We start from the raw sequence: 55,257 nt of genomic DNA on the forward strand, positions 1-55,257 counted from the left end.
ATGATCGCCGCCCAGGGCGGCGACCCGGACGCGACCCTCCCGGTCGCCCGCGAGCAGCACGTCGTCACCGCAGCCTCCTCCGGCGTCCTGACCCGCCTCGACGCCTACGACATCGGCATCGCCGCCTGGCGCCTCGGCGCCGGCCGCGCCCGCAAGGAGGACCCGGTGCAGGCCGGCGCGGGCGTCGAGCTGCACGCCAAGCCGGGCGACACGGTCACCGCGGGCCAGCCGCTGCTGACCCTGCACACGGACACCCCGGAGAAGTTCGACTACGCCCTGAAGTCCCTCACGGCCGCGTGGGACATCGCCCCGGCGGGCACGGCGTTCACGCCGAACCCGATCGTCCTGGACCGCATCGCCTGAGGCCGCGGGACCAGCGCGCGGGGCACGCGTGAGCGGGGCCGGTGGATCTCCACCGGCCCCGCTTCGCGTCCGCCGCGATGAGTTCCGGGCACGCCGGCGGTCTGCCTGGTGTGGACACCTCACGCACTCTCGAACTACGGCTGCCCGGGCGGCTCGCCCCGGACGACGTCGGCCGTCTCTGCGCCCTGCTCGACGCCGCCGAGCCCACCGTCGTCGTCTGTGACCTCGGCGGGCTCGACCAGGCCGGTCTCGCCGCCGTCGACGCGCTCGCCCGGCTGCGGCTGGCCGCCCGCCGGCGCGGACACCGGCTGGTGTTCACGGGCGCCGGGGCCGAGCTGCGCGGCGTGCTCGACCTCGTCGGTCTCGGCGACCTGCTGTGAGCCGCCGGGGAAGCGGTCAGGCCGGCAGCCGGTCCGGGAGGTCGAACAGCGGGAACCAGCGCTTGGTGTCCAGGAAGAAGTCCATCCCGCCGATCTTGCCGTCGTTCACCTGGAGCACGATCAGCGCCCACGGCGCGAACCCGCCCTCGGGGTCCGGGTGGTAGTGCGCGAAGGCCGGCTGGCCGTTCGCCACGGTCGGCACCAGCTTCGAGCCGCGGCACACCTCGCCGACGCCGAGCATCCAGCCCACGATGTCCTCGTGGCCGCGCAGCCACAGGTCGTACGGCGGCATGGACATCGTCGCGTCCTCGTGGAGGAGCGCCGTCAGCGCCTGCATGTCATAGCCCTCGAAGGCCGCCACATAGCGGTCCAGGAGCGCCTTCTGCTCCTCGTCCAGCGGGTCCGCCGCGTCCGAGGTCGCCGGCGCCTGCTCGGCGATGGTCGCCCGGGCGCGCTGCAGGGCGCTGTTCACCGAGGCGACGGTCAGCCCCAGCAGCTCGGCGACCTCGGCCGCCTTCCAGGCCAGCACCTCGCGCAGGATCAGCACCGCCCGCTGCTTCGGCGGCAGGTGCTGCAGCGCCGCCACGAAGGCGAGCCGCACGGTCTCCCGCGACACCGCCGTCTCCGCCGGGTCGGCCACCGACGGCAGCACCCGGCCGTCGGGCACCGGCTCCAGCCAGGTGATCTCCGGCCGCTCGTTGAGCCGGGCCTGCGCCACCGGCGTCGGGTCCGTGAGGTCCATCGGCCGGGCCCGCCGGTTGCCCGCGCTCAGCGAGTCCAGGCACACGTTGGTGGCGATCCGGTAGATCCACGACCGCAGCGACGAGCGTCCCTCGAAGGAGTCGAGCGAGCGCCAGGCCCGCACCATGGTGTCCTGCACCGCGTCCTCCGCCTCGAAGGCGGAACCCAGCATCCGGTAGCAGTAACCGGTCAGCTCCGTACGGTACTTCTCCAGGTCGTCCGACTTCACGCCGCCGGTCGTCATGGCCATCGCGTCCACCCCGCTCGCCCCTCACCGGCGCCGGTCCGACGCCGATGAAGGGAAAGCTATCGCAGCCCACTGACAGCCGGGACCGGTTCCGGTCAGGTGCCGGGCTTGCGGCCGTACACGAAGACGTCGTCGCCCGTGCGCAGCAGGTTCCAGTACGCCTTCGCGTCCGCCGGCCGCATGTTGACGCAGCCGCCCGAACCCGGCGGGTTCCACATGGACTTGGTGGTCGAGTGGAAGGCCTGGCCGCCGTCGAAGAACTGCGAGTAGGGCATCGACACGTGGTAGAGCGTCGACCAGTGGTTGATGTGCCGCCAGTAGATCTTCTTCGCGCCGGTACGGGTCTCCGCGCCGTCCCGGCCCGTGCGCACCGGCACCGGGCCGTACTTGAGGCGGGCGCCGTCCTGGATCCAGCTGAGCTGGCGGGTCAGGTCGACGCAGGCGATCCGGCCCTTGTTGGTCGGACACCGGCCGTCGCGGTTCGGGTTGGTGCCGGCGGCCCGCTGGGCGAGCATCGTCGACATGGTGCGCCAGGTGATCACGCCGGCGTAGCCCGCCGACGGCTGGATCCCGTGCTTCTGCTGGAACGCCTGGACGGCCCGGCAGTCGGTGAGCGACTGGCGTCCGTCGACGGGCCGGCCGAGGAACTTCTCGACCTGCTTCTGGTACGGGCCGGCCGTGGTGTTGCAGTACGTGGCCGCCTGCGCCGGCGCGGCGGTGAGGGCCACCGTCAGCGGCACCACCAGGGACGTGACCGCGAGACCGACGCCCGCTCTCCTGCGTATCGTGCTCCGGATCGTGTTCATGATCGTCAACTCCCCCTAGAGTCCTGAGAGTTAAGACGCCCGGGGGAGGCCGACGGTTGCACGGCCGTAGCCGGCCGGTCGCGGAGGGTCAGGTAAGGGGGAGGGACAGGTGCGCGGAGGGTCGTGCGCGAAGCGTCAGCAGGCCGCCGTCGCGAGCCGCTCGCGCCGCGCCTCGACGCGCGCGCTGTGCGTCCCGTACAGCGTGATCGACACGACGCCGAGGACCGCCACCAGGCCGATCACGACCGTGCCGGCCCAGCCGCCCGCGTGGAAGGCGACCGCGCCGAGCGTGCCGCCCGCGCTGCTGCCCAGGTAGTACACCGACTGGTAGAGCGCCGACGCCTGCGCGCGGCCCGTCTTCGCCGTGCGGCTGACCGAGGAGGAGGCGACCGCGTGCCCGGCGAAGAAGCCGGCGGTGATCAGGACCAGGCCCGCGAGGACGGCGGGCAGCGCGTCGGCGAGCGAGAGCAGCAGTCCGGCCGCCGTCGTGGTGACGGCGAGGTAGAGCGCGCCGCGCCGGCCGAGCCGGCCGACCAGCCTGCCGGCCGCCGCGGAGGAGACCGTACCGACCAGGTAGACCAGGAAGATCGAGCCGACCACGCCCTGCGGCAGCGAGAACGGGGCCTCGACGAGCCGGTAGCCGATCACCGTGTACACGGCGCCGAACACCGTCATGAACAGCGCGCCGATCGCGTAGAGCCGTACCAGCAGCGGGTCGGCGAGGTGGCCGCGCACGGTCCGGGCGAGCAGCCGCGGGTTCAGCGTGCCGGGCGTGAAGTGCCGGGCCTCGGGGATCAGCAGCCGGAAGGCGAGCGCGCAGACCACGGCCATCAGGCCGACGGCCGCCAGGCCCGCCCGCCAGCCCCACAGCTGGGCCACCCAGCCGGTGACGATCCGGCCGCTCATGCCGCCGATGGAGTTGCCCGCCACGAACAGGCCGATCGCGGCGATCAGCGCCTTCGGCCGCACCTCCTCGGCCAGGAACGCCATGGCCGAGGCCGGTACGCCGGCGAGGGCCGCGCCCTGCACCGCGCGCAGCGCGACCAGCCAGTCCAGGTCCGGGGCGAGCGGGACGAGCAGGCCGACGGCGACGGCGACGGCGAGCGAGGCCGTCATCATCGAGCGGCGCCCGAAGCGCTCGGAGAGCGCGCTGAGGGGCAGGACGCACAGGGCGAGCGCGCCGGTGGCGGCGGAGACCGTCCAGGAGGCGGCCGACGCGGTGGCGCCGAACTCGGCCGAGACGGCGGGCAGCAGCGCCTGGGTGGAGTAGAGGAGGGCGAAGGTGGCCACTCCGGCGGCGAACAGCGCGAGGCTCATCCGGCGGTAGCCGGGGCGGCCGGGGGCGAGCCGGGAGTCGGTGGCGTCGGCGCGAGGGGCAGGACTTGCGTCGGCGACCGCGCGGGTGGCGGCCGCCTTGGTACTGGCGGAAGGCATGCCTCGAACGTAGGACGGCCCGCTTCATGCGTCCAATGCACGGAACTGCTGTAATCGTTCCCGTGATGCATGAGTACAGGTCACAGCATCGGCTGTCACCGAACAGTAACGAAGAAGACATGGGACTGCTGCTCGCGCCGCGGCTCGCGTACTTCGCCGCGGTCGCCCGGCACGAGCACGTGACCAGGGCCGCGCAGGAGATGGGCGTCCCGCAGTCGACGCTGTCGCGGGCCATGGTCCGGCTCGAAGAGGACCTCGGCGTCGCCCTGTTCGCCCGCCGCGGCCGCACGGTCTCGCTCACCCCGGCCGGCCGCCGCTTCCTCGGCGCCGCCGAGCGCGCCCTCGCCGAGGTCGAGCGCGCCGCCGACTCCGTGCGCGCCGACGCCGACCCCACCGCCGGCCGGGTCGCCTTCGGCTTCCTGCACACCATGGGCTCCGAGACCGTGCCGGGACTCATCCGCGCCTTCCGCGTCGACCATCCGAAGGTCCGCTTCACGCTGGTGCAGAACTACGGCGAGGCCATGATCGAACGGCTCCGCTCCGGCGAGCTCGACCTCTGCCTCACCTCGCCCGTGCCCGACGCCCCCGACCTCGTCGGCCGCCGCCTCGACGAACAGAGGCTGCGGCTCGTCGTCCCCGACGACCACCGGCTCGCCTCGCGCAAGCGGATCCGGCTCGCGGAGGCCGCCGACGAGACCTTCGTGACCCTGGAACCCGGCTACGGGCTGCGCCGCATCACCGACGACCTGTGCGCCCAGGCCGGCTTCACACCGCGGATCGCCTTCGAGGGCGAGGAGGCCGAGACGCTGCGCGGCCTGGTCGCCGCCGGCCTCGGCGTCGCCCTGCTGCCGCCCCCGGCCGTCGCCCGGCCCGGCGTCGTCGAGCTGGGCGTGACCTCGCCGCGCGCGGTCCGCGAGATCGGCGTGGCCTGGCTCGACGGCCATCCGGACACGCCACCGGTGGCCGCCTTCAAGAAGTTCCTGCTCAGCAAGCGGGGCAGCCTCCTGCCGGAGTGACCGCCCGGACAGGCCCTAACGGAACGAGCCGCCGAAGCCCGCCGCGAGCGGCATCCGCAGCCCCAGCGGCGGCGGCGCCGCCATCGCGTCGGCCAGCGGTCTGCTCTGCGGCCGCGCGAACAGCGACGACAGCACGAAGTCGGCCGCCAGGGCGTGCACTTCGTCCTGGTACTGGCGCAGCGCGTGGCCGTCCGCGTGCACCTCGAAGCGGCAGGTGTCCCGGTTGGACTTCTTGGCCCGCTCGGCGTAGCGGTACGACAGCTCAGGGTCCGTCCGGGCGTCGTTCGTGCCGTGCACGAGCAGCACCCGGCGGCCCACCAGGTGCCGTACGGGCTCGGGCTCGGCGGCCCGGTCGTCCTCGGGCAGCCACGGCGCGATCGCCAGGACCGCCGTCACCGCCGCGTGCCCGCCCGCGTGCAGCGCCGCCCGCGCGCCCATCCCGCGTCCGGCCAGGCACACCGGCACGTCCCCGTACCGCCGCACCGCCTCCGCGACCGCCCAGGACGCGTCCGCCGCGAGCTGCGCGTCCGTCCCGTTCCAGCCGCGCCCGCGGTAGCGCACCACATGCGTGACGAGCCCCTCGGACCGCCCCGCCCGCCCCAGCGCCCGGCCGAGCGGCAGCGCCGCCGCGTGCGCCCAGGCGGACGCCCGCCGTCCCGACACGGCCTCGCCGTCCGGCAGCAGCAGGACCACCCCACCGACCTCGGAGCCCGGGTTCGTCGCTCCGACGGGCCGGCCGAGCCGGGGTGTCCGGATGCCGGTCGGTGCCACGAGTGCGTTGTGCGTCATAACGGAACAGTCTCAGAAGGCGAGGTGTACGACAGCCGTACGCGCGGTCTCTGTTACGCATCGTCCGCTCAGCGAACATCCCGTGCGCGTACGGGTCTTGCTACAGGCGTTCGAAGCAGTGCACCTCGCCCAGCGCGACGAAGCCCCGGCGCTCGTACCAGCGGCGCGGCCAGTCGTCGGCGAGCGCGAGCAGGAAGACGGTCGGGCAGCCCGCGGCGGCGGCCGTGCGCAGCGCGGTGTCCAGGACGACGCCCGCGTGCCCCTGGCCGAGATGGGGCTCGCCGGTGACGAGGTCCTCGATCTGGGCGATGCCGGCGGCCGGGTCGAGATAGAGGTCGGCCCAGGAGGCGACCTGGCCGAACTCGTCGTGCGAGGCGAGGAAGCGGACGTCGTCGGCGCCCCGGAGACGGGCGGTGCGGCGCTCCGTCAGGTCGTGGAGGACCGCGTCCGGGGCATCGGGGAGGAGGCGGCGCCAGCTGTCGGTGACGGGGCCGCGCAGGTCGGGGAGGCCGACCTCGCGGGCGCCGCCGAGCTCCGGCACCGGGCCGCGGTGGCTCATGACGACCACGGTCTGCCGGGTGTAGCCGGCCCGGACCAGGGGGCCGGCGCAGGCGGCGGCGACCCGCTCGTCGGGGATGTAGACCGTGCGGTGGGCGAGATGGGCCATGGCCGCGTCGACCAGCGCCGGCAGGGCCTCGGGGTCGGGGGAGCCGTCCACCAGGACGTGGTTGTCGCCGTGGGAGAGCGCGTACGTGTCGTTCAGCGCGGCGAATCCGCCGGGGAAGTCGACCGTCCGCTCCGACTGCCGGCGGGTGAACGCGGACAGGAAGGCGCGGATCCGGCGCAGTTCGGGCTCGTTCGGCTCAGTAGACATACGCGCAGGTTAGAGGGACCGACCCGCCGCCCGCACCGAGAATTCAGGTGCCGAAGAGGCGCGCTCTACGCGCGTAGGCGCTACAGTGCGGCAATGACGAGCCAGATCCCCACCACCCCTACCGTGGACCAGATCCGCCGCGCCCCGAAGGTCCTCCTGCACGACCACCTCGACGGCGGGCTGCGCCCCGGCACGATCATCGAACTCGCCCGGGCCCAGGGCTATGACGCGCTCCCGGAGACCGAGCCGGACAAGCTCGGCATCTGGTTCCGCGAGGCCGCCGACTCCGGTTCGCTGGAACGCTATCTGGAGACCTTCGCGCACACCTGCGCCGTCATGCAGACCCGTGAGGCGCTGGTCCGCGTCGCCGCCGAGTGCGCGATCGACCTCGCCGAGGACGGCGTCGTCTACGCCGAGGTGCGCTACGCGCCCGAGCAGCACCTGGAGGCCGGGCTCACCCTCGAAGAGGTCGTCGAGGCGGTCAACGAGGGCTTCCGCGAGGGCGAGCGGCAGGCCCGGGCGAACGGGCACCGGATCCGGGTGGGGGCCCTGCTCACCGCGATGCGGCACGCCGCCCGCGCCCTGGAGATCGCCGAACTCGCCAACCGCTACCGCGACTCGGGCGTCGTCGGCTTCGACATCGCGGGCGCCGAGGCCGGCTTCCCGCCCACCCGCCACCTCGACGCCTTCGAGTACCTGAAGCGGGAGAACAACCACTTCACGATCCACGCGGGCGAGGCGTTCGGCCTGCCGTCGATCTGGCAGGCGCTCCAGTGGTGCGGCGCCGACCGGCTCGGCCACGGCGTGCGGATCATCGACGACATCGAGGTCGCCGAGGACGGCTCGGTGACCCTCGGCCGGCTCGCCGCGTACGTCCGCGACAAGCGGATCCCGCTGGAGATGTGCCCCACCTCCAACCTCCAGACGGGTGCCGCCGCCTCCTACGCGGAGCATCCGATCGGACTGCTGCGCAAGCTGCACTTCCGTGCGACGGTCAACACCGACAACCGGCTCATGAGCGGCACCAGCATGAGCAAGGAATTCGAATTCCTGGTCGAGGCGTTCGGCTACACGCTCGATGACATGGCGTGGTTCACGGTCAATGCGATGAAATCAGCGTTCATTCCTTTCGATGAACGCCTCGCCATGATCAACGATGTCATCAAGCCCGGATACGCCGAGCTGAAGTCCGAATGGCTGTTCCAGCAGACCGCCACCACCAGCGACTCTTCCCGCCGGGACGGCTGAACCCGGGCCTCCGGGACGATCATCGGAGCGGCCGGGCGCACCACGCCCGGCCGCATTTCGGTGTTTGCGGACGGGACTTCCGCTCGTTAGGTTGCGTAGCCGCCCCGCATTCCCCGAATTCCCCTGCTCCGCGAGCAAGCTCCGAGATCCCCGAGATTCCCGAGGAAGATTTTCTGATGAAGCATTCCGCCGCCAAGAAGCTCGGTGTCGCCGTCCTGGGTGCCGCTTTCGCCGCCACCGCCGCCGGCACGGCCGCCGCCGCGACGCCGGCCGACTCCCAGGCGCTCGGCCTGGTCACCAGCACGGTCCCGGTCGGCGAGGACGTCACCGAGCTCCCCGCGGGCACCGAGCCGGCCCTGGCGGGCGGCGAGACCGCCGTCGGCTCCGGCGCGGACCAGGCCGTCAAGCAGGTGCCCGGCGCGGTCGAGCAGGCCCAGAACCTCCCGGGCGAGGTCCACAAGCAGGCGTCGAACCTGCCGCTGGACGGTGCCACGAGCGGCCTCGGCGCCACCCCGCTCGGCGGCGTGACCGGCCTCCTCGGCGGCCTGCCGGTCGGCGGCCTGGCCGGTGGCCTCCCGCTGGGCGGCCTCGGAGTCTGAGCCGTGCCCTGAACGCACGTACGCCGAAGGGGCGCCCACCCGGACCGGATGGGCGCCCCTTCGGCGTACCCCTGTACGTCAATCCCGTACGGATGCCCCCGTACGAATCCCTCGCGTGCCGTGCGCCGGCTACCAGGCCGTGCTCGGCGTCTTCTCCGCCGGCAGCAGCACCCACAGCGCCAGGTAGATCAGGAACTGCGGGCCGGGCAGCAGACACGAGACCAGGAAGATCGCGCGCATCGTCCAGTCGGAGATGCCGAAGCGCCGGGCCAGCGCCGCGCACACTCCGCCGATCACGCGTCCGTCACGGGGGCGGGCAAGTGCGGCCATGGTGGGCTCCTTCGTCTTCGGAGGCGGTCCGGGTGACCGCGCTGTCCGATGACTCCATGCTGCCGCCGCCGACCAGCGAGAACGTCGGTCTACGGGGCGATCCCGACCCTGGGAATCGTCGGGGTCGGACCCTGAGGAACCGGCCGGCGGCCCCGGCCTGGAGCGGACTCCCGGGAGGCACCCGATCCCGCCGCCCGGCGGCGCAGCCGCGCCCGGCCCGCCGGCACGACCAGGACGTGCGCGAGCGCCACGCCCACCGTGTTCAGGAGCACCGAGTCCACGTCCACGACTTGCCCGGGCACCGCCGTCTGCAGCAGCTCCACGGCCAGCGACACCAGCGCGCCCGCCGCCGTCGTCCGGGCCAGGGACGCCCACGGCGAGACCTTGAGCCGCCCGTCGCACATCGGCAGGAGCACCCCGAGCGGGGCGAGCAGCAGCATCTCCTTGGCGATCCGCCAGGCCGCCTCCGCGGGCCCGAGCAGCAGATAGGCCCGGATCCCGGCCAGCGGGGTCAGGTTCGGCGCGGTGACCCAGGCCACGTCCCGCGGCCGGAGCGCCACCCACGCGACGCACAGCAGGTGCACGAGGAGAAGCAGAAACCCCGTCACACGTACGACTCCCGCGGTGTTGCCGCCGGAACTGCCCGAACCGCCCGAACCTTGAGGTTGCACGCCCCCGAAGACGCGCCCCCCGGCGGAAACGGTTCCGCCCGACCCTGACAGAACCCCTAAGGGGCCGACGGCGAGACCGACGCGGGAGCCGAGCCGGGAGCCGACGCCGAGGCCCACGCCGGCAGCGACGAGACCGCCGACTCCGGGCGCGCCTTCAGCTGCTCCGTGCACAGATAGCGGCGCGGCTCGTACGACCCCGGGCCGCCGAGCACCACCGCGTCGCCGGCGGCGGACGCCGCGCCCGCCGGGCTCTCGGCGAACGTGCAGACGATTTGCGCGAGCGCCGCCGGCGGCAGGTCCTCCGGCTGGCGGCTCAGCCGCAGCGTGTCCTTCGGGTCGCCCTTCCTGGCACGGGTGACGAAGAGCGGGCCCTTCACGGCCGTGGTGAAGCCGGCCTGCCGCTCCTCGGCCGACGGCTCGGTCTCCAGCTGGGCGAGCAGCGCCGAGGCCGTACGCAGCGGATCACCCGTGGCCTTCTCCTCCGGCAGCGGCGAGCGGCGCTCGACCCGCTCCAGCTGCGCCCCGCACAGCAGGTACACCCGCAGCGGCACGCCCGTGCCGGGCGCGACCCCGTCGGGCGTGGTGCCCGCCGACGTGTCGCACGGCACCCGCGAGGGCGCGGCGCCCGCGTCCACCGGCACCGAGGTCGTACGGATCCCGCAGCCCGCGAGCAGCACCGCGGCGCCGAGCACCAGCAACCCTGTGGCGCGACGTCTCAACTCTCCTCCACCTCGCCCTGGCCGCTGCGCGTGCGCAGCTCGCGCGCGATCCCCTCGGCGTCCCTGGGCAGTCGCAGCACGAACACCGCGCCGTCCACCACGCCGTCCGCGTCCGTCGAGTTGTCCGCCGTGATGGAACCGCCGTGGATCAGCGCGTTCTCCATGGCGATCGACAGGCCGAGGCCGCTGCCGTCCGAGCGGGGCCGGGAGGCGCTCGCCTTGTAGAAGCGGTCGAAGACGTGCGGCAGGACCTCGGCGGGGATGCCGGGCCCGTGGTCCCGTACGGCGATCACGAGCTCGTCGCCTTCGGCGCCCGGCTCCGTCCGCACCGACACCCGCACCGGCGAGCCGCCGTGCTTGAGCGCGTTGCCGATCAGGTTCGCCAGGATCACGTCGAGGCGGCGCGGGTCGAGCCGCGCCATGATCCCGCGCTCGGCGTCCAGGTCGACCGCGTCCAGCCAGGCCCGCGCGTCGATGCAGGCGGTGATCTGGTCGGCGATGTCGACGTCGTCGAGGACCAGTCGCGCGGTGCCCGCGTCGAAGCGGGTCACCTCCATCAGGTTCTCCACCAGGGTGTTGAGCCGGGTCGTCTCGCTGACCACGAGGGCCACCGCCGGGGCGATCATCGGGTCGAGCGAGTCCTGCTCGTCCTCCAGGACCTCGGTGACGGCCGTCAGCGCGGTCAGCGGCGTGCGCAGCTCGTGCGACATGTCGGCGACGAAGCGGCGGCTGGCCTCCTCGCGCGCGCTCATGTCCGCGACGCGCTTCTGCAGCGACTCGGCCGCGCTGTTGAACGTCCGTGACAGATCGGCCAGTTCGTCGGTGCCGGAGACCCGCAGCCGGGTGTCCAGCTTGCCCTCGCCGAGCTGCCGGGCCGCCTCGCCCAGCCGGTGCACCGGCCGCAGCACGGTCGTCGCCGCGACCTGCGCGAGCAGCACCGAGCCGATCACGGCGAGGCCGGTGGCGATGCCGAGCGACCAGGACAGCGAGTTGAGGTCGGCCTTCTCCGCGGCGAGCGACTTGAAGACGTAGCCGGTCGGTCCGCCGCCGTCGATCCGCGTGCCGCCGACCAGGTACGGCGTGCCGCCGCGCTGCGTCCGCTGCCAGAACAGGTGGTACGGGTAGGCGTTGCCCTCGCTCACCGGGCGGCGGGTCTCCACGGCCGTCCGCAGCGAGAGCGGCACGTCCTCCAGCGTGAACAGGTCCGGGTTCGAGGCGCCCACGATCGGCTTGCCGGCCGCGCGCTCGCCGACGAGCAGCACGCTGTAGCCGAAGCCGGCGCTGCCGCTCGCCATCTGCTCGGCGGTGCGCCGCAGCTCGTCCTCCGTGGGCCGCAGCGGCAGCGTCGCCGCCCGGTTCTGCATCTCCTGCCGGAAGTCGTTGAGCGAGCTGTCCTGGGTGCGCTTGAGCACCGCCTCGCGGTTCAGCCAGTACGCGATGCCGGACGCCGACACGGCCGCGGTGAGCGCGACCAGGGCGAAGACGACGACGAGGCGGAGCCGCAGGCTGGTGAAGCGGAGTACCGAGACGATCCCCTTGGTCACGCAGGAACGTCCAGCCGGTAGCCGACACCCCGTACGGTCCGGATCAGGGTCGGCGAGGACGGCACGTCCTCCACCTTGGCGCGCAGCCGCTGCACACAGGCGTCGACGAGCCGCGAGTCGCCCAGGTAGTCGTGCTCCCACACGAGCCGGAGCAACTGCTGGCGCGACAGGGCCTGGCCGGGCCGCCGGCTCAGCTCCAGGAGCAGCCGCAGCTCGGTCGGGGTGAGCTGCAGGTCCTGTCCGTTCTTGGTGACGGTCATCGCCGAGCGGTCGATCACCAGTGAGCCGAAGGTCGCCGAGTCCGAGGACTCCCGCTCGCCGCGCCGCAGCACGGCGCGGATCCGGGCGTCGAGCACCCGGCCCTGCACCGGCTTGACCACGTAGTCGTCGGCCCCGCTCTCCAGGCCCACGACCACGTCGATGTCGTCACTGCGGGCCGTGAGCAGGATGATCGGCAGCTGGTCGGTGCGCCGGATCCGCCGGCACACCTCGAAGCCGTCGATGCCGGGCAGCATCACGTCCAGCACGACCAGGTCGGGCCGCTGTTCCTTGAGCAGCTTCAGGCCGTCCTCGCCCGTCGCCGCGGTGGCCACACGGTGGCCCTGGCGGGACAGGGAGAGTTCGAGCGCCGTGCGGATGGCGTCGTCGTCCTCGATCAGCAACAGGAAAGGCACGGCCTCATTCTGTCCCATGCGGCCGTCAGAGTTCGACCGTCCAGTCACGCCTCCGTATCGCCGCCGCCTGTGACACGGCTGTGACAGTCGGCGGACACCGCGATGAAGTGCGGCGGGCAAGCTTTTCGACATCAAGGGCTTACGGACTCCAACCGACGGGGGGCGCGAGATGAACGCACTGCACAGCACCACCTCAAGCGCAGTTGTCACGCGTCTCCACGACGTCACGCGGAGCACCGAGAAGTCCGGCGCCGCAATGAACGGACGGGGGTGCGTTCGCAGCGTCGGGCGTCAGCGGAAGGCGCCGTACATGGTCGCCGTTGCTGACGGGGGTACGGGGTACAGGGAGGTCACGGGGGAGCGTTCCACCGGTTCGGAGGCGGAGTTCACCGCCTACGTCCAGGAGCGCCGGGCCTCCCTGTACGCCACCGCCTACCACCTGACCGGTGACCGGTTCGAGGCCGAGGACCTGCTCCAGAGCGCGCTGTTCTCGACGTACCGCGCCTGGGACCGGATCAGCGACAAGGCCGCGGTCGGCGGCTACCTGCGCCGCACGATGACGAACCTGCACATCAGCGCGTGGCGGCGGCGCAAGCTCAACGAGTACCCGACCGAGGAGCTGCCGGAGACGGTCGGCGAGACGGACGCGATGCGCGGCACCGAACTGCGCGCCGTCCTCTGGCAGGCGCTGGCCCGGCTGCCCGAACTGCAGCGCACGATGCTGGTGCTGCGCTACTACGAGGGCCGTACCGATCCGGAGATCGCGGAGATCCTGGACATCAGTGTCGGCACGGTGAAGTCGAGCATCTGGCGCTCGCTGCGGCGACTGCGCGAGGACCAGGTGCTGAGCTTCGGCCGTGACGAGGAGGAGTCCTTCGGCGAGCTGGTCGCCTGAGGGCGTACGGGGGATCACGGGGGAAACACGGGGGACCGTACGGGGGTACGGGGGAAAACGTCGAGGGCCGGACAGGATCGGGGGATCCTGGCCGGCCCTCGGCGCGTTCGCGTACGGCGCCGGGGTCAGCGGGCCGCCGGCGTGCGGCGGCGGCCCGCCGCCGCGGCCGCGAGACGGCCCAGGGCCTCGGGCTTGGCGCAGGGGTGGGCGCCGAGGGCGGTCTGGCGGGCCACGATGGAGCGTTCGGCGCGCATCAGACGCCAGCCGCGGCGCAGCAGGAAGAGGACCGACTTGCGGCCCTCCCTCAGGTCGCGCAGCAGCCGGCGGCGGAAGGTGGTGGCGGGGCTGCCGCGCAGGCAGAGCGCGTCGGCGAGGACGCCGAGATCGCGGCAGCGGCTCACGATGTCGGCGGCGAAGATGCCTTCCGCCACGAACAGCGGGGTGCGCTCGATGTCGAGGGTCTCGTGGTCGACGCGCGAGCTGGTGGAGATGTCGTACACGGGCACGTCGGTCCGGCCGGTACGGCACAGCTGCTCGATCGCGGCGACGGCCGCGTCCGCGTCCCAGGAGAGCGGCGAGTCCCAGTCGATGTCCGAGCTGCCGTCGACCAGCGGCAGGGAGGGGTCGTCACCCTCCTTGTAGAAGTCGTCGAGACGGAGCACCGGCAGTCCGGTGCGGGCGGCGAGGGACGACTTGCCGGAGCCGGAGGGGCCCGCGAGCAGGACGACCCGGGTCGGGATCGATTGGGAACTCACGGGACACCAGTGTGAACCATTCCCCCCAATAGGGGACCCCTGAGGTGACCCGTTGGTATCCAGCATCACACCTCCACTACTGTCGGTGCCCGCTCGACCACCCTTCGGAAGGACCTCACCCCATGGCGAGTCACGCCGCTTCCCGATCCTCCCGCCGCAGCGCGCTGCTGAAGGCGGGGCTCACCGTCACGGCGGCCGGCGCCGCCCTGCTCGGCGCGGGCGCCGCGGCCCAGGCCGCCGACGGGGCGGGCCTGCCGCTCCCCGTGGGCTCGCTGACCCAGGCGGACGGCACCGCCGCCCTTCAGGGCGTCACCCAGGGCGTGAAGCCGCTGACCGAGCTGCAGATCGACCCGCTGGCCAACACCGGCGTGGACCCGCTGGACAACGGCCTCGGCACGCAGGTCGCCGACTTCAAGCCGGTCGGCACGAACATGGCGACCGACCTCGTCACGAAGGGCGGCGGGCTCGCGGACCTGCCGGTGGCGGGGCCGGTGGTGAAGGGCCTGCTGCCGTAGGGCGTGTGCCGCCGGTACGACGACGAGGCCCCGACCGTTCGTGGTCGGGGCCTCGCGCGCGTTGCGCGTACTAGTACGAGGAGCCGCTCGCGCCCAGCGAACCCGTCGGGTGCCAGACGGTCTTCGTCTCCAGGAACGCGGTCATCCGGTCCGTGCCCGGGGACGCGGCGAAGTCCTCGGCGCGCGGGCGCAGGACGCGCTTGAGGTTGTCCGCGGCGGCGATCTCCAGCTCGCGGGCCAGCTCGGCGTCCGCGCCGGTGAGGTCGATCGCGTTGACGTCGAGGTGGGCCGCGAGGTGCGGGCCCATCTCGGCGGCCTTGCCGGACAGGATGTTGACGACGCCGCCGGGCAGGTCGGAGGTGGCCAGGACCTCGCCCAGGGAGAGCGCGGGAAGCGGGGACTTCTCGCTCGCGACGACGACCGCGGTGTTGCCGGTCGCGATGACCGGGGCGATCACCGAGACGAGGCCCAGGAAGGACGACTCCTGCGGGGCGATCACGGTGACGACGCCGGTCGGCTCCGGGGTGGAGAGGTTGAAGTACGGGCCCGCCACCGGGTTGGCACCGCCGACGACCTGGGCGATCTTGTCGGTCCAGCCCGCGTACCAGACCCAGCGGTCGACGGCCGCGTCGACGACCGCGGCGGCCTTCGACTTGCCGAGGCCCTCGGCCTCGCCGACCTCGCGCACGAACTGGTCCCGGCGGCCCTCCAGCATCTCTGCGACGCGGTAGAGGATCTGGCCGCGGTTGTACGCGGTCGCGCCGGCCCAGCCGCCGAACGCCTTGCGCGCGGCGACGACCGCGTCACGGGCGTCCTTGCGGGAGGAGAGCGGGGCGTTCGCCAGCCACTTGCCCTTCGAGTCCGTCACCTCGTACACCCGGCCGCTCTCGGAACGCGGGAACTTCCCGCCCACGTACAGCTTGTAGGTCTTGAAGACGCCAAGACGGGTCTGACTGTCAGACATCGAGGTAGGCCTCCAGACCGTGACGGCCGCCCTCGCGGCCGAAGCCCGACTCCTTGTATCCGCCGAACGGCGAGGTCGGGTCGAACTTGTTGAACGTGTTGGCCCAGACGACGCCGGCGCGGAGCTTGTTCGCCACCGCGAGGATGCGGGAGCCCTTCTCCGTCCAGATGCCCGCCGACAGGCCGTACTGGCTGTTGTTGGCCTTGGCGACGGCCTCGTCGGGGGTGCGGAAGGTCAGCACCGACAGGACCGGGCCGAAGATCTCGTCGCGGGCGACGGTGTGCGCCTGGGTGACGTTCGTGAAGAGCGTCGGGGCGAACCAGTAGCCGGCGGACGGGATGTCGCAGGCGGCGGTCCAGCGCTCGGCGCCCTCCGCCTCGCCCCGCTCGACCAGCGAGGTGATCCGGGCCAGCTGCTCCTCGGAGTTGATGGCACCGATGTCGGTGTTCTTGTCGAGCGGGTCGCCGAGGCGGAGCGTGGACAGGCGCCGCTTGAGCGAGTCGAGCAGCTCGTCGTGGACCGACTCCTGGACCAGCAGGCGGGAGCCCGCGCAGCAGACCTGGCCCTGGTTGAAGAAGATGCCGTTGACGATGCCCTCGACGGCCTGGTCGAGGGGGGCGTCGTCGAAGACGATGTTGGCGCCCTTGCCGCCCAGCTCCAGGGTGAGCTTCTTGCTCGTGCCCGCGACGGACCTGGCGATGGACCGGCCGACGGCGGTCGAGCCGGTGAAGGCGACCTTGTTGACGTCCGGGTGCTCGACGAGCGCGGCGCCGGCGTCCCCGTAACCCGGGAGGATGTTGACGACACCCCTCGGCAGCCCGGCCTGGCGGCAGATGTCCGCGAAGAACAGGGCGGAGAGCGGGGTGGTCTCGGCGGGCTTCAGGACGACCGTGTTGCCGGTGGCGAGCGCCGGGGCGATCTTCCACGCGAGCATGAGCAGCGGGAAGTTCCACGGGATGACCTGGCCGGCCACGCCCAGCGGGCGCGGGTTCGGGCCGTGGCCGGCGTGGTCGAGCTTGTCGGCCCAGCCTGCGTAGTAGAAGAAGTGCGCGGCGACCAGCGGGAGGTCGGCGTCGCGGGTCTCCTTGATCGGCTTGCCGTTGTCCAGGGTCTCCAGGACGGCCAGCTCGCGGCTGCGCTCCTGGATGATCCGGGCGATCCGGAAGAGGTACTTGGCGCGCTCGGAGCCGGGCAGCGCGGACCACTTCTCGAAGGCGCGGCGGGCGGCCTTCACCGCGCGGTCCACGTCCTCGGCGCCGGCCCGGGCGATCTCGGAGAGGACCTCCTCGCTGGAGGGGGAGACGGTCTTGAAGACCTTGCCGTCGGCCGCGTCGGTGAACTCGCCGTCGATGAACAGGCCGTAGGAGGGGGCGATGTCGACGACGGACCGGGACTCGGGCGCCGGTGCGTACTCGAATGCAGATGCCATGGTGATCAGTCCACCGTCACGTAGTCGGGGCCGGAGTAGTGGCCGGTCGCCAGCTTCTGACGCTGCATGAGCAGGTCGTTGAGCAGGCTGGAGGCACCGAAGCGGAACCAGTGGTTGTCCAGCCAGTCCGCGCCGGCGGTCTCGTTGACCAGGACCAGGAACTTGATCGCTTCCTTGGTGTTGCGGATGCCGCCGGCCGGCTTCACGCCGATCTGGATGCCGGTCTGGGCGCGGAAGTCGCGCACGGCCTCCAGCATCAGGAGCGTGTTGGCGGGGGTGGCGTTGACCGCGACCTTGCCGGTCGAGGTCTTGATGAAGTCCGCGCCGGCCATCATGCCGAGCCAGGAGGCGCGGCGGATGTTGTCGTACGTGGACAGCTCACCGGTCTCGAAGATCACCTTGAGCCGGGCGCGGTCGCCGCACTCGGCCCTGATGGCGGCGATCTGCTCGTAGACCTCCAGGTAGCGGCCGGCGAGGAAGGCGCCACGGTCGATGACCATGTCGATCTCGTCGGCGCCGGCGGCGATGGCGTCGGCGGTGTCGGCCAGCTTCACGGGGAGGGCCGCGCGGCCCGCCGGGAAGGCGGTGGCGACGGAGGCGACCTTGACGGCGCTGCCCTTCAGGGCGGCCTTGGCGGTGGCCACCATGTCGGGGTAGACGCAGACGGCGGCGGTCGTCGGGGTCGTGCGGTCGGTCGGATCGGGACGGACGGCCTTGGCGGCGAGCGCCCGGACCTTGCCCGGGGTGTCCGCGCCTTCGAGCGTCGTCAGGTCGATCATGGAGATGGCCAGGTCGATGGCGTACGCCTTGGCCGTGGTCTTGATCGATCGCGTTCCGAGTGACGCGGCGCGCGCCTCCAGGCCGACGGCGTCGACGCCGGGCAGCCCGTGGAGGAAGCGGCGCAGCGTGCTGTCGGACGCGGTCACGTCGGCGAAAGCTTGAGCTGCGGTGGCAGTGGTGGGCATGGTCACCAGTCGAGCATATCTACGCGCGTAGCGGCGTGTACAGGGGAGTGCTCGTCCGAGCGGACGAAAGCGCAGGTGGCACCGGGGCGGTGGTGGGGCGGGTGAGGTCTGTCACGTGCCCGTGACACGGAGCGGACGGCTCCTGTACGTGCTCTCCGTAACGTTTCTCTTGCAGCCAGCGAGAACTCGACCGGCCCTTCCCGAGAGAGATATCAGCGGCATGCGGCTCTTCCTTCCCACATCCAGACGTCTTCACGGGAGTCGTTATGCGCACCGCCCTTCGCACCGCCGTCGCCACCGCCCTCTTCGCGGGCCTGGCGGTCACTCCGGCCCTCGCCGGCACCGCCTTCGCGGACGACCAGAAGCCCGCCTCGACGGGCGGCACCGCGCTCTCCGGGCCGAAGACCGACGACTGCACGGTCACCGAGACGATCGCCTCCGTCTACCCGGACTGGACGGTGACGCTCACCAACGACGCGAAGAAGGGCCCCAAGGCGGTCCTGAAGGACGAGAAGGGCAAGGTCCTGGAGACGGTCGACCGCGCCCACCCCGGCCCGACCGGGCTCGGCCAGAAGATCACGGGCGCCGGCACCGCCACGCCGCGTTACGGCCAGCACACCAACGGCGGCGACACCGCGCCGTACCGCTGGACCGACTTCCCGAAGCTCCCCAAGGGCTGCGTCACGTCGACCCCGCCCAAGTCGAGCGGCGGCACCGTGCTCTCCGGGCCGACGGTCCACGGCTGCACGGCCACCGAGGTCATCACCTCGTCCTACGGCCACGGCTGGACGGTCACGCTCACCAACGACGCGAAGAAGGGCCCCAAGGCCGTCCTCAAGGAGGAGAACGGCAAGGTCCGCGCCACCGTCGACCGTGCCCACCCCACCAATGACGGCATCGGCCTGAAGATCAAGAACGCGAACACCGCCACCCCGCTCTTCGGCCAGAACACCAACGGCGGTCCCACCGCGCCGCACCAGTGGACCGCCTTCCCGAAGTTCCCGAAGAACTGCGGCAAGACCACCGGCACGCCCACCACCCAGCCCACCACGCCGGCCACGCACGCCCCGCAGACCGGCACCCAGGGCGGCCAGACCAGCGTCGTCCCCAAGGGCGGGGTCGCCGCCGGCGCCGAGTTCGGCACCGTCGCGCAGAGCAACGACACGGCCCTCATCGCCTCCGGCGCGGGCGCCGTCGTGGTCGTCGCCGGCCTGGGCTTCGCCGCCTCGCGCCGCCGCGCCACCACCCGCGGCTGACGGCCATGACCCGTCGCCCCCTCCTCCTCGCCGTGGCCGCAGCAGCCCTCGCCCTGACGGGCTGCTCGGCCGCGGCGGGCCCCGCGCCCTCCAAGGTCCCCGCCCCGCGCGTCACCGCGACCGCCGCGCCCGCGCCGGCCGAGCAGCTCGCCGCCGCGCCGCTGCCGCGCTCGCTGCCCGTACGCGTGAAGGTGCCCGCCGCCGGCGTCGACACCGGCCCGGTGCTGAACCTCGGCCTCAACGCCGACGGCACCGTCCAGGTGCCGTCCGTCGCGCAGGCCGACCGGATCGGCTGGTACGACAAGGGCGTCACGCCCGGCGAGACCGGACCCGCGGTCCTCATCGGGCACTACGACACCGTGAAGGGCCCCGCCGTGCTCCGTGACGTCGGCCGGATCCACGTCGGCGACCGCATCACCGTCACGCGCGCCGACGGCACCGACGCCGTGTTCCGGGTGCGCGAGCTGGAGCAGGTCGGCAAGAAGACGTTCCCGACGAAGAAGGTCTACGGCGACACCAGCCGCCCCGAACTGCGGCTGATCACCTGCGGCGGCGACCTCGTCGGCGGGCACCGCCCCGACAACATCGTCGTCTACGCCGACCTGCTCGCCACGGCCTGATCCCGGAGACAGGCCCGGGCCCTCTGCGCCGGACGGGGACGGCTGAGGCACAATCGGGCCCATGACGAGCCCGACGCCTTCCGCGCAGCCCTCCGAGCCCGACCAGGAGGACCGTGTCTTCCGTTCCTCGACGGGGATCGCGGGCGGGGTCTTCCTGCTCCTGCTCGTCGCGTTCTTCGGCGGCGACGCGATCGTGCGCGGCGCCGGGCGGACGCCGTGGCTGACGCTCGCCACGCTGATCACGATCGTGCCGCTGATCGTGGCCTTCAGCATCCGGCCGGCGGTGTACGCCAACGAGCTGCGGCTGCGTGTCCGCAACCCGTTCCGGACCATCACGCTGCCCTGGGGCACGGTCGCGGACGTCCGGGCCGGCTACTCCAGCGAGGTCATGACGCACGACGGCGCCCGCTACCAGCTGTGGGCGGTGCCCGTGTCGCTGCGGCAGCGCAAGCGGGCCGCGCGCAAGGCGGCCACCGCCTCGCAGGACGACCCGCACGGCCGTACGTCCGCCACCGCCGACGTCACCGACATCAAGGCCCGCTACGCGCCCGCCGACAAGACCGTCGCGGACCTGCGCGACATGAGCGAGCGGCTCGGCGGCCGGACCGGGACGGCGGGCGAGGTGCAGGTGCGCTGGGCGTACGAGGTGATCGCGCCGGCCCTCGTCGGTCTCGTGCTCCTCGTGATCCTCATCGCGACCGGCTGAGCCCCTCCGGGGCCCGTACGGTCACGGCGGCCCCGGCCACACCAGCAGCATGTAGCCGCCCAGCCACGCCGACGACAGCGCCGCCCCGCCCAGCACCACGGCCGCCGTCGCGAACCGGGCCCGGGCCACCGCCAGGGCCACCGGCAGCAGCAGCGGAAAGCCCGGCAGGAGGAAACGGGCGCGCGGGAAGTACACGCCGCCGCTGCCCAGGACCACCACGAGCAGCACCCCGGTGAACACGAGCAGCGGCACCGGCTGCCGGTCCCGCCGGTCCGCCGCCGAGAGCACGTACAGCGCGGCGGCGACGACCAGGACCGCCGACACCGCGACCAGGAACAGCTGCGGCTGCCGGGCGTGCAGCAGCAGACCGCGCAGCGTGCGCAGGGTCACCGCGCCGCCGTCCCACTCGTTCGCCCAGGTCCGCTGCACCGCGAGATAGCCGTCCCAGCGGCCGAGCCGCAGCCCCACCCAGCCCGTGAACCCCAGCCATCCCAGCGGCGCGGCGAAGGCGGCCACCAGCGCCGGGCGGTCGCCGCGCCGGGCCGCGAGCAGCGCCGCCACCGACACCGCCGCCGCGACCGCGATCCCCGTCGGCCTCGTCAGCCCCGCCGCCACCGCGCACCCCGCCGCCCACCCCCAGCGCCCGGCCAGGACCGCGTACAGCGCTCCCGCCGCCAGTGCCGTGAACAGCGACTCCGTGTAGCCCATCCACTGCACCACCGCCACCGGCGACGCCCCCCACAGCACCACCAGCACCGCACCGGTACGCCGTCCGTGGAGCCGCTCGCCGACCGCGAAGATCCCGAGCGCGGCGCACAGCGATGAGACCCCGGCGACCACGAGGCCGACGGAGGCCCGGGAGCCCGGCGTGACGGCGGCGACGGCCTTGACCAGGGCCGGGTAGAGCGGGAAGAAGGCGAGGCTGCTGTGGTGGACGAGGCCGTGGTCGTAGCCGTGGTCGGCGATGCCCAGGTACCAGTGCGAGTCCCACGAGGTCGCGAGCGTCGGCCACACCCCGTGCCCCTTGAGGTGCGCCCAGCGGGCCAGGACCAGCAGCCCCAGGGTCCGTACCGCCAGATAGCCGAGGAGGGCGGGGGCGGCCCGGCGGAGCAGTGGGGGGAGCAGGGCGGCGGCGGGCCGTGGGGCCGGGCACCGGGTCGGTGCGGGGGACGCGGTGAGCACCGGGTCACCCTGGCCCCGCGCACGCGGCCGAGGGCACGCGCGTTACGGCATCCGCCGTAAGCGATTCACCCGCGAGGGAACGCCGGAGGGCCCGTACGGAAGCGATTCCGTACGGGCCCTCCGGCGGGGCGTCAGGCGCGGATCACAGCCCCGCGGCCTCGGCCAGGTCCTTCTTGACCGAGGCGAGGACGCCGGCGGCCGTCGTGCGGGCCGCCGCCAGCTCGCTCGCGTCGGCGACCGGGACCACGACCTCCAGGTAGCACTTGAGCTTGGGCTCGGTGCCCGACGGGCGGACGATCACCCGGGCCTTGTAGTCGCCCTCCAGGTGGTAGCGCAGACCGTCGGTCGGCGGCAGCGACTCGGTGCCCTTCGTCAGGTCCTCCGCCGAGACGACCGTCAGACCGGCCAGCTTCACCGGGGGCTTCTCGCGCAGCGCCGTCATCGCGTTCGCGATGACGCTCAGGTCCTCGACGCGCACCGACAGCTGGTCCGTGGCGTGCAGGCCGTGCGCCACCGCCAGGTCGTCGAGCAGATCGGTGAGCGTGCGGTCCTGCTCCTTCAGCTCCGAGGCCAGCTCGGCGACGAGCAGCGCCGCCGTGATGCCGTCCTTGTCGCGGACGCCCTCCGGGTCGACGCAGTAGCCGAGCGCCTCCTCGTAGCCGTACCGCAGGCCGTCGACGCGGGCGATCCACTTGAAGCCGGTCAGCGTCTCCTCGTAGCCGACGCCCGCCGCCTCGGCGATCCGGCCGAGCAGCGACGACGACACGATCGACTCGGCGAACACGCCCCGCGCGCCCTTGTGCACCAGGTGCGCCGCGAGCAGCGCGCCCACCTCGTCGCCGCGGAGCATCCGCCAGCCGCCCTCGGCGGACGCGTCCGGCACGGCCACCGCGCAGCGGTCGGCGTCCGGGTCGTTCGCGATCACGATGTCCGGGTCCACCGCGCGCGCCGCCTCGAAGGCGAGGTCCATCGCGCCCGGCTCCTCCGGGTTCGGGAACGCGACCGTCGGGAACGCCGGGTCCGGGTCCGCCTGCTCGGCGACCAGCGCCGGCGGCGGGAAGCCGTGCCGGCCGAACGCCGCCGTCAGGACGTCCTTGCCGACGCCGTGCATGGCCGTGTAGACGGTCCGCACCGTGCGCGGCGAGCCGGGCGTGAGCACGTGGTCCGTGCGCTCCAGGTACGCGTCGAGGACCTCGTCACCGAGGGTCTCCCAGCCGCTGTCCGGGCGCGGAACGTCGGCCAGCGCGCGCACCGCGTCGATCCGGGCGGCGATCTCCGCGTCCGCCGGCGGCACGATCTGCGAGCCGTCGCCCAGGTACACCTTGTAGCCGTTGTCGCGCGGCGGGTTGTGGCTCGCGGTCACCTCGACGCCCGCGACGGCACCCAGATGCCTTATGGCGTACGCCAGGACGGGCGTCGGCAGCGGGCGCGGCAGCAGCGCGGCGCGCAGGCCCGCGCCGGTCATCACGGCGGCGGTGTCGCGCGCGAAGTCGGCGGACTTGTAGCGGGCGTCGTAGCCGACGACCACGAGGCCGCCGGTGTGCCCCTTCGCCTTCAGGTACGCGGCGAGGCCCGCGGCGGCGCGGATGACCACGGCGCGGTTCATCCGCATCGGCCCCGCGCCGAGCTCGCCACGGAGTCCGGCGGTGCCGAACTGCAGCGTTCCGGCGAAGCGCTCGGCGAGCTCGCCGGTGGCGCCGCGGTCGAGGAGTGCGGCGAGTTCGTCGCGGGTCTCCTGGTCGGGGTCCTCGGCGAGCCACGCCTGGGCCCGGGCGAGGAGGTCGTCCTGCGTCACGGTGGTGTGCCTTTCGGGGGGTGGTGCGGGAGGGAGGGCGGCGGGTGCCGCTGCGCGGAGCCTTTCCCCACCCCGCCCCTTCCCGTAACCGGGGCTCCGCCCCCGGGCCCCGCGCCTCGACCGCCGGCCGGCTGGATTTCCGCCCGCCGGGCGAAATCCAGCCCGCCCGGCGATCGAGGGCACGGCCGCAGGGCCGTCCGGGGTCCGGGGGCTTGCCCCCGGTTTCGGGAAGGGGCGGGTGGGGGAGACCTCAGATCCGGTTGAGCACCCGCGTCAGCAGCTCGCCCATGCGCGCCGCCGAGTCGCGGCCCGCCTGGAGGACCTCCTCGTGGTTCAGCGGCTCGCCCGAGAGCCCCGCGGCGAGGTTGGTGACGAGGGAGATGCCGAGGACCTCGGCGCCGGCCTCGCGGGCGGCGATGGCCTCGAGGACGGTGGACATGCCGACGAGGTCGCCGCCGAGGACGCGGACCATGTTGATCTCGGCCGGGGTCTCGTAGTGCGGGCCGGGGAACTGGACGTAGACGCCCTCCTCCAGCGTCTCGTCGATCTCCTTGCACAGCGCGCGCAGCTTCGGCGAGTACAGGTCGGTCAGGTCGACGAAGTTCGCGCCGACGATCGGCGATGCGGCCGTCAGGTTGAGGTGGTCGCTGATGAGGACGGGCTGGCCGGGGCGCATGCCCTCGCGCAGGCCGCCGCAGCCGTTGGTGAGGACGATGGTCTTGCAGCCGGCGGCGACGGCGGTGCGGACGCCGTGCGCGACGGCGGCGACACCGCGGCCCTCGTAGTAGTGGGTGCGGCCGAGGAAGACCAGGGCGCGCTTGTCGCCGATCTTGTACGAGCGGACCTTGCCGCCGTGGCCCTCGACGGCCGGCGGCGGGAAGCCGGGCAGCTCGGTGACCGCGAACTCGGCCTCGGGCGTGCCGAGCGCGTCGGCGGCGGGGGCCCAGCCGGAGCCCATCACCAGGGCGACGTCGTGGTTCTCGACACCGGTCAGCTCGCGCAGGCGCGCGGCGGCGGCCTCGGCGGCCTCGTACGGGGTGGCAGTAGCGTTCACTGACTCTCTCGCCTCGGGGAGGGGGTCCGAGGGGGGCCCCGGACGGATTCGATTCGATTCGCGCAGAAGCCTAGCCCGATAATTCCTACGCGCGTAGATGACGGCGCGCACGGAGCCGCGATCGTTGTCTTGTCGTTTCCGACGAATAGCCGACGAATAACCGGCGAACCGTGCGCTCCGCTTCAGCAGGGGCGCTTGCGCAGCTCCATCACGTAGTCGTGCGGCGCGCCCGCCGACTCCGCCGCGTCCGCGATCTCGCCCAGGTAGCGGGCCGAGGGCAGCCCGCCCTCGTAGGCGTTGAGCACGTACACCCAGGCGGGCTCCTCGCCGTCCAGGGTGTGCACCCGCACCCGCATCCGCCGGTAGATGTCGAGGCCGACGCCCTCCCAGCGGTCCATGGAGTCCTCGTCCATCGGAGCGATGTCGTACAGCGCGACGAAGACCTGGGAGCGCGGGGCCTCCACGAGCGTGACGAGCGCGCCCTCCCAGCCCATCTGCTCCCCGCCGAAGGTCAGCCGCCAGCCGTTCAGCCAGCCGGTGCCGCGCAGCGGCGAGTGCGGTGCGCGGCGGCTCATCAGCCGCGCGTCGAGGTTGCCGGCGTAGGCGGCGTAGAGCGACATGGGGTCGAGGGTACGGGAGGGGGCGGGGTGGCCGTCGAAGTCCGGGGACGGTCCCGGGGCGGAGGGGGCGCACGGCCCCGGCGCGTGGCACCGCCGCGCGTGCGCGACAATGGGGTACGCACTTGAAGCGTGCGGGACAATGGCGTACGCACTGCAGCCCAGCGGGGGACCCCCCGGCAGAACGAGAGCGCGAGGCGTAGATCCCAGTGACCCGGATCGTGATCATCGGCGGCGGACCCGGCGGATACGAGGCGGCCCTGGTGGGCGCCCAACTCGGCGCGGAGGTGACCGTCGTCGACTGCGACGGACTCGGCGGCGCGTCCGTCCTGACCGACTGCGTCCCCTCCAAGACCCTGATCGCCACCGCCGAGGTGATGACCACCTTCGACTCCTCCTACGAGGAGCTGGGCATCATCGTCGCGGACGACACCCCGCCCCTGGAGCAGGCCGCCCGTGTGGTCGGCGTGGACCTGGGCAAGGTCAACCGACGGGTGAAGCGCCTCGCGCTGGCCCAGTCGCACGACATCACCGCCTCGGTGACCCGGGCCGGCGCCCGGGTGCTGCGCGGCCGCGGCCGGCTCGACGGGCGGCAGGCGCTCGACGGTTCGCGCCAGGTGGTCGTGACCGCCGCCGACGGCAGCGAGGAGACGCTGACCGCGGACGCCGTCCTGATCGCCACCGGCGGGCACCCGCGCGAGCTGCCGGACGCCAAGCCGGACGGCGAGCGGATCCTGAACTGGACGCAGGTCTACGACCTCAAGGAGCTCCCGGAGGAGCTCATCGTGGTCGGTTCCGGTGTCACCGGCGCCGAGTTCGCCGGCGCCTACCAGGCACTCGGCTCCCGTGTCACGCTCGTTTCCAGCCGTGACCGCGTGCTGCCGGGCGAGGACCCGGACGCGGCCGCCGTCCTGGAGGACGTGTTCCGCCGCCGTGGCATGAACGTCATGGCCCGCTCCCGCGCCGAGTCCGCCAAGCGGGTCGGCGACCGGGTCGAGGTCACCCTCTCCGACGGCCGGGTCATCTCCGGCACGCACTGCCTGATGGCCGTCGGCGCCATCCCGAACACCGCGGGCATGGGCCTGGAGGAGGCCGGCGTCCGGCTGAAGGACTCCGGGCACATCTGGACCGACAAGGTGTCCCGCACCACCGCCCCCGGCGTCTACGCGGCCGGCGACGTCACCGGCGTCTTCGCGCTCGCCTCGGTGGCGGCCATGCAGGGCCGCATCGCCATGTACCACTTCCTCGGCGACGCGGTGACCCCGCTCAACCTGAAGACGGTCTCCTCGAACGTCTTCACCGACCCCGAGATCGCCACCGTCGGCTACACCCAGGCCGACGTGGACGCGGGCAAGATCGAGGCCCGGGTCGTCAAGCTGCCGCTGCTGCGCAACCCGCGCGCGAAGATGCAGGGCATCCGGGACGGCTTCGTCAAGATCTTCTGCCGCCCGGGCACCGGCATCGTGGTCGGCGGCTGCGTCGTCTCCCCGCGCGCCTCCGAGCTGATCCACCCGATCTCGATCGCGGTCGACAACAATCTGACGGTCGAGCAGATCGCAAATGCTTTCACCGTGTACCCCTCTCTGTCGGGCTCGATCGCGGAAGTGGCACGGCAGTTGCACACCCGAAAGACCGCCGGACAGGCCTGACGGCCCGGTCGGTCACCGCCCCCGCCTGCGGGAACGGTTCGCCGACTCGGACAACCCCCGGCAAGCCGGGGCATAGAACGATCAACGGACGGGGTCCCCATATCACTTGGGGACCCCGTCTGTGTCCAACTTCTGCTTTTCGGCCCGAAGTGCCGTCGGTCACGTTACTGTCGGTTTCGTGTTCGCTGCAGAACGTCGCCAGTTGATCCTCGAAATGGTGCGCGCCAATGGAGCCGTGTCGCTCCGCGAGCTCGCCCGCGTCGTCCAGACCTCAGAAGTGACCGTACGGCGAGACGTGCGGGCTCTGGAGGCAGAAGGACTCCTCGACCGCCGGCACGGCGGTGCGGTACTGCCGGGCGGGCTCACGCGCGAGTCCGGCTTCCCGCAGAAATCCCATCTCGCGACCGCCGAGAAGACGGCCATCGCCGACGTCGCCGCGACCCTCGTGGAGGAGGGTGAGGCCATCGTCGTCGGCGCCGGCACCACCACCCAGGAGCTGGCCCGCCGGCTCGCCCGGGTGCCCGGACTCACCGTCGTCACCAACTCCCTGCTCGTCGCCCAGGCCCTCGCCCACGCCAACCGGGTCGAGGTCGTCATGACCGGCGGCACCCTGCGCGGCTCCAACTACGCGCTCGTGGGCAGCGGGGCCGAGCAGTCGCTCCAGGGACTGCGGGTCTCCCGGGCCTTCCTGTCGGGCAGCGGGCTGACCGCCGAGCGCGGCCTGTCCACGTCCAACATGCTCTCCGCGAGCGTGGACCGGGCGCTGGTCCAGGCGGCGGCGGAGGTCGTGGTGCTCGCCGACCACACCAAGCTCGGCACCGACACCATGTTCCAGACGGTGCCGACCGACGTCATCACCCGCCTGGTCACGGACGAGCCACCGGTCCACGACGAGCGCGCCGCCACCGAGCTCCAGGCCCTCGCCGACCAGGGCGTCCAGATCGCCGTGGCCGGCACCGGAGCGCCCGCGCACGGGAGCGAGCAGCACCCGCCGCCCGGCGGCGGCCGCCCGCGCCGTGACGTCCCGCTGCCCGGCCAGCGCGGCCGGCTGCCCGGCGGCCAGTTCCGCGGCGGCCCGGGCGGCCTCCCGGGCGAGGTCCTCGCGCCCGAACGGGCGGTACGGGTCGCGGACATGCGCCGCCGCTAGGGGGTGTCCTGTCGATCAGGCCGGATCAGGGAGCGGCGTCCGGTGGCGCGGTGCCAGGGGTCGCGTGCCCGGCCTGATCGACAAGACACCCCCTGGCCCACGCACCCGAGGCGCTACGGCTTCAGGCCCCGTACGGTCAGGTCCAGCAGCCGGTCCGCCAACTCCGGCTCCTCCGGAGAGCGTTCGGCGGCCAGCGCGATCGCGTTGGCGAGCTGGATCAGGTCGCCGATCGACACGTCCGCGCGCACCGTGCCCGCCGCGCGGGCCCGTTCGAGCAGCCGGGTGCCGGCCGCGCGCAGCGGCTCGCGGCACTCGGAGAGCGCCGAACTCCCGTCGGCCGACGCGGACATGAGCGCGATCGACAGACCGTGGTACTCGCTCGCGTGGGCGATCAGGTTGCGCAGCCAGGTCATCAGCGCGACGCACGGGTCCGGCTCCTCGGCCAGCTCGGCCGAGCGGCGCAGGAGCGCGTCGAGGGCGTCCTGGAAGACCGCGCCGAGCAGCGCCTCGCGGCTGGGGAAGTGCCGGTAGAGGGTGCCGATGCCGACCCCGGCGCGGCGCGCGATGTCCTCCAGCGACGCGTCCGTGCCGTGCGCGGCGAAGGCGGCACGGGCCTCGGCGAGCAGCCGGTCGTGGTTGCGGCGCGCGTCGGCTCGCATGAGACCTCCTGGGCAGCGGTACGGCGAAGGGCCCGCCGGCGTCACCGCCCACGGGCCCTTCTCACCGTACCCCGGCCGGAACCGGGGCCCGGATCAGTCCTTGATCTCGCAGATCGCGGCGCCGGACGTGATGGACGCGCCGACCTCGGCGGACAGGCCCTTCACGGTGCCGGCCTTGTGCGCGTTGAGCGGCTGCTCCATCTTCATGGCCTCCAGGACGACGATCAGGTCGCCCTCCTTGACCTCCGCGCCCTCCTCGACGGCCACCTTGACGATGGTGCCCTGCATCGGGGAGGCGAGGGTGTCGCCGGAGGCGGTCGGGCCGGACTTCTTGGCGGCGCGACGCTTCGGCTTGGCGCCGGCGGCCAGACCCGTACGGGCCAGGGTCATGCCCAGCGACGACGGCAGGGAGACCTCGAGGCGCTTGCCGCCGACCTCGACGACGATCGTCTCGCGGCCGGTCTCGTCCTCGTCGGCCTCGCCGCCCGCCGGGGCGAACGGCTTGATCTCGTTGACGAACTCGGTCTCGATCCACCGGGTGTGGACGCGGAACGGGTCGGCGGTGAACGCCGGGTCGACCACGGCGGCCTGGTGGAACGGGATGGCCGTGGCCATGCCCGCGACCTTGAACTCGGCGAGCGCGCGGGCGGCGCGCTGCAGCGCCTGCTCGCGGGTGGCGCCGGTGACGATCAGCTTGGCCAGCAGCGAGTCCCAGGCCGGGCCGATGACCGAGCCGGACTCGACGCCCGCGTCCAGACGGACGCCGGGGCCGGTCGGCGGCTGGAAGAGGGTGACGGTGCCGGGCGCGGGCAGGAAGTTGCGGCCCGGGTCCTCGCCGTTGATGCGGAACTCGAACGAGTGACCGCGGACGGCCGGGTCGCCGTAGCCGAGCTCCTCGCCGTCGGCGATCCGGAACATCTCGCGGACCAGGTCGATGCCGGTGACCTCTTCGGTGACCGGGTGCTCGACCTGGAGGCGGGTGTTGACCTCCAGGAAGGAGATCGTGCCGTCGGTGCCGACGAGGAACTCGACGGTGCCGGCGCCGACGTAGCCGGCCTCCTTGAGGATGGCCTTGGACGCCGCGTACAGCTCGGCGTTCTGCTCGTCCGTCAGGAACGGCGCCGGGGCCTCCTCGACCAGCTTCTGGTGGCGGCGCTGCAGCGAGCAGTCACGGGTCGAGACGACGACCACGTTGCCGTGCGAGTCGGCGAGGCACTGGGTCTCGACGTGGCGCGGCTTGTCGAGGTAGCGCTCGACGAAGCACTCGCCGCGGCCGAAGGCGGCGACGGCCTCGCGGACGGCCGAGTCGTAGAGCTCCGGCACCTCTTCGAGGGTGCGGGCGACCTTCAGACCGCGGCCACCGCCACCGAAGGCGGCCTTGATCGCGATCGGCAGGCCGTGCTCCTCGGCGAAGGCGACGACCTCGTCGGCACCGGAGACCGGGTCCGGCGTGCCGGCCACCAGCGGGGCGCCGGCGCGCTGCGCGATGTGACGGGCGGCGACCTTGTCACCGAGGTCACGGATGGCCTGCGGCGGCGGGCCGATCCAGATCAGGCCCGCGTCGAGCACGGCCTGGGCGAATTCGGCGTTCTCGGAGAGGAAGCCGTAGCCCGGGTGGATGGCGTCGGCGCCCGAGTCGGCGGCCGCCTGGAGCACCTTGGCCATGTCCAGGTAACTGGTGGCCGGGGTGTCACCGCCCAGGGCGAACGCCTCGTCGGCCGCGCGGACGTGCAGAGCGTCCCGGTCCGGATCGGCGTAGACGGCTACGCTGGCGATCCCGGCGTCCCGGCATGCCCGGGCGACGCGGACAGCGATTTCGCCACGGTTGGCGATGAGCACCTTGCGCACGATGGCTCCCTCCTTGAAACAAGCTGAGTTTAGGGACTGCCGACACGGCCTTTCGACCCGTCCCCAGTGGTGAGCTTGCCCACACGGAGCGTGATGCCAGGCTTGCTCGGGTCGTGAAATCCCTTGTCGCACCACGGTACGCAGGGATTCATTACGGCACAGTAGCTCCGAGGTGTGGCGCAGGTCTCTGTTCCTGGGGCCAGTCGCCAAACGGGTTTCTTTGTGGAGTCCCTACGAATGGCGCAATGATTCTTTGCGCTCGCGCCGGAGTCTGCCTGGAGTCTGCCTGGAGTTCGCGGCCGGTTCCCGGGCGTGGCGCGAACCCTTGTCCGAGGTTTTACCGGCCAGTAGCCTCTCCGGTGACCTGCGTACCGCAGGTAACAGTCGGAATCAGGGGTTCAGGGGGTGGCCGAGGTGGCCCGCAGACCGATAGCGATCGTGACGGCGCTGGTGCTCTTCCTGGAGGCGCCGGGCATCGTGGCGATCAACGCGGTCATGGCCCGCTTCGTGCGGGGCCAGTCGATGTCCCTGAACGGACTCGACCCCGAACTCATGTACCGGGGCACCTGGGGCCTCGGCCTCGGCTCCGGCGCCCTGCTGCTGCTCTGCGGCCTCGTTCCGCTCGTCGCCGCGATCCGCGACCGCCGGCCCGGCCGCGCCGGCCGGATCCTGCTCATCGGCTGCGCGGTCGTGCACGGCGTGCTCGGCGCGGTCGCGGTCGGCCTGCTCGGCTGGGCGGCCTTCGCGTTCCTGATGCTGGTGGTCGGCCTGATCGTGCTCACGCTGGTGGCGTACGGCGAGGGCGCGGCCGACAGGAAGACGGCCGCGCCCCGGGCGGCGTAGGTCCCGCGGGGCCCGTACGGCTCAACATCTGCCCGCCTCAAGGTCCGTACGGCTCAGGACCGGCCCGCCTCAAGGCCCGTACGGCTCAGGCCCAGAGGTCGGTGATCGCCACGTCCAGCTTCGCCAGCAGGCGGCGCAGCAGCGGCAGCGAGAGGCCGATGACGTTGCCCGGGTCGCCGTCGATGCCGTCGATGAACGGCGCCGAGCGGCCGTCGAGCGTGAACGCGCCCGCCACGTGCAGCGGTTCGCCGCTCGCCACGTACGCGGCGATCTCGGCGTCCGAGGGCTCGCCGAAGCGGACCACGGTGGAGGCGGTGGCCGACTCGTAGCGCTTGGCCGCCGTGTCGTACACGCAGTGGCCGGTCTGGAGGATGCCGACCCGGCCGCGCATCGACTTCCAGCGCGCGACGGCCTCCTCGGCGTCGGCCGGCTTGCCGAGCGCCTGCTTGTCCAGCTCCAGGACCGAGTCGCAGCCGATCACCAGGGCGCCGAACGCCTCGGGCCGCGCGGCCACGTGGGCGGCCTTGGCCTCGGCGAGGGCGAGGGCCAGCTCGGCCGGGGTCGGCGCGGTCATCTTGTCCTCGTCGACACCGCTCACGATCACCTCGGGGGCGAGGCCGGCCTGCCGGAGCAGTCCGAGCCGGGCGGGAGAGGCGGAGGCGAGCACGACACGGCGGCGGTCAGCAGTCATGGCAGCAGCGTATCCAGCGAGGGTGTCGCCGTGCTCGCCGCACACCGGACGGGCCCGGGGGCGGCCGCGGCCTGCACGGCCCTGATCCGCCCGGTGCGCCCTAATGGGCGCCGACCACGAACATCAGCACCACCATCGCGACCGCGAGCAGGACGCCGGCGCGGCGCAGCATCGCCGCCATGTCGCGGAGTTCCTCCGGGGGTTCGTCGTCGGGGTCGGACCAGAGCATGATCCGATCCTGCGGCTCGGCGGGCCGGGGCGCCTGAGTACGGGTACTCAAGCGTCCCGGTGCGGGGGACTAGTCCCGGCCGTCGCGCGCTAGTCCCGGCCGTCGCGCGCGGTGGCGAACGCGCCCGCCGCCGCGGCGGCCAGCGCGGCGAGGACGGCCCGCTCGGCGTCGGCGGGCCGCAGCTCCTCGCGGCTGATCGCGAAGCGGTAGTAGAGCGGCGCCGAGACGGCCCGCAGGAGTTCGAGGGCGTCGGTGTCGGCGGCGAGTTCGCCGCGGTCCACGGCGCGGCTCACGACGGGGGCCCATTCGGCCAGCCGGGTGCGGTAGAAGCCGCGCAGGGCGCTCGCGCAGACCGGGTCGCAGGCGGCCGCCGCGATCACGGCGCGGAAGAGGGCGGCGAGCCGCGGGTCGGTGAGCGAGTCGTGCACCAGGTCGGCGTTGGCCTGGAGGTCGCCCGCGAGGCTGCCGGTGTCGGCGGACGGCAGCGAGCGCTCGGCCATGTCGCGCAGCAGGTCGGTGACGAGCCCCACGGGGGAGCCCCAGCGGCGGTAGACGGTGGTCTTGCCGACGCCCGCGCTCGCGGCGATCTGGTCCATGTTCAGGGTGTGGAAGCCCGCGGTCACCAGGGCGTCCTCGGTGGCGTCGAGGACGGCTCTGCGGACCTTCGCGGTGCGGCCGCCGGGGCGCACGGTGCCGGGCCCGGCCGGCAGGCTCTCACTCAAACGGGTCTCCTGTTCCATTAGTAACCCTCACTCTGCTACCGTCTGCTGCGCCATCCTAACGGAACCAGCCTCCCATTAAGGGGTCCTGTTCATGGTCGCGCTCGATGTTCCCACCCCCGTCGCTCCCCCCGGCCTCCCGAAGGAGGAGCGGCCGGACGGACGGATGCGGCTCGTCCTCGTCATCCTCCTCGTCGCCCAGTTCATGCTGGCCGTCGACTTCTCGATCCTGAACGTCGCGCTGCCCGTCATCGGCGAGGGACTGGGCTTCGGCGTCGGCGGCCTGCAGTGGATCGCCACCGCCTTCGCGCTCGCCGCCGCCGGCTTCACCCTGCTCTTCGGACGCGTCGCCGACCTCGTCGGCCGCCGCCGGATCTTCCTCGGCGGCATGGCGGTCCTCGGCGCCGCCTCCCTCGCCGGCGGGCTCGCCACCGGCCCCGGCACGCTGATGGCCGCCCGCGTCGCCCAGGGCCTCGCCACCGCCGCCGTCACCCCCGCCGGGCTCTCGCTGCTCACCTCGGCCTTCCCCGAGGGGCCGCTGCGCGACCGGGCGCTCGGCCTCAACGGGGCCCTGATGTCCGCCGGGTTCACGACGGGCGCCGTGCTCGGCGGCGTGCTCACCGATCTGCTCTCCTGGCGCTGGGCGTTCCTCGTCAACGTGCCCGTCGCCCTCGGCGTCCTCCTCGTCGCCCCCGCCGTCCTGAAGGAGAGCCGCCCGGCCGACCGGCCCCGGCTCGACGTGCCCGGCGCGATCACCGTCACCGGCGGCCTGCTCACCCTCGTCTACGGGCTCACCGCCGCCGGCGGACGCGGCTGGACCGATCCCGTCGTCCTCGGCGCCCTCGCCGCGGCCGCCGTGCTCCTCGCCGCCTTCCTGCGCGTCGAACGCCGGGCCGCGGCCCCGCTCGTCCCGGTCCGGGTCCTGAGGCGCCGCACGGTCGTCTGGGGCAACCTCGCCGGGCTCGTCGCCTTCGCCACCGAGACCTCGCTGGTCTTCCTGATGACCCTGCGCCTCCAGGAGGTGCTCGGCTTCTCCCCGCTCGCCGCCGGCCTCTCCTTCGGCGTCCTCGGCGCGGGCACGGTCCTCGGCGGACTGCTCGCCCCGCGCTTCATCGGCCGCCTCTCCGCCCGTACGGCCCTGATCGCCGGCGGGGCGCTCCAGGCCGCCGCCACCCTCTGCCTGCTGGACCCGTCGTACGGCGTGCTGCTCGCCGCCACCTTCGCGGGCGGCGTCGGCAACATGCTGGCGATCGTCGGCTTCATGGTCACCGCGACCTCCGGACTGCCCGACGCCGAGCAGGGCATGGCCACCGGCATCGCCACGATGACCCAGCAGATCGGCATCACGCTCGGCACCCCGGTGATGAGCGCCGTCGTCGTCACCGCGACCGCCCTGCCGGCCGGCCTCGACCGCGCGGTCCTCGTCAACGCGGCGGTCGTGCTCGCGGGCGTGCTCGCCGCCGCCCTCTTCCTGAAGAAGCCCCGTCAGCAGGAGGGGCGGTAGGCGAGCTGCGGGAAGAGGGCCTTCCACTGGTCGGGCTCGACGCCCAGCGGATGGGTCGCGCACAGCCGGTGGTAGATCTTCGAGGCGTCACGGTCGAGGAGGTAGGTGTACTCCGGGCCGTGACTCCCGGAGTGCTCCGGCACCACGATCACGTACGGAGTCCCGCCGGGCAGCAGATCCACGCTCCGCGCGCCGTCCAGGGTGGCGACGGCGGGCATCCGCCAGCTGCCGTCGCCGGCGACGTCCCAGATGCGGTACGGGGAGCCGGTGAGCACCCGGGTGCCGTCCGGGTCGGGCGTGACGTCCTGGATCTCGCGGTCGAAGCGCAGGGTGTGGCGGAGGACCGGGTGGCGCGGGTCGCGGATGTCGAACAGCTTGACGGTGCCGTCCCGCAGGGTCGTCGCGAGCAGGCCGCCGCCGACCGGGGTGTAGCCGCCGCGCGTCGCCGGGAGTCTGCCGATCGGCTTCGGGTGGCGGACGTCCCGCATGTCGTACAGCCTGGCGTTCTGGTCGACGCCGTCGGTGAGGAGCAGCCGGAGCGAGTGGATGTAGGCCGCCCTGCTCAGGGCCGCGCCCTTCAGCGGCGCGGGGACGCGGAACGGGTGCGCGGGGTCCTTCAGGTCCCACAGCCGCAGGTCGAGGCCCCGGGTCGGGCCGTCGCCCTCGACGGTGGCGAGGGCGCGCGGGCCCATGAAGAACATGCTCTCGTACTCGATCGAAGGCGCCACCGCGATCACGGCGCGCCGCACCGGCCGACGCGGGTCGCGGATGTCCCAGACCACGGCCGTCGGCTCCCTGGAGGAGCCGATGACCAGCAGTTCGCCGTCGGGGGAGACGGCTGTCCGCACGTTCTGCGAGCGGAACGGGATCTCGGCGCCGGCCACGGGGGGCCCGTCCCCGCCGAGGTCCCAGACCCGGAAGGCGTGCTCGTCGGTGCCCTCCGTCCAGCGGTGCGCGAGCAGCATCGGCCGGTCCCGGCCGGGCAGGAAGTAGTTCGCCTCCCACGGGCGCGGCACGGTGAACCGCAGCTTCGGCGCCTTGTCGTGTTCGGTGTCCGCCGTGCTCATGTCCCAGACGCGCGGCACGGACCTGATGGTGCCGGCCAGGTTCTCGCTGGTGAGCACGAAGCGGCCGTCGAGGCTGTAGGGCACCGCCCCCGGGCCCCCGCCCGCCAAGGTCCCCCTCAGGGCGAGCGCGGGCGCCCGCTCGGGCCACAGCCGTACGTTCCCGCCGACGTCGCCCACCGCGAGGTACGCCCCGTCGGGGCTGTGGGCGACGGCCTGGGCGGGCTCGGCGCTCGGCAGCGAGTCGCCCTCCGCGAGGGACTGGAGCAGCTCCGGGCCGTCCTGTTCGGCGACCTCCCGGAGCCTGGCTCCGGCGGACCCGGACACGGAGGCGTCGGCGGCGGCGAGCGTCCCGCCGTCGGGGCTGAAGCTCAGCGAGGGCAGGCTGCCGTAGCCCCACTTGGTCTCGAACGAATCCGTGGGCCTGATCAGGTCGAGCCGCCATCCCTTCGGCCCGGCCGGCCGCACCGTCCACCAGGCCATCGCGCCCTCGCCGCCGGTCGCCACCAGCGTGTCCCGCTTCGGATGGAACGCCACCGCCATCACGGACGAGGTGGTGGCCGTGGCCAGCAGGGCCGGGCGGGCCGGCTCGCGGACGTCCCACAGCCGCACCTCGGCGGATCGGCCGCCGCTGTTGCCGTTGCCGGTGGCCAGGAAACGCCCGTCGCGGTTGAACCGCACCGACATCAGGTCGGCCGGGGCGACCTTCCGGTCGTACAGCGGGCGCGGCCGCGACGGCACGGACACGTCCCACAGCCGCAGCCGCCCGTTCTCCCCGCCCGCGGCGAGCGTCCGCCCGTCCGGGCCGAAGGCGAGGCTGTACGACTGGTTCTTGGCGAGCGGCAGGGCCACGAGCAGCTTCGGGCGTACGGCATCGGCCGCGTCCCACAGCGTCAGCGCGTCCGTGCTCAGCGCGGCGAGCAGCGGGGAACGCGGGGAGAACGCGATCGGCGCGGATCCGTGGATCGACGGCAGCTCGGCGCCGCGCACCGGGGCGTTCGGCACCGACAGGTCCCAGAGGCGGATCAGACCGGTGCGCCGGCTGGTGGCGAGGATCCGGCCGCCGGCCCCGTACGCCAGATTCACCACCGGCTGCCGCGCGTCCCCCCGCAGATCCACCTGCGGCCGCGAGAGGTAGGAGGCGTACAGGCTGGAGCGGGTCGCGCTGGTGTCGGCCGCGCGGTACGCGGCGAGGCTGAGGCGCAGCGCGGTCTGCGGGTCGCGCTCGCGCATCGTGTCGGCCTGCGCGGCCAGCTGCTCGGCGACGGCGACGGTCTCGCGGGCCTCGGCGTCGCGCTGGGCACTGCGGGCCCGCATGCCGAAGAACGAGGCGAGGACGGCGAGCGCGGCGACGACGGCGACGACCCCGGTGCGGATGCGGCGCGTGCGGCGCTCGGCCCGGTCGCTCGCGGCGAGGAAGTCCCGCTCCACGGGCCGGAGCCGACTCGTCGGCCCGGCGGCCGCGCCGGGTCCGGGGGAACCGGCACCGCCGCCCGCGTCCTGCCTCGCGGCCCCGCCGGCCGCCCCGGCCGCCGGCCGCCGGGGCGTGCGCGGGCTCTCGTCCCCGGGCGGCCCGGACGGGCCGTCGGCGGCCCACGGCCCTCCCCGCGCGCCGAGCGGGGCGAGGGCGCGGATCCGATCCCGGAGGCCGCCCCCGCCCGCCTCCCCGCGCAGCGCCTGACGCGCCGCTCCCAGCTGGTCACCGCGGTACAGGGCGCTGTTCTTGCGGCCGCCCTCGTGCCAGCCGTCGGCCGCGTCGCCCACCCGGCGCAGCACGAGCAGCCGCACCCGGTCGTCGCGGATCCAGTCGCGCAGCCGGGGCCAGCCGTACAGCAGCGAGTCGTGGCACAGCTGCGCCTCGCCGCGGTCGAGGACGACCAGGCGCGCGTCGGCGAGCCGGTCGAGCAGCTCCCGGTCGGCGTCGCCCGCCGTCTCCGGGACCGGGAGGCGGCGGCGGGCCGCGCGGCCCTCGGCGTCCACCAACGTCACCATGCGCAGCAGCAGTTCGCGCAGTCGCTCCCGGCCCGCCGGGTCGAGCGCGTCATGGAGCTCGTCCGCGACCCGGGCGACCGAGCCGCGGATGCCGCCGGCCGCCTCGTACCCGGCGAAGGTCAGCAGGGTGCCGCGGCGCCTGGCCCAGGTCTGCTGGAGGGCGTGTGCCAGGAAGGGCAGGGCGACCGCGTCGCGATCGCCGCCCGGCGCCTCGCGGCGCAGCTCGTGCAGCAGATGGCCGACGAGGCCGTCCTCCAGGCGCAGCCCGGCGTGCGCGGCGGGCCGTTCGACGGCGGCGCGCAGCTCGTCGTCCGACATCGCGGGGACGGTGAACTGCCCGGCCCGGACGATCCGGGCGAGCCGGGCGTCGCGCAGGCAGGGCCCGTAGAAGTCGGCGCGCAGGCCGAGGACGATCCGCGGCCCGGTCGCCGCACCGGCGCCGGAGACGGCCCGGACGAACAGCTCGCGCTCCTCCGGGTCCTCGCAGTCGGTGAAGATCTCCTCCAGCTGGTCGACGACGAGCACGTCCGGACCGCCGGCCCCGAACCGGCCGGCCCCCAGATCCCGTTCGACCTCGCCGAACGGCCGGTCCACCGCCCGCGCCCACCGCTCCACGAGCGTGCGGAACGGGCGCGCGCCCGGCCCCGGCACCAGCAGCACCCGGCCCGCGCCGCGCTCTTCGAGGCCCGCGACGAGTCCGGCCCGCAACAGCGAGGACTTCCCGGCGCCGGACGCGCCGACGAGCACCACCGGCCCGTCCCCGTGCGCCACCCGGTCGAGCAGGTTCCCCGTCAACTCCTCGCGGCCGAAGAAGAGATGGCGCTGCTCGGGCAGGAACGGCCGCATGCCGGGGTACGGGCACGGGCCGCCGCCGCCCGGGACCCCGGGCTCCTCCGGGGCCGCCGGCAGGCCCGTGTTCCGCGCCACGACCAGATCCCCGGCCCGGCCGGTGCCGTCCGCGTACGGGCGGGCCGGGCCGCCCTGGAAGCGCCGGTCGAGGATCCGGTAGAGGTCGAGCAGCGTGAACCACGGCGGGCCGCTCGGGTCGCCGTCCTCCAGGAGCCGCACCAGCTCGCCGCCGAACAGGGTGTACGGCTGGTCCACGGGCGCGAAGGAAGAGGCGTAGCCGGTCGCCGAGGCGAGCAGGAAGCTGCCGCGCGGGCGGGCGCTCGCGTACGGGTCGCGGTGCGCGTCGCTCGGGGCCGCCGCGGCCCGGCCGGAGAAGCAGCAGTCGAGCACGACGACCGTGCGCGCGGACGCGTCGCCGAGCAGGTCGCGTATCTCCTCGTAGCGCACGGCGGCGTCGGTGTCGTCGGCGCGGCCGGTGCTCGCGGTCGCCAGGTAGAGCCGGTTGCCCGGGCCGATCAGGCCGTGGCCGGTGAAGAAGAAGAGCACGGTGCCGCCCTGGGCGCGGCCCACGGCGGCCCGCAGCGCGGCGAGCACCTCCGATCGGCTCTCCGGGTCGATGACCTCGGTGACCCGGTCCGCCGCCATCCCGCACCGCTCGCGCAGCACCCGGGCCAGCTCGCGGGCCGTGTGCGCCGCGCTGGGCAGGTCGGCGAGCCGCGCGCCACCGCCCTCGCCGCGGCCCTGCCGTCCCGTGCCGACCACCACGGCATGACAGTCCGCTCCGGCGAGGTCCCCCCACGGCCCGGACACGGCTCAGGAGCTCCCGGAATCCGGCGTCTGCGGGTCCGGGGCCTGTTCCGGCGTCTGGTGGCCCCCGGTCCGCCCCGCGTGCCCCTCCAGTGCCCGCGCCACCTGCTGCGCCAGTTCCCCGCTGCTCTGCGGCGTCAGGCCCCGTACGCCCTCCGACGTGACCACGACCTGCGTGCCGTCCGGCTTGGTGATCGTCACGGTCTGGGTGCCGCGCCTGGTCTGCAGCCAGGCCACCACGCCGGCCGCCAGCGTCACGGTCAGGCCGCCCGGCTGGAGCAGCAGCTCGATGACCGTGCCGATCGCGCCCATCGATCCGGGAGCCGGCGACGCGGGCACGAGCGGGACGACGGCGGGCCGCAGCTCGGGGTCGTCGCGCAGCCACCGCCGCAGCTCGTAGGCGTCCGCGGCGGTGCCGCTGACCTCCAGGGCGATCTCCACGCGCACCGACCTCCGTAGCGCCCCGTCGCTTCGGAGCCGTACGAGGCTACGCCGGCAACTCCCGTACCTCCAGGCCCATTTCGGCCGCTGCGTGGTCGCGGGCATGCCGAAGGCCGGACCCCCGCTCAAGGGGTCCGGCCTTCATCCGGCGAACGCGCCTACACCGGCCAGTAGGACCGCGCCCACGACCGCGGGCCCGGCCGGGGCCGGACGCTGCGGGCGATGCGGGCCGGGTCCGACCAGCCCTCGGGCACCCTCGGGCCGCCGCCCGCGGCGGCTGCCGCCGCCGTGGCCGCGGCCCGGGCCTGGACCACCGCCAGTGCGGCGGCCAGCTCCTCCGGAGTCGGGTTTCCTCGTACGACCTTGATCATCGTGTGTCCCTCCCGGAGGCTTAGAGCGGGATGTTGCCGTGCTTCTTCGGGGGCAGGGATTCCCGCTTCGTCCGCAGCTGACGCAGGCCCCTGACGACCTGCGAGCGCGTCTCGGACGGCAGGACGACCCCGTCGATGTAGCCGCGCTCGGCAGCGGTGTACGGGTTGAGCAGCGTGTCCTCGTACTCCCGGATCAGCCGCGCGCGCACCGCCTCGACGTCCTCGCCGTTGGCCTCCGCCTCGGCGAGCGTGCGCCGGTGCAGGATGTTGACCGCGCCCTGTGCGCCCATGACGGCGATCTGCGCGGTCGGCCAGGCCAGGTTGAGGTCGGCGCCGAGGTGCTTGGAGCCCATGACGTCGTACGCGCCGCCGAACGCCTTGCGGGTGATGACGGTGATCAGCGGGACGGTCGCCTCGGCGTACGCGTAGATCAGCTTCGCGCCGCGCCGGATGATGCCGTCGTGCTCCTGGCCGACGCCGGGCAGGAAGCCCGGCACGTCGACGAAGGTGAGCACCGGGATGTTGAAGGCGTCACAGGTGCGCACGAAGCGCGCCGCCTTCTCGCTCGCGCCGATGTCGAGGCAACCGGCGAACTGCATCGGCTGGTTGGCGACGACACCGACCGGGAAGCCCTCGACGCGGCCGAAACCGGTCAGGATGTTCGGCGCGAACAGGGCCTGGGTCTCCAGGAACTCGCCGTCGTCGAGGACGTGCTCGATGACGGTGTGCATGTCGTACGGCTGGTTCGCGGAGTCCGGGATCAGCGTGTCGAGCTCGCGGTCCTCGTCCGTCACCTCGGTGTCGGCGGCCTCGGGGAAGGCGGGCGCCTCGGACAGGTTGTTCGAGGGCAGGTACGACAGGAGGGACTTGACGTACTCGATCGCGTCCTTCTCGTCGCCCGCCATGTGGTGGGCCACGCCGGACGTGGAGTTGTGGGTGCGGGCGCCGCCCAGCTCCTCGAAGCCGACGTCCTCGCCGGTGACCGTCTTGATGACGTCGGGGCCGGTGATGAACATGTGCGAGGTCTGGTCGACCATCACCGTGAAGTCGGTGATCGCGGGCGAGTAGACCGCGCCGCCGGCGCACGGGCCGACGATCAGCGAGATCTGCGGGATCACGCCGGAGGCGTGCGTGTTGCGGCGGAAGATCTCGCCGTACATGCCGAGCGCGCTGACGCCCTCCTGGATGCGGGCGCCGCCGGAGTCGTTGATGCCGATGACCGGGCAGCCGGTCTTCAGGGCGAAGTCCATCACCTTGATGATCTTCTGGCCGTAGACCTCGCCGAGGGCGCCGCCGAAGACCGTGAAGTCCTGCGAGAAGACGGCGACCGGGCGGCCGTCCACCGTGCCGTAGCCGGTGACGACACCGTCGCCGTACGGACGGTTCTTCTCCAGGCCGAAGTTGGTGGAGCGGTGCCGGGCCAGCTCGTCCAGCTCCACGAACGAACCTTCGTCGAGCAGCAGTGCGATGCGCTCGCGCGCGGTCAGCTTCCCCTTCGCGTGCTGCTTCTCGACGGCGCGCGCGGAACCGGCGTGCGTGGCCTCGCCGATCCGGCGCTCCAGATCCGCGATCTTGCCCGCGGTCGTGTGAATGTCGATCTCGTTGTGCTCTGCCGGCTCGGACATCGGGATGCGGCTCCCTGCCTGGTCACGGGGGGTCTCGTGGAACGCGAAGCGACCCGCGACGTGACCACGAATGGACTACGGAGGACTACTCCTTGGCTACTGCCTCGTAGCGTATCGGCGCCCTCACGGTTCACGCAGTGCGGCGTTTGCCACACCTACGCTGACTTGCATGACGTCCTCCCAAGGCTCAGCGGGACGCTGGTCCGACCTCGACCGCCCCCCGCTCAACACCTCCGCCCTGCGCCAAGCGCTCGTCCTCGACGGCGGCCTGTGGACCTCCCTCGACGTCGTCGAGTCCACCGGCTCCACCAACTCCGACCTGGCCGCCCGCGCCGACGAACTCCCCGAAGGCGCCGTGCTCGTCGCCGAGGAGCAGACCTCCGGGCGCGGCCGTCTCGACCGCACCTGGACCGCCCCCGCCCGCTCCGGCCTCTTCGTCTCCGTCCTGCTCAAGCCGGCCGTGCCGGTGCACCGCTGGGGCTGGCTGCCGCTGCTCACCGGCGTGGCCGCCGCGACCGGCCTCGCGAAGGCCGCCGGCGCCGACCTCTCCCTCAAGTGGCCCAACGACCTGCTGGTCCGTGTCGCGGGCGAGGAACGCAAGACCGGCGGCATCCTCGCCGAGCGGGCCGGCAAGGACGGCGTGGTCGTCGGCCTCGGCCTCAACGTCACGCTCCGTGCCGAGGAGCTGCCCGTCCCCGCCGCCGGCTCCCTGCTCCTCGCCGGCGCCGTCTCCACCGACCGCGACACGCTGCTGCGGGCCGTCCTGCGGTCGCTGGAGCAGTGGTACGGCGACTGGGCGCGCGCCGACGGCGACCCGGTCGCCTCCGGGCTCCAGGAGGCCTATCGCGCGGCCTGCGCCACCCTCGGCCGCCGGGTCCGCGCCGACCTGCCCGGCGAGCGGATGCTGGAGGGCGACGCCGTCGCGATCGACGGCGACGGACGGCTCGTCGTCGAGACCGAGGGCGGCGGCACGGAGGCCGTCGGGGCCGGCGACATCGTCCATCTGAGGGCCGCGGACTGACCTCCCGCACGGCTCACGCCCGGTCCGGGTGCGGTTCGGGCGTGAGCCAGCACACACCTGTCGTATCGTTGACCGCGATCCACGCGACAGATCGGCAGGGCACGTGGGCAGGGAACGGGCAGGAGGCGGCCGGTGACCGTCGACGACGCGGACAACGGCGACGCCGGGGCCGGGCAGCCGGCCGCGAACCCCACCTATCCCACACCCCACCATGTCGTCGACCACACGGCCGAGCCGACCGACGACCCCCTAGCGATCCGCCTGGAACAGCTCATCCTCGGCGCCGACCGCCGCTACACGCCCTTCCAGGCCGCCCGGACCGCCGGCGTCTCCATGGAGCTCGCCTCCCGCTTCTGGCGCGCCATGGGCTTCGCCGACATCGGCCAGGCCAAGGCGCTCACCGAGGCCGACGTGCTCGCGCTGCGCCGGCTCGCCGGTCTCGTCGAGGCCGGACTGCTCAGCGAGCCGATGGCCGTGCAGGTCGCCCGGTCCACCGGGCAGACCACCGCCCGGCTGGCCGAATGGCAGATCGACTCCTTCCTGGAGGGCCTCACCGAGCCGCCCGAGCCCGGCATGACCCGCACCGAGGTCACCTACCCCCTCGTCGAGCTGCTCCTGCCCGAGCTGGAGGAGTTCCTCATCTACGTGTGGCGCCGCCAGCTCGCCGCCGCCACCGGCCGGGTCGTGCAGGCCGCCGACGACGAGGAGATGGTCGACCGCCGGCTCGCCGTCGGCTTCGCGGACCTCGTCGGCTTCACCCGGCTCACCCGGCGCCTGGAGGAGGAGGAGCTCGGCGAGCTCGTCGAGGCCTTCGAGACCACCTGCGCCGACCTGGTCGCCGCGCACGGCGGCCGGCTCATCAAGACCCTCGGCGACGAGGTCCTGTACGCGGCGGACGACGCCGGCACCGCCGCCGAGATCGGGCTGCGCCTCATCGAGACGCTGGGCCACGACGAGACCATGCCCGCGCTCCGCGTGGGCCTGTCCTTCGGCACGGTCACGACCCGGATGGGCGACGTCTTCGGCACCACCGTCAACCTGGCCAGCAGGCTCACGTCGATAGCGCCGAAGGACGCCGTCCTCGTCGACAGCGCCCTCGCCGAGGAGCTGACCCGCACCGGCGAGGCGCCCCGCTCCGAGACGCAGGCCGCCGAGGAGGCCGCCCGTGCCGAGAAGGAGGGCGAGCCGGCCCCGTCGTACCGCTTCGCGCTGCAGCCGATGTGGCAGCGGCCGGTGCGCGGACTGGGTGTCGTGGAGCCCTGGCTGCTGAGCCGCCGTCCGACCTAAGATCTCCCGGTGAACAGCCGTTAACAACCGTTAACCGGCGCCGACCGGGAGGGCCCAGGATGTCCGAGCAGTCCGAGCAGCGTTTTGGTGAGTTCGTGGCGGTACGGCGGGACGGGCGCGGCCATGTCGCCGAGCTCGTCCTCGACCGGCCCAAGGCCATGAACGCGGTCTCCTCGGAGATGGCCCGCTCCATTGGCGCCGCCTGCGCCGCGCTCGCCGCCGACCCGGCCGTCCGCGTCACCGTGCTGACCTCGTCCAACGACCGGGCCTTCTGCGTCGGCGCCGACCTCAAGGAGCGCAACTCCTTCAGCGACGCCGACCTGGTCAGGCAGCGGCCGGTCGCCCGCGCCGCGTACACCGGCGTCCTGGAGCTGCCCATGCCGACGGTGGCGGCCGTGCACGGCTTCGCGCTCGGCGGCGGTTACGAGCTGGCGCTGTCCTGCGACGTGATCGTGGCCGACGCCACCACCGTCGTCGGCCTGCCCGAGGTCTCGGTCGGCGTGATCCCGGGCGGCGGCGGCACGCAGCTGCTGCCGCGCCGGGTGGGCGCGGCGCGCGCCGCCGAGCTGGTCTTCACGGCGCGCCGGGTCGAGGCGGCCGAGGCGCGCGAGCTCGGCATGGTGGACCTCCTGGAGGAGGACGCCCGCGCGGCCGCGCTGGAGCTGGCCGGGCGGATCGCGGCCAACTCGCCGGTCGGCCTGCGGGCCGCCAAGAAGGCGATGCGGCTCGGCGTGGGCCTGGACCTGCGGGCCGGCCTGGAGGTCGAGGACGGCGCGTGGCGGTCGGTGGCGTTCTCGGGCGACCGCGCGGAGGGCGTGGCGGCGTTCAACGAGAAGCGGAAGCCGGAGTGGCCGGGCGAGTGAGTTCCGGGCTCCCGGGCCGGCCACCGGCCGGTCCCGGAGCCGGCCGGTGGCCGGCCGGCTGCTCTCTGTGTGCAATTGCTCCGTATTTTCACTATGTGTAACTTTCCGTGACGTCCCGGAAGGGAAAACGGACCAAACCTCCCTAAGCTGGAGGAATGGGTGAGGATGTGCGGTTGCGGGCCGTAGTGGCACTGGCACAGGGGATGGCGGCGGCGCACACTCCACGGGAGTTCTGGCGGGCCGCCGCGCTCGGCGCCTGCGGGGCGCTGGGCGGCAGCTTCGCCGCGCTCTCCGTCTGGCAGCGCGACCACGGCCGGCTGAAGGTCCTGGTGAACGCCGGGCAGCGGGCGCAGGGGGAGGAGGAGTTCCCGGACTCCGAGACCTATCCCGTCCACCAGTTCCCCGAGATCACCGAGTTCCTGCACGAGCACTGGGCCGGCGGCGGCGAGCCGGACGCCTGGGTGGAGACCGCCGACGACCGGGTCCCCACCGGCCGGGTCACCGGCCTGCGCCGGCGCGGCCGGGGCTGCTGCGTGGTCGCGCCGGTCGTGCTGCACGGCCGCGCCTGGGGCGAGCTGTACGTGGCCAGGCCGGCCGGGGCGGTGCCCTTCACCCGCGACGAGGCGGACTTCGCGACCGTGCTCGCGGCGGTGGTCGCGGCCGGCATCGCGCAGGCCGAGCGCCTGGAGGAGGTCCGCAAGCTCGCCTTCACCGACCCGCTCACCGGCCTCGCCAACCGCCGCGCCGTCGACACCCGGCTCGACCAGGCCATCGAGCGCTACCACGCCGACGGCTCGGTGGTGAGCCTGCTGGTGTGCGACCTGAACGGCCTCAAGCGGGTCAACGACACCCACGGCCACGCCGTCGGCGACCGCCTCCTCGAACGCTTCGGCTCCGTGCTCTCGCGGTGCGGGGCGATGCTCCCGGGAGCGCTGGCGGCCCGGCTCGGCGGCGACGAGTTCTGTCTCCTGTCGGTCGGCCCGACGGCCGACGAGGTCGTCGCCGTCGCCGAGGAACTGTGTGTACGGGCGGCGGAGCTGGAGCTCGGTGAGGGCGTCGCCTGCGGCGTCGCCTCCACCGGCGACCCCATCGGCCCGCTCAAGTCCGCCCGCCGCCTCTTCCGCCTCGCCGACGCCGCCCAGTACCAGGCCAAGGCCGCCCGCTCGGCCAAACCCGTGGTCGCGGGCCGCGACGGCACGGTCATCCGGCTCGCGGACGCCCCGCCGGGCGCCAGGGACCGCCGCCGCTTCCGGGACGCGCCACCGGCCTCGTAAGGCCGCATACGGCGGTAGTGCGCTCCCTCGTACGGGGTGAGTGAACGTTCCCGCAGCTCGGCGGGCGTGCCGCGGTGGACATGATCACAGCACCCGCCCGTACTCCCCACGGAGGTGGCCGCTCGTGTGGCTCGTCATCGTCGTCGCCGTCATCGCCCTGCTCGCCGGCCTCGCCGCCAACCGCTGGCTGCGGCCCCGGCTGCTCAGCGAGGACGACGGCACGGGCATGGCCGTCAAGGACATGGTCGGTCCGCTCCTCACGATGACGGTCCTGCTCCTCAGCTTCGTCCTGGTCACCGCCAACAGCTCGTACGGCAAGGCCGAGGTAGCCTCGCGCGGCGAGGCCCGGGCCCTGGACCAGCTCGTGGAGTCCGCCGAGTACGCCCCCGCGGTGCAGCGGGCGCGGATCCAGGCCGGCGCCGTCTGCTACGCCCGCGCCGTACGCGAGCAGGAGTGGCCCGCCATGAGCGACGGCCACGGCTCGCCGGCGCCCAGCGTGTGGTCCGCCGACTTCCGGCAGACGTTCCACTCGCTGCAGGGCACGCCGGTCTTCGGCATGCTGGTCGCCGCCGACAACAAGCGCTCCGACGAGCGCGACGAACGCCTCACCCAGGCCAGCGCGAGCATCCCCAGCGCCATCTTCTACTTCCTGCTCGCCACCCTGGTCATCACCGTGATGGCGCTCGGCATCTGCCTGCCCCGGAAGAACAACCGCGGCCAGCTGATCACCCTGACGGTGATCACCGCGCTCCTGACGACGATGCTGGTCATCATCCGGGACGTCGACCGCCCCTTCGGCGGCATCATCAACGTGGAGCCGACGGCGATCACCGAGGTGGAACGTCAGGCCACCCGCGACTTCCTCGCCCACCACCCGACCACCCCGCTGCCCTGCGACGCCAAGGGCAACCGCGTCGCGGCCTGACACTCAGCCCGTGGCCATGGGCGCGCACATGGGGCAGAGTTTCTCGTCCCCCACCGGCCGGAACAGCATCGGCTGGATGTGCCCGTCGCCCTCGCATTCCACGGCCGAGGCCAGCCACTCCGACAGGCGCGGCCCGGTCGACTGAGGCGCTCGTACAGGCTCCGGGGGCCTCGCGGGCCTCACGGGCGGGACCTCGCGCAGCAGGTACCGCACCAGGCCACCGGGCCGCTGGACGGGCGTTCCGGCGCCCGGCAGGCCGCGCAGCACGTGCGCGTGCACATCGGCGGAGCTGTGCCCGGGGGCCGCGAGCCACGCGGCGGCGAGCAGGGCGAGCTCGTCCTTCATGCCGGGCGGGATGTGCCGGAGGGCGGGCGAGAGGATGGGCAGGGATCCGACGAGGGCGCGGGCTTCTTCGGGGATTTCGGGCTTGGCGTCCGGCTCGGGCTCGCCCGGCTCGGGCTCGGGCGGAAGGTTGGAGGTGTCTTCGCCAGGATCTTTCTTTGGATGACCGTCGGTGCGCGGACCCGCCGGACCGCCGACGGCCGGAATGTCGGCACCCGGTACGAGAAGCGGCATCCGCCCCAGCAGCTTGGCGGCCTCGCCCTCGCTCAACGGCCGGTTCGACACCAACTGCTGCGTCACCCACCGCCCGCCCGGCCCCTGCAACCGCCGCTCGTGGACGAACCCTTCATCCTTCAGCTGCCGCTTCGCCCGGGTGAACGCGCATGCCCCGATCCGGGCACGCTCAGCCGTTCGGGACAGGGACTCCCGCGCCCCGTCGGGGAGCGAGAGCTGCCAGGTGAGGAGTCGAACGGCGTCGGAACTGAGCCGGGGATGCCGGATGAGCTCGTGCGAGAACTGGGTGAAGCCGCGCGAGGGCGCGATAAAGTGCCGGTACATCACTGGTGGACTGCTTTCCACTGGTGGTCGAGGCCCTCGCTGATGGTTCCCGCCATCGCGGGGGCCGATTTGCGCTAACCGTATCGCACGCAAAGTGATGACATGGATGCGTTGAGTGAATATGCCAGAACCTCAGGGCATCTTGATCTCTTTCATGAGCATTCGGAGCGTCAGGCTGTGCTTCTCGGGCGGGAGCGCGCCCAACGCGGCCTCGGCGTAGGCCACTCCGCCCGCGCGGTCACCGGACCGAACCAACATCAGGCCCCGGTGGAGCTCCAGATGCGTGGCGAACCGGGGTAGCTCGCCCGGCAGTTCGCGACGCGCCTGCTCCTGGGCCTCGACGGCGCCCTTGTCGTCGCCCAGCCGGGCGAGGAGAAGCGACCGGAAGACGTTGAGGCGCCACCACGGCACCGCGTAGTCGGACGTCTGCTCGTGCGAGCCCGCCTTGTCGAAGATCCGGCGGCCCTGTAGGTCCAGGCCCAGGGCCGTGGCGCGGTCGCCGCGCAGGGCGGCGGCGTGCGCCCGTCCGTAGACGGCGTTGAGCAGGCCGAGGGAGGGCTTGTCGCTGATGGCGAGGGCCTGATCGGCGAAAACGTCGGCGAAGCCCAGGGAGGCACCCTCGTACCCGAGTGCGATCGCGGCCCGGCCTCGAACCCAGACCCGGGCGTCGTGGTCATCCGCCTGATCGGCGGCCCTGGCGGCCATCTGGTACCAGTGCACGGCCTTCGAGCCGTCCGAACCGGGAAAGGTTTTCGCGTACAGGGTCATGAGCCGCGATGCCACGGACCAGAGGCGCGGGTTTTCGAGCTGCTGTTGCACGACCACGAGTTCGCGGGAGATTCGGCGCTGGACGTCACCGGCGCCCAAGCTCATGTACTCGGTGCCGTAGGTGGCGAGCCTGCCTTCCCAGTCATCCACGGATGGCCCCCCTTGAAGGCGGGCGGCGAAGCCGACGGACAGCAGGTCGGAGGCAATCACGGGCGCTATGGCGGTACCCGCGAGATCGGTCAGGAAGGTTCGGCGTCTCACATCGTCCTCGAATGCGGCCAGGGGGGCATCCAGCACGGTGGACAAGGCCCGGAGGTAGAAGTCCCTGGGCGTGACCTTGCCGCACTCCCAGTTGCTCACGTACTCACGGGAGAGCGTCGTCCCGTATCGATCGTTGATCGCCGAAGCCAGCCTGCCCTGGGACCAGCCCCGGGCCATGCGAAGCTGCCGGATCACATCGCCGAGCTTCATGTCCCCATCTTGCCTCCCGATTGCAGACGATCACTCCTCAACGCCGCAACGGGCCACGCGAATTCACACTAGGAATCGCACTAGGCGTGCGCGCCGCCGTTGACCAGCATGGTTGTCGTCGCCACCACTCCGTCACCCCGGAGAGCAAAATGACCAGCCGTCACGAACCTGACTGGCTCCCCGTCCCCACACCCGGGACGCGTCCCCCCTGCTGTGGCTTGTCTCCCGATCTCCTCGCGCGCGCCCAGCGCGGGTGGGACGCTTTCCTGGCCCGTACAGGCCCGTTGCCCGGCGAGGACGAGGCCGAGGGCGACGCCGAGGACGGCGAGTGGTGAGCGCCGTACCCACGTCGACGTGGATCGACATGGGCCGCGACGTCGACCTCGCGCTCGCCCTGTCCGAGGGCCGGCCGACGGGCCCGGCCGCCGACGAGGTCCGCAGGCGACTGCGCTCGTACATCGGGCAACTCGTCGACCCGGCCGAGGCGTACGCGAAGACCCTCGCCGACAGCCGCGCCCGGTGCATCGTCGAGCAGACGGCCGAACACGCTCGCGCCCTGCTCCGCGACCAGGGCGGCGACCCGGCGACGATGCTGAGACTGCTCGGCAAGGCGACGTACTGCCTGATGCGCTACGTCACGTGCGCCGACTCCGTCGCCTGAGGGAGAGCCGGGGCGCCGTCCCTCTCCAGCGCCACAAGGTCCGCCGCCGAAGAATGGGCCGTAGAGGCGGAGTGCGCTCGCGCGCTAACGTCCCCCGGGCGGGCACGGGCCGGTGAACGGGGTGGGGGCGTGGGGAAGTTCGGGGCGTCGGGATGGCGGCGGGAGAAGGGGGCGCGGGTCGCGGTCGGCGGTGATGCCACGTACAGCGCCCTCGGGCCGTACAGCTCCGTCGTCGTGAACCACCCGCCCGCCACCGGCGAGGACGCCGTGGTCTGGCCGGTGGAGGTGGGGGCGGTGCCCGCGCTGGCGTCGGCGTTCCAGCCGCGCACCGAGCTGCGGGAGCGGATCGACGCCGCACGGGCCGAGGCCGGGACGGCGGTCCTGACGCAGGTCCTGTCGGGCGGCGGCGGGGTCGGGAAGTCGCAGCTGGCCGCCTCGTACGCGGCGCGGGCCGTCGCCGAGGGCACGGAGCTCGTGGTGTGGGCGCCGGCGACCGAGGTGCAGCAGGTCGTCACGCTGTTCGCGGAGGCGGCCGCGCGCGTCTCGGCGCCCGGGGCGAGCGGCGAGAGCCCGGAGGCCGACGCGCGGGCCTTCCTGTCCTGGCTGGCCACCACCTCACGGCGCTGGCTCGTCGTCCTCGACGACATCACCGACCCGGCGGGCGTCGAGCCGCTGTGGCCGGTGAGCCGCACCGGCAGCGGCTGGGTCCTCGCCACGACCCGGCTGCACGACGCCCGGCTGACCGGCGGCGGGCGGCGGAAGGTCTCCGTCGACGTGTACGAGCAGGGCGAGGCGGCCGCGTATCTGCGGGCCCGGCTCGCCGAGGAGCCCGGGCTCGCGGACGAGGCCGTGGAGGAGCTGGCGGAGGAGCTCGGCCTGCTGCCGCTGGCCCTCGGCCACGCCGCCGCGTTCATGATCAACCACGGTCTGACCTGCACCGCCTATCTGGAGCTCTTCCGGCAGGCGCGGACGATCGCCGAGGTCCTCCCGGCCGACGCCGACACCGAGGGCTACGGCCGGGCCGTCACCGCCACGCTGCTGCTCTCCCTCGGCGCCGTCGAGACCGTCGTTCCGGCGGCTCTCGTCCGGCCCGTCCTCTGGCTCGCCGCCGTGCTCGACCCGGCGGGCCATCCGGAGGCGCTGTGGTCGGCCGAGCCCGTGCTCGAAGCGCTCGGCTGCGACGCGGCGGCCGCCCGCGAGGCGCTGCGCGTCCTGCACCGCTACGCCCTGCTGACCCGGGACGCCGGCGCGGTCCGCATCCACGCGCTGACGGCCCGCGCCGTCCGGGAGACGATCCCCGAGGAGGCCCTGCCCCTGGTGGCGGTCACGGCGGCCGACGGGCTGTGCGAGATCTGGCCGCACCCGGACACGGCGCACCGGGAGCTGGCGGCGGTCCTGCGGGCCAACACGGACAGCCTGGTCGAGGCGGCGGGGGAGCACCTCTGGGACCCAGAGGGGCACATCGTCCTGCATCGCGCGGCCAACAGCCTGGCCGATGCCGGACTCACCGAGGCCGCGTTGGAGTACCTGACCTGGATGGGCGAGGAGAGCATCCGGATCTCCGGTTTCGACCACCCGCAGAACCTGACGATCACCGGCAACCTGGCCTCCGCGTTCCAGAACCTGGGGCATCTGGAGGAGGCGACCGAGACGGCCGAGTGGGTGCTCCGCAGGCGCGAGGAGGAACTAGGCGAGGACCACTTCGACACGGGCATCTCCCTGGCCCAGCTCCTCGTCATCCACACGAAGGCGGGGCGCGTGGAGAAGGCGATCGAGGTGGGCGAGCGGGCCCTCGCCATCTTCGCGCGGGAGGCGGGGCCCGAGCACTACCGCACGATCGGCACGCTGACCAACCTGGCCGCCGCCTATCTGGAGTCGGGGCGCACCGAGGACGCCGTCGCCATCCTGGAGGAGCACCTGGAGAACACCGTGCGGATCCTCGGCGCCGAGCATCCGTACACCCTCTCCGTGAAGAACAACCTCGGGTACGGCTACGCGGACTCCGGGCGGCGGGGCGAGGCGCTGGCCCTCTACACCGAACTCGTCGCGGACGCCGAGCGCCTGCTCGGCCCCGACAACCCGGAGACGAGGGCGTACCGCCAGTCGCTGGAGTACCTCAGCGGCCTCGGTCGCTTCCACTGGCGCCTCCTCCGGGGCCGCTGAGCCCCTGCGCTAAAAAAGTCTGCGTCGCGCAGATGTCTGGGCTACTGTCTGCGTGTCGCAAAGATTGCGGCACGCAGATAATTCCGTGTCCCCGACCTGTCCCCGACGTGTCCCCGAAAGGAGCCCCCATGCTCACCGTCGCCGTCACCGGCGCCACCGGCGCCCAGGGCGGAGCCACCGCCCGCGCCCTCCTCGCCGCCGGCCCGCACGCCGGCATCCACGTCCGCGCCCTCACCCGCGACCCCGCCGCGCCCGCCGCCCGGGCCCTGCTCGCCCTCGGCGCCGAGCTCCGCCGCGCCGACTTCGACGACCGCGCCTCGCTCGACGACGCGCTCGCCGGGGCCGACGCCCTCTTCGCCGTCACCACCCCCTTCGGCACCGACACCGCCACCGAGACCCGGCAGGGCGCGGCGCTCGTCGACGCCGCCGCGGCCGCCGGCGTCGGGCACACCGTGTTCACCTCCGCCGCGCACGCCGACCGGGACACCGGCGTGCCGCACTACGACAGCAAGCACCTGATCGAGCGGCACCTGCGCGCCACCGCGGCCGCCTCGGGCATGGCGTGGACGGTGATCGCGCCCGCCGCCTTCATGGACAACTACACCGCCGGCTGGACCCTCGAAGCCCTCCGCGACGGCACCTTCGCCTGGCCGATGGCCGCCGACGTGCCGCTCACGCTCATCCCCGCCGACGACATCGGCGCCTTCGCCGCGCTCACCCTCCGGCGCCGCGAGGAGTTCGCCGGGCGGCGCATCGACATCGCCTCCGACGAACTGACGCCCGACGCCATCGCCCGGGCCCTCGCGGCCGCCTCCGGGCGGCCCGTCGCCCACCACGAGGTGCCGCTCCACGTCGTGCGCCGCCACTCCGCCGACCTCGCGGCGATGTTCACGTACTTCGCCGACCACGGCCTCGACGTGGACGTCGCCGGCCTGCGCCACTCCTATCCAGAGGTCGGCTGGCAGCGCTTCGGGGAGTGGGCCGCCCGCCAGGACTGGAGCGCCCTGATGTCCGACGAAACGGTGCCGTCCTGACGCTTCCTCATCTAGCCTGGCCGGGCCGTGTGTTCGGCCGGAGTGTGGGACGGGGTGGCGTGACGTGGGAAAGATCGTGGCGTGGGTGCTCGGAGCCGTCGCGATCGGATTGGTCGGCATCGCGGTGCTGGTCGATCTGGATACGGGGGACAAGGTCGCGAGCGTGGTCGGCGCCGCCGTCTCGCTGGGCCTGTCGGCCTTCAGCTTCGTGCGCTCCTCAGGCGACGGCCGCACCGGAGCGCGGATCCGGGCCGGGCGCCGGTCGACCGTCATCGACGGAGACGTGACCGGCAGCGCCATCGGGCACGGCTCGAAGGTCTCGGGGCCCCGGCGGGCCACCGGACCCGGCACGCGCCGCGGCCGCAGGCGGGACGTCGACGTCAAGGGCGGCCGGGACAGCAAGGTGATCCTCGGCGACGTGCGCGACAGCGCGGTGGGTGACGAGAGCGAGCGTTCGTGACGCCGTGGTGGCGGCGCGACAAGCCTTCCCCGGACCGGCCTTCCGCGGACCGGCCTTCCCCTGACCGGCCGTCCGCGGACCGGCCTTCCCCTGACCGGCCGTCCGCGGACCGGCCGTCGCCGGACCGGCCGTCGCCGGACCGGCCGTCCCCGTACGACGAACCGCGTTGGCCGAGCCGTATGGACGTGCGGGGCGGCGCCGTCGGTGTGGGGCGCGACGCCCCCTACAGCGCCATCGGCCCGCACAGCACCGTCATCGTCCACGAGGCACCCGCCCAGGGCCCGGACGCCGTCCCCTGGCCGCTGGAGATCGGCACCGTGCCCCTGCTGGCCTCCGCCTTCCAGCCGCGCACGGAGCTGCGCGAGCGGATCGACGCCGTACGCGCCGACGGCCGGGCGGCGGTGCTGACCCAGGTCCTCTCCGGCGGGGGCGGCGTCGGCAAGTCCCAGCTCGCCGCCTCGTACGCGGCGCGGGCCGTCGCCGACGGCACGGACCTCGTGGTGTGGGCGCCGGCGACCGAGGTGCAGCAGGTCGTCACCCTCTACGCCGAGGCGGCAGTCCGGGTCTCGGCGCCCGGGGCGAGCGGCGAGAACCCCGAGGCCGACGCGCGGGCGTTCCTGTCCTGGCTGACCACCACCTCACGGCGCTGGCTCGTCGTCCTCGACGACATCACCGACCCGGCGGGCATGGACCGCTGGTGGCCCGTCAGCCACACCGGCACCGGCTGGGCGCTGGCCACCACCCGGCTGCACGACGCCCGCCTCACCGGCGGCGGCCGGCGCCGCGTCGACGTCGACGTCTACGCGCCCGCCGAGGCCGCCGCCTACCTGCGCACCCGCCTCGCCGACGACGCCGGCCTCGCGGACGACTCGGTCGACGCGCTCGCGGCCGAACTCGGCTACCTCCCGCTGGCCCTCGGTCACGCCGCCGCGTACATGATCAACGACGGGCTGACCTGCACCGCGTACCTGGAACTCTTCCGCGACAGCCGCTCCATCGCCGAGGTGCTGCCGGCCTCCGCCGACTCCGAGGGCTACGGCCGCCGGATCGCCACCACGCTGCTGCTCTCCCTCGACGCGGCCCGGGCCGCCGGTCCGGCCGGCCTCGCCGAGCCCGTGCTGCGCCTCGCCGCCCTGCTCGACCCGGCGGGCCACCCGGAGGACTTCTGGGCCACGCCCGAGGTGCGGGTGTACCTCGGCGGCTGCGAGACCGAGACCGTACGGGCCGCACTGCGCGTCCTGCACCGCTACGCGCTGCTCACCCGCGACTCCGGCGCCGTCCGCGTCCACGCCCTCACCGCCCGCGCCGTCCGCGAGGCCATCCCGCCGCAGGAGCTCGCGGAACTGGCCCACACGGCCGCCGGCGCCCTGCTGACCCTCTGGCCCGATCCCGACCAGCCGTACCGGGACCTGGCGGCCGTCCTGCGGGCCAACACCGACAGCCTCGTCGCGAACGCGGGGGACCACCTCTGGGCCGAGGAGGGTCACCCGCTGCTCTACTGGGCGGGGCACAGCCTGCTGCGGGCCGGGCTCACGGAGGCCGCGACGGCCTACTGGCAGGCGCTCGTGGCGACCCTGGAGCCCGCGCTCGGACCCGACCACGAGGACACCCTGAACGCCCTGGGCGGCCTGGGCTTCAGTCACTGGCAGGCGGGCCGGTCCGCCCAGGCCATCGAGCTGGAGGAGCGGGTCCTCGCCCACCTGGAGCAGCGGGCGCCCGAGCACTCCGACACCCTCGTGGCCAAGGCCAATCTCGCCAGTTCGTACCGCCAGGCGGGCCGCCTGGCCGAGGGTACGGCCCTGAG

Annotated in this window: 53 protein-coding genes (2 of these 53 only partly in view); 24 read left to right on the forward strand and 29 right to left on the reverse strand. The window is 73.4% G+C overall.

The genetic code is table 11. The features are described from left to right. Both ACFYU9_RS13740 and ACFYU9_RS13745 read left to right on the forward strand, forming a co-directional pair. Positions 1–363: the 3' end of a thymidine phosphorylase gene (locus ACFYU9_RS13740; RefSeq protein WP_389204652.1), read on the forward strand. 915 nt of this gene lie to the left of the window's left edge; 363 of the gene's 1,278 nt are visible here — the last part of the coding sequence; its start codon lies beyond the left edge, outside the window; its stop codon occupies positions 361–363. Between the two features lie 110 nt (positions 364–473). Further along, complete coding sequence (locus ACFYU9_RS13745) at positions 474–743, forward strand: STAS domain-containing protein (RefSeq protein WP_389344669.1); 270 nt, start codon at positions 474–476, stop codon at positions 741–743. Between the two features lie 16 nt (positions 744–759). On the opposite strand, the gene ACFYU9_RS13750 is transcribed toward ACFYU9_RS13745, so the two are convergent. The 3 genes from ACFYU9_RS13750 to ACFYU9_RS13760 form a co-directional block, all read right to left on the reverse strand. Beyond that, complete coding sequence (locus ACFYU9_RS13750) at positions 760–1,734, reverse strand: sigma-70 family RNA polymerase sigma factor (protein ID WP_389204650.1); 975 nt, start codon at positions 1,732–1,734, stop codon at positions 760–762. A gap of 92 nt (positions 1,735–1,826) precedes the next feature. Further along, positions 1,827–2,537, reverse strand: coding sequence for a L,D-transpeptidase (locus tag ACFYU9_RS13755; RefSeq protein WP_389344671.1), 711 nt, complete (start codon positions 2,535–2,537; stop codon positions 1,827–1,829). Positions 2,538–2,672: 135 nt separating this feature from the next. After that, the gene (locus tag ACFYU9_RS13760) at positions 2,673–3,971 is read right to left on the reverse strand and encodes an MFS transporter (RefSeq protein ID WP_389344673.1); all 1,299 of its coding nucleotides are present in this window, start codon (positions 3,969–3,971) and stop codon (positions 2,673–2,675) included. Between the two features lie 119 nt (positions 3,972–4,090). Between ACFYU9_RS13760 and ACFYU9_RS13765 the strand changes: the two genes are divergently transcribed. Next, positions 4,091–4,987 (forward strand): LysR family transcriptional regulator, encoded by an 897-nt coding sequence (locus ACFYU9_RS13765; RefSeq protein ID WP_389204647.1) that lies wholly within the window; start codon positions 4,091–4,093, stop codon positions 4,985–4,987. A 15-nt stretch (positions 4,988–5,002) separates the two neighbouring features. Here the strand turns inward: ACFYU9_RS13765 and ACFYU9_RS13770 are convergent, their stop codons facing one another. Together ACFYU9_RS13770 and ACFYU9_RS13775 are read right to left on the reverse strand one after the other, a co-directional pair. After that, positions 5,003–5,776 carry an alpha/beta hydrolase gene (locus ACFYU9_RS13770; RefSeq protein ID WP_389204646.1) on the reverse strand — a complete coding sequence of 258 codons (774 nt, stop codon included), beginning with the start codon at positions 5,774–5,776 and terminating at the stop codon, positions 5,003–5,005. 100 nt (positions 5,777–5,876) lie between these two features. After that, positions 5,877–6,650, reverse strand: coding sequence for a GNAT family N-acetyltransferase (locus tag ACFYU9_RS13775; protein ID WP_389344675.1), 774 nt, complete (start codon positions 6,648–6,650; stop codon positions 5,877–5,879). Positions 6,651–6,743: 93 nt separating this feature from the next. Here ACFYU9_RS13775 and ACFYU9_RS13780 point away from each other — a divergent pair, with 93 nt between their 5' ends. Both ACFYU9_RS13780 and ACFYU9_RS13785 read left to right on the forward strand, forming a co-directional pair. After that, positions 6,744–7,898: an adenosine deaminase gene (locus ACFYU9_RS13780; protein ID WP_389344677.1), complete on the forward strand. Its 1,155-nt coding sequence runs from the start codon at positions 6,744–6,746 to the stop codon at positions 7,896–7,898. A 176-nt stretch (positions 7,899–8,074) separates the two neighbouring features. Further along, a complete protein-coding gene (locus tag ACFYU9_RS13785; protein ID WP_389204641.1) occupies positions 8,075–8,497 on the forward strand; it encodes a hypothetical protein in 423 nt (140 codons plus the stop codon). A gap of 129 nt (positions 8,498–8,626) precedes the next feature. Here ACFYU9_RS13785 and ACFYU9_RS13790 read toward each other — a convergent pair whose 3' ends face one another. The 5 genes from ACFYU9_RS13790 to afsQ1 all read right to left on the reverse strand — a co-directional run bounded on the left by ACFYU9_RS13790 (position 8,627) and on the right by afsQ1 (position 12,435). Next, complete coding sequence (locus ACFYU9_RS13790; protein WP_389204640.1) at positions 8,627–8,827, reverse strand: PspC domain-containing protein; 201 nt, start codon at positions 8,825–8,827, stop codon at positions 8,627–8,629. 89 nt (positions 8,828–8,916) lie between these two features. Continuing rightward, the gene (locus ACFYU9_RS13795; protein ID WP_389204639.1) at positions 8,917–9,435 is read right to left on the reverse strand and encodes a VanZ family protein; all 519 of its coding nucleotides are present in this window, start codon (positions 9,433–9,435) and stop codon (positions 8,917–8,919) included. Between the two features lie 119 nt (positions 9,436–9,554). Beyond that, complete coding sequence (locus ACFYU9_RS13800; protein WP_389204638.1) at positions 9,555–10,217, reverse strand: hypothetical protein; 663 nt, start codon at positions 10,215–10,217, stop codon at positions 9,555–9,557. Beyond that, complete coding sequence (locus ACFYU9_RS13805) at positions 10,214–11,761, reverse strand: ATP-binding protein (RefSeq protein ID WP_389344679.1); 1,548 nt, start codon at positions 11,759–11,761, stop codon at positions 10,214–10,216. The genes ACFYU9_RS13800 and ACFYU9_RS13805 overlap by 4 nt, the downstream gene beginning before the upstream one ends. Next, positions 11,758–12,435 (reverse strand): two-component system response regulator AfsQ1, encoded by a 678-nt coding sequence (gene afsQ1 / locus ACFYU9_RS13810; RefSeq protein ID WP_389204636.1) that lies wholly within the window; start codon positions 12,433–12,435, stop codon positions 11,758–11,760. The genes ACFYU9_RS13805 and afsQ1 overlap by 4 nt, the downstream gene beginning before the upstream one ends. Positions 12,436–12,604: 169 nt before the next feature. Here afsQ1 and ACFYU9_RS13815 point away from each other — a divergent pair, with 169 nt between their 5' ends. Continuing rightward, entirely contained in the window at positions 12,605–13,330 is a 726-nt protein-coding gene (locus tag ACFYU9_RS13815; RefSeq protein WP_389204635.1) for a SigE family RNA polymerase sigma factor, read from the forward strand. A gap of 125 nt (positions 13,331–13,455) precedes the next feature. On the opposite strand, the gene ACFYU9_RS13820 is transcribed toward ACFYU9_RS13815, so the two are convergent. Then, the gene (locus ACFYU9_RS13820) at positions 13,456–14,151 is read right to left on the reverse strand and encodes a uridine kinase (protein ID WP_389204634.1); all 696 of its coding nucleotides are present in this window, start codon (positions 14,149–14,151) and stop codon (positions 13,456–13,458) included. Positions 14,152–14,207: 56 nt separating this feature from the next. Here ACFYU9_RS13820 and ACFYU9_RS13825 point away from each other — a divergent pair, with 56 nt between their 5' ends. After that, entirely contained in the window at positions 14,208–14,600 is a 393-nt protein-coding gene (locus ACFYU9_RS13825) for a hypothetical protein (protein ID WP_389204633.1), read from the forward strand. Positions 14,601–14,670: 70 nt separating this feature from the next. Here ACFYU9_RS13825 and ACFYU9_RS13830 read toward each other — a convergent pair whose 3' ends face one another. From ACFYU9_RS13830 to deoC, 3 genes are read right to left on the reverse strand one after another with little or no spacing between them, the layout of a single operon-like run. Further along, entirely contained in the window at positions 14,671–15,564 is an 894-nt protein-coding gene (locus tag ACFYU9_RS13830; RefSeq protein WP_389344681.1) for an aldehyde dehydrogenase family protein, read from the reverse strand. Next, on the reverse strand, positions 15,557–16,993 hold the full coding sequence (locus ACFYU9_RS13835; RefSeq protein ID WP_389204631.1) for an aldehyde dehydrogenase family protein: 1,437 nt from the start codon (positions 16,991–16,993) through the stop codon (positions 15,557–15,559). Before ACFYU9_RS13835 ends, ACFYU9_RS13830 begins: the two co-directional genes overlap by 8 nt. Before the next feature lie 5 nt (positions 16,994–16,998). Next, entirely contained in the window at positions 16,999–17,958 is a 960-nt protein-coding gene (gene deoC, locus ACFYU9_RS13840; RefSeq protein WP_389205266.1) for a deoxyribose-phosphate aldolase, read from the reverse strand. 266 nt (positions 17,959–18,224) lie between these two features. Between deoC and ACFYU9_RS13845 the strand changes: the two genes are divergently transcribed. From ACFYU9_RS13845 to ACFYU9_RS13855, 3 genes are all read left to right on the forward strand, one after another. Continuing rightward, positions 18,225–19,214 (forward strand): hypothetical protein, encoded by a 990-nt coding sequence (locus ACFYU9_RS13845; protein WP_389344683.1) that lies wholly within the window; start codon positions 18,225–18,227, stop codon positions 19,212–19,214. A 5-nt stretch (positions 19,215–19,219) separates the two neighbouring features. Next, positions 19,220–19,834 carry a class F sortase gene (locus tag ACFYU9_RS13850; protein WP_389204629.1) on the forward strand — a complete coding sequence of 205 codons (615 nt, stop codon included), beginning with the start codon at positions 19,220–19,222 and terminating at the stop codon, positions 19,832–19,834. 61 nt (positions 19,835–19,895) lie between these two features. After that, positions 19,896–20,540 carry a PH domain-containing protein gene (locus tag ACFYU9_RS13855; RefSeq protein WP_389204628.1) on the forward strand — a complete coding sequence of 215 codons (645 nt, stop codon included), beginning with the start codon at positions 19,896–19,898 and terminating at the stop codon, positions 20,538–20,540. A 21-nt stretch (positions 20,541–20,561) separates the two neighbouring features. Here ACFYU9_RS13855 and ACFYU9_RS13860 read toward each other — a convergent pair whose 3' ends face one another. The 4 genes from ACFYU9_RS13860 to ACFYU9_RS13875 all read right to left on the reverse strand — a co-directional run bounded on the left by ACFYU9_RS13860 (position 20,562) and on the right by ACFYU9_RS13875 (position 25,191). Further along, positions 20,562–21,722, reverse strand: coding sequence for a hypothetical protein (locus ACFYU9_RS13860; protein WP_389344685.1), 1,161 nt, complete (start codon positions 21,720–21,722; stop codon positions 20,562–20,564). Positions 21,723–21,864: 142 nt separating this feature from the next. Beyond that, positions 21,865–23,517, reverse strand: coding sequence for a phospho-sugar mutase (locus ACFYU9_RS13865; RefSeq protein ID WP_389344687.1), 1,653 nt, complete (start codon positions 23,515–23,517; stop codon positions 21,865–21,867). A gap of 250 nt (positions 23,518–23,767) precedes the next feature. Next, positions 23,768–24,571 carry a purine-nucleoside phosphorylase gene (locus tag ACFYU9_RS13870; RefSeq protein ID WP_389204625.1) on the reverse strand — a complete coding sequence of 268 codons (804 nt, stop codon included), beginning with the start codon at positions 24,569–24,571 and terminating at the stop codon, positions 23,768–23,770. A 182-nt stretch (positions 24,572–24,753) separates the two neighbouring features. Continuing rightward, positions 24,754–25,191, reverse strand: coding sequence for a gamma-glutamylcyclotransferase (locus tag ACFYU9_RS13875; RefSeq protein WP_389204624.1), 438 nt, complete (start codon positions 25,189–25,191; stop codon positions 24,754–24,756). 206 nt (positions 25,192–25,397) lie between these two features. Between ACFYU9_RS13875 and ACFYU9_RS13880 the strand changes: the two genes are divergently transcribed. Together ACFYU9_RS13880 and ACFYU9_RS13885 are read left to right on the forward strand one after the other, a co-directional pair. After that, positions 25,398–26,837, forward strand: coding sequence for an NAD(P)H-quinone dehydrogenase (locus tag ACFYU9_RS13880; RefSeq protein WP_389204623.1), 1,440 nt, complete (start codon positions 25,398–25,400; stop codon positions 26,835–26,837). Between the two features lie 214 nt (positions 26,838–27,051). Then, positions 27,052–27,984 carry a DeoR/GlpR family DNA-binding transcription regulator gene (locus tag ACFYU9_RS13885; protein ID WP_389205265.1) on the forward strand — a complete coding sequence of 311 codons (933 nt, stop codon included), beginning with the start codon at positions 27,052–27,054 and terminating at the stop codon, positions 27,982–27,984. Between the two features lie 113 nt (positions 27,985–28,097). Here the strand turns inward: ACFYU9_RS13885 and ACFYU9_RS13890 are convergent, their stop codons facing one another. Next, positions 28,098–28,643: a TetR/AcrR family transcriptional regulator gene (locus tag ACFYU9_RS13890; RefSeq protein ID WP_389204622.1), complete on the reverse strand. Its 546-nt coding sequence runs from the start codon at positions 28,641–28,643 to the stop codon at positions 28,098–28,100. 93 nt (positions 28,644–28,736) lie between these two features. Continuing rightward, positions 28,737–30,491, reverse strand: a complete 1,755-nt coding sequence (locus ACFYU9_RS13895; RefSeq protein ID WP_389344689.1) for an acetyl/propionyl/methylcrotonyl-CoA carboxylase subunit alpha — start codon at positions 30,489–30,491, stop codon at positions 28,737–28,739. A gap of 414 nt (positions 30,492–30,905) precedes the next feature. On the opposite strand from ACFYU9_RS13895, the gene ACFYU9_RS13900 reads away from it, so the two are divergent. Further along, entirely contained in the window at positions 30,906–31,334 is a 429-nt protein-coding gene (locus ACFYU9_RS13900) for a hypothetical protein (RefSeq protein ID WP_389344691.1), read from the forward strand. Between the two features lie 85 nt (positions 31,335–31,419). Here the strand turns inward: ACFYU9_RS13900 and ACFYU9_RS13905 are convergent, their stop codons facing one another. From ACFYU9_RS13905 to ACFYU9_RS13915, 3 genes are all read right to left on the reverse strand, one after another. Further along, positions 31,420–32,025 carry a nucleoside triphosphate pyrophosphatase gene (locus tag ACFYU9_RS13905; RefSeq protein WP_389204619.1) on the reverse strand — a complete coding sequence of 202 codons (606 nt, stop codon included), beginning with the start codon at positions 32,023–32,025 and terminating at the stop codon, positions 31,420–31,422. 100 nt (positions 32,026–32,125) lie between these two features. Beyond that, positions 32,126–32,254, reverse strand: a complete 129-nt coding sequence (gene mmpB / locus ACFYU9_RS13910) for a morphogenic membrane protein MmpB (RefSeq protein WP_389204618.1) — start codon at positions 32,252–32,254, stop codon at positions 32,126–32,128. Between the two features lie 89 nt (positions 32,255–32,343). Next, entirely contained in the window at positions 32,344–32,994 is a 651-nt protein-coding gene (locus tag ACFYU9_RS13915) for a TetR/AcrR family transcriptional regulator (protein ID WP_389204617.1), read from the reverse strand. Between the two features lie 73 nt (positions 32,995–33,067). Between ACFYU9_RS13915 and ACFYU9_RS13920 the strand changes: the two genes are divergently transcribed. After that, positions 33,068–34,477 (forward strand): MFS transporter, encoded by a 1,410-nt coding sequence (locus ACFYU9_RS13920; RefSeq protein ID WP_389344693.1) that lies wholly within the window; start codon positions 33,068–33,070, stop codon positions 34,475–34,477. On the opposite strand, the gene ACFYU9_RS13925 is transcribed toward ACFYU9_RS13920, so the two are convergent. From ACFYU9_RS13925 to ACFYU9_RS13940, 4 genes are all read right to left on the reverse strand, one after another. Continuing rightward, complete coding sequence (locus ACFYU9_RS13925) at positions 34,459–39,147, reverse strand: caspase family protein (protein WP_389344695.1); 4,689 nt, start codon at positions 39,145–39,147, stop codon at positions 34,459–34,461. The two genes, ACFYU9_RS13920 and ACFYU9_RS13925, sit on opposite strands and share 19 nt — an antisense overlap. A 48-nt stretch (positions 39,148–39,195) precedes the next feature. Beyond that, the gene (locus ACFYU9_RS13930) at positions 39,196–39,630 is read right to left on the reverse strand and encodes a hypothetical protein (RefSeq protein WP_389344697.1); all 435 of its coding nucleotides are present in this window, start codon (positions 39,628–39,630) and stop codon (positions 39,196–39,198) included. Between the two features lie 158 nt (positions 39,631–39,788). Continuing rightward, complete coding sequence (locus ACFYU9_RS13935; protein WP_389204613.1) at positions 39,789–40,001, reverse strand: acyl-CoA carboxylase subunit epsilon; 213 nt, start codon at positions 39,999–40,001, stop codon at positions 39,789–39,791. Between the two features lie 20 nt (positions 40,002–40,021). Further along, on the reverse strand, positions 40,022–41,626 hold the full coding sequence (locus tag ACFYU9_RS13940; protein ID WP_389204612.1) for an acyl-CoA carboxylase subunit beta: 1,605 nt from the start codon (positions 41,624–41,626) through the stop codon (positions 40,022–40,024). A 169-nt stretch (positions 41,627–41,795) separates the two neighbouring features. Between ACFYU9_RS13940 and ACFYU9_RS13945 the strand changes: the two genes are divergently transcribed. The 5 genes from ACFYU9_RS13945 to ACFYU9_RS13965 all read left to right on the forward strand — a co-directional run bounded on the left by ACFYU9_RS13945 (position 41,796) and on the right by ACFYU9_RS13965 (position 46,996). After that, positions 41,796–42,647 (forward strand): biotin--[acetyl-CoA-carboxylase] ligase, encoded by an 852-nt coding sequence (locus tag ACFYU9_RS13945; RefSeq protein ID WP_389204611.1) that lies wholly within the window; start codon positions 41,796–41,798, stop codon positions 42,645–42,647. Between the two features lie 132 nt (positions 42,648–42,779). Further along, positions 42,780–43,934: an adenylate/guanylate cyclase domain-containing protein gene (locus ACFYU9_RS13950; protein ID WP_389204610.1), complete on the forward strand. Its 1,155-nt coding sequence runs from the start codon at positions 42,780–42,782 to the stop codon at positions 43,932–43,934. Positions 43,935–43,993: 59 nt separating this feature from the next. After that, positions 43,994–44,797, forward strand: a complete 804-nt coding sequence (locus ACFYU9_RS13955; protein WP_389344699.1) for an enoyl-CoA hydratase/isomerase family protein — start codon at positions 43,994–43,996, stop codon at positions 44,795–44,797. 155 nt (positions 44,798–44,952) lie between these two features. Next, complete coding sequence (locus tag ACFYU9_RS13960) at positions 44,953–46,071, forward strand: diguanylate cyclase domain-containing protein (protein ID WP_389204608.1); 1,119 nt, start codon at positions 44,953–44,955, stop codon at positions 46,069–46,071. Between the two features lie 124 nt (positions 46,072–46,195). Beyond that, positions 46,196–46,996 (forward strand): hypothetical protein, encoded by an 801-nt coding sequence (locus tag ACFYU9_RS13965; RefSeq protein ID WP_389344701.1) that lies wholly within the window; start codon positions 46,196–46,198, stop codon positions 46,994–46,996. Positions 46,997–46,999: 3 nt separating this feature from the next. On the opposite strand, the gene ACFYU9_RS13970 is transcribed toward ACFYU9_RS13965, so the two are convergent. Both ACFYU9_RS13970 and ACFYU9_RS13975 read right to left on the reverse strand, forming a co-directional pair. Then, positions 47,000–47,896: a hypothetical protein gene (locus ACFYU9_RS13970; RefSeq protein WP_389344703.1), complete on the reverse strand. Its 897-nt coding sequence runs from the start codon at positions 47,894–47,896 to the stop codon at positions 47,000–47,002. Between the two features lie 132 nt (positions 47,897–48,028). After that, positions 48,029–49,135, reverse strand: a complete 1,107-nt coding sequence (locus ACFYU9_RS13975) for a multiprotein-bridging factor 1 family protein (protein ID WP_389344705.1) — start codon at positions 49,133–49,135, stop codon at positions 48,029–48,031. Positions 49,136–49,466: 331 nt separating this feature from the next. Between ACFYU9_RS13975 and ACFYU9_RS13980 the strand changes: the two genes are divergently transcribed. From ACFYU9_RS13980 to ACFYU9_RS14000, 5 genes are all read left to right on the forward strand, one after another. Next, positions 49,467–49,796 (forward strand): DUF6415 family natural product biosynthesis protein, encoded by a 330-nt coding sequence (locus ACFYU9_RS13980; RefSeq protein WP_389344707.1) that lies wholly within the window; start codon positions 49,467–49,469, stop codon positions 49,794–49,796. Positions 49,797–49,925: 129 nt separating this feature from the next. Next, on the forward strand, positions 49,926–51,959 hold the full coding sequence (locus ACFYU9_RS13985; protein WP_389344709.1) for a tetratricopeptide repeat protein: 2,034 nt from the start codon (positions 49,926–49,928) through the stop codon (positions 51,957–51,959). A 128-nt stretch (positions 51,960–52,087) separates the two neighbouring features. Further along, positions 52,088–52,993 carry an NmrA family NAD(P)-binding protein gene (locus ACFYU9_RS13990; RefSeq protein ID WP_389344710.1) on the forward strand — a complete coding sequence of 302 codons (906 nt, stop codon included), beginning with the start codon at positions 52,088–52,090 and terminating at the stop codon, positions 52,991–52,993. 64 nt (positions 52,994–53,057) lie between these two features. Continuing rightward, entirely contained in the window at positions 53,058–53,453 is a 396-nt protein-coding gene (locus ACFYU9_RS13995; RefSeq protein WP_389204601.1) for a hypothetical protein, read from the forward strand. Positions 53,454–53,632: 179 nt separating this feature from the next. Beyond that, positions 53,633–55,257 carry the 5' portion of a tetratricopeptide repeat protein gene (locus tag ACFYU9_RS14000; RefSeq protein ID WP_389344712.1) on the forward strand. It continues 517 nt past the right edge of the window, so only the first 1,625 of its 2,142 coding nucleotides appear in the window; its start codon is at positions 53,633–53,635; its stop codon lies off the right edge, out of view.

The sequence above is a fragment of the Streptomyces sp. NPDC004327 genome (genome assembly GCF_042873935.1).
Classification (GTDB): domain Bacteria; phylum Actinomycetota; class Actinomycetes; order Streptomycetales; family Streptomycetaceae; genus Streptomyces.

What these genes read in the sequence shown, in the direction of transcription:
- ACFYU9_RS13765 (WP_389204647.1), top strand. Translation starts at nt 4,091, where the DNA reads ATGGGACTGCTGCTCGCGCCGCGGCTCGCGTACTTCGCCGCGGTCGCC.
- ACFYU9_RS13785 (WP_389204641.1), top strand. Translation starts at nt 8,075, where the DNA reads ATGAAGCATTCCGCCGCCAAGAAGCTCGGTGTCGCCGTCCTGGGTGCC.
- ACFYU9_RS13830 (WP_389344681.1), bottom strand. Translation starts at nt 15,564, where the DNA reads ATGTCTGACAGTCAGACCCGTCTTGGCGTCTTCAAGACCTACAAGCTG.
- ACFYU9_RS13815 (WP_389204635.1), top strand. Translation starts at nt 12,605, where the DNA reads ATGAACGCACTGCACAGCACCACCTCAAGCGCAGTTGTCACGCGTCTC.
- ACFYU9_RS13890 (WP_389204622.1), bottom strand. Translation starts at nt 28,643, where the DNA reads ATGCGAGCCGACGCGCGCCGCAACCACGACCGGCTGCTCGCCGAGGCC.
- ACFYU9_RS13935 (WP_389204613.1), bottom strand. Translation starts at nt 40,001, where the DNA reads ATGATCAAGGTCGTACGAGGAAACCCGACTCCGGAGGAGCTGGCCGCC.
- ACFYU9_RS13855 (WP_389204628.1), top strand. Translation starts at nt 19,896, where the DNA reads ATGACGAGCCCGACGCCTTCCGCGCAGCCCTCCGAGCCCGACCAGGAG.
- deoC (WP_389205266.1), bottom strand. Translation starts at nt 17,958, where the DNA reads ATGCCCACCACTGCCACCGCAGCTCAAGCTTTCGCCGACGTGACCGCG.
- ACFYU9_RS13955 (WP_389344699.1), top strand. Translation starts at nt 43,994, where the DNA reads ATGTCCGAGCAGTCCGAGCAGCGTTTTGGTGAGTTCGTGGCGGTACGG.
- ACFYU9_RS13975 (WP_389344705.1), bottom strand. Translation starts at nt 49,135, where the DNA reads ATGAAGCTCGGCGATGTGATCCGGCAGCTTCGCATGGCCCGGGGCTGG.
- ACFYU9_RS13845 (WP_389344683.1), top strand. Translation starts at nt 18,225, where the DNA reads ATGCGCACCGCCCTTCGCACCGCCGTCGCCACCGCCCTCTTCGCGGGC.
- ACFYU9_RS13825 (WP_389204633.1), top strand. Translation starts at nt 14,208, where the DNA reads ATGGCGAGTCACGCCGCTTCCCGATCCTCCCGCCGCAGCGCGCTGCTG.
- ACFYU9_RS13850 (WP_389204629.1), top strand. Translation starts at nt 19,220, where the DNA reads ATGACCCGTCGCCCCCTCCTCCTCGCCGTGGCCGCAGCAGCCCTCGCC.
- ACFYU9_RS13760 (WP_389344673.1), bottom strand. Translation starts at nt 3,971, where the DNA reads ATGCCTTCCGCCAGTACCAAGGCGGCCGCCACCCGCGCGGTCGCCGAC.
- ACFYU9_RS13960 (WP_389204608.1), top strand. Translation starts at nt 44,953, where the DNA reads ATGGGTGAGGATGTGCGGTTGCGGGCCGTAGTGGCACTGGCACAGGGG.
- ACFYU9_RS13920 (WP_389344693.1), top strand. Translation starts at nt 33,068, where the DNA reads ATGGTCGCGCTCGATGTTCCCACCCCCGTCGCTCCCCCCGGCCTCCCG.
- mmpB (WP_389204618.1), bottom strand. Translation starts at nt 32,254, where the DNA reads ATGCTCTGGTCCGACCCCGACGACGAACCCCCGGAGGAACTCCGCGAC.
- ACFYU9_RS13885 (WP_389205265.1), top strand. Translation starts at nt 27,052, where the DNA reads ATGGTGCGCGCCAATGGAGCCGTGTCGCTCCGCGAGCTCGCCCGCGTC.
- ACFYU9_RS13790 (WP_389204640.1), bottom strand. Translation starts at nt 8,827, where the DNA reads ATGGCCGCACTTGCCCGCCCCCGTGACGGACGCGTGATCGGCGGAGTG.
- ACFYU9_RS13905 (WP_389204619.1), bottom strand. Translation starts at nt 32,025, where the DNA reads ATGACTGCTGACCGCCGCCGTGTCGTGCTCGCCTCCGCCTCTCCCGCC.
- ACFYU9_RS13940 (WP_389204612.1), bottom strand. Translation starts at nt 41,626, where the DNA reads ATGTCCGAGCCGGCAGAGCACAACGAGATCGACATTCACACGACCGCG.
- ACFYU9_RS13755 (WP_389344671.1), bottom strand. Translation starts at nt 2,537, where the DNA reads ATGAACACGATCCGGAGCACGATACGCAGGAGAGCGGGCGTCGGTCTC.
- ACFYU9_RS13875 (WP_389204624.1), bottom strand. Translation starts at nt 25,191, where the DNA reads ATGTCGCTCTACGCCGCCTACGCCGGCAACCTCGACGCGCGGCTGATG.
- ACFYU9_RS13750 (WP_389204650.1), bottom strand. Translation starts at nt 1,734, where the DNA reads ATGGCCATGACGACCGGCGGCGTGAAGTCGGACGACCTGGAGAAGTAC.
- ACFYU9_RS13775 (WP_389344675.1), bottom strand. Translation starts at nt 6,650, where the DNA reads ATGTCTACTGAGCCGAACGAGCCCGAACTGCGCCGGATCCGCGCCTTC.
- ACFYU9_RS13945 (WP_389204611.1), top strand. Translation starts at nt 41,796, where the DNA reads ATGACGTCCTCCCAAGGCTCAGCGGGACGCTGGTCCGACCTCGACCGC.
- ACFYU9_RS13820 (WP_389204634.1), bottom strand. Translation starts at nt 14,151, where the DNA reads ATGCTGGATACCAACGGGTCACCTCAGGGGTCCCCTATTGGGGGGAAT.
- ACFYU9_RS13780 (WP_389344677.1), top strand. Translation starts at nt 6,744, where the DNA reads ATGACGAGCCAGATCCCCACCACCCCTACCGTGGACCAGATCCGCCGC.
- ACFYU9_RS13835 (WP_389204631.1), bottom strand. Translation starts at nt 16,993, where the DNA reads ATGGCATCTGCATTCGAGTACGCACCGGCGCCCGAGTCCCGGTCCGTC.
- ACFYU9_RS13990 (WP_389344710.1), top strand. Translation starts at nt 52,088, where the DNA reads ATGCTCACCGTCGCCGTCACCGGCGCCACCGGCGCCCAGGGCGGAGCC.
- ACFYU9_RS13970 (WP_389344703.1), bottom strand. Translation starts at nt 47,896, where the DNA reads ATGTACCGGCACTTTATCGCGCCCTCGCGCGGCTTCACCCAGTTCTCG.
- ACFYU9_RS13770 (WP_389204646.1), bottom strand. Translation starts at nt 5,776, where the DNA reads ATGACGCACAACGCACTCGTGGCACCGACCGGCATCCGGACACCCCGG.
- ACFYU9_RS13915 (WP_389204617.1), bottom strand. Translation starts at nt 32,994, where the DNA reads ATGGAACAGGAGACCCGTTTGAGTGAGAGCCTGCCGGCCGGGCCCGGC.